70 protein-coding genes and 1 pseudogene are annotated in these 44,810 nt (G+C 61.9%); 22 read left to right on the top strand and 49 right to left on the bottom strand.

Annotation, left to right across the window (positions count from 1 at the left end):
* Positions 1–337: hypothetical protein (locus BG60_RS39385; protein WP_206540333.1), on the top strand; the 337-nt coding region annotated here is incomplete at its 5' end.
* Positions 330–614: a hypothetical protein gene (locus BG60_RS32250; protein ID WP_051996786.1), complete on the top strand. Its 285-nt coding sequence runs from the start codon at positions 330–332 to the stop codon at positions 612–614. The genes BG60_RS39385 and BG60_RS32250, both read left to right, overlap by 8 nt.
* Positions 615–627: 13 nt before the next feature.
* Here BG60_RS32250 and BG60_RS32255 read toward each other — a convergent pair whose 3' ends face one another.
* From BG60_RS32255 to BG60_RS32295, 9 genes are all read right to left on the bottom strand, one after another.
* Positions 628–957 (bottom strand): nucleotidyltransferase family protein, encoded by a 330-nt coding sequence (locus BG60_RS32255; RefSeq protein ID WP_034473971.1) that lies wholly within the window; start codon positions 955–957, stop codon positions 628–630.
* A 46-nt stretch (positions 958–1,003) separates the two neighbouring features.
* Entirely contained in the window at positions 1,004–1,288 is a 285-nt protein-coding gene (locus BG60_RS32260) for a phage fiber-tail adaptor protein (protein WP_051996788.1), read from the bottom strand.
* A gap of 17 nt (positions 1,289–1,305) precedes the next feature.
* Complete coding sequence (locus BG60_RS32265; RefSeq protein WP_034473972.1) at positions 1,306–2,856, bottom strand: hypothetical protein; 1,551 nt, start codon at positions 2,854–2,856, stop codon at positions 1,306–1,308.
* Between the two features lie 21 nt (positions 2,857–2,877).
* Positions 2,878–3,291 carry a hypothetical protein gene (locus tag BG60_RS32270; protein WP_034473973.1) on the bottom strand — a complete coding sequence of 138 codons (414 nt, stop codon included), beginning with the start codon at positions 3,289–3,291 and terminating at the stop codon, positions 2,878–2,880.
* A gap of 4 nt (positions 3,292–3,295) precedes the next feature.
* Positions 3,296–3,874 (bottom strand): lysis system i-spanin subunit Rz, encoded by a 579-nt coding sequence (locus tag BG60_RS32275; protein WP_051996790.1) that lies wholly within the window; start codon positions 3,872–3,874, stop codon positions 3,296–3,298.
* A gap of 1 nt (position 3,875) precedes the next feature.
* Complete coding sequence (locus tag BG60_RS32280) at positions 3,876–4,397, bottom strand: glycoside hydrolase family protein (protein WP_034473974.1); 522 nt, start codon at positions 4,395–4,397, stop codon at positions 3,876–3,878.
* Complete coding sequence (locus BG60_RS32285; protein WP_034473976.1) at positions 4,369–4,656, bottom strand: DUF7940 domain-containing protein; 288 nt, start codon at positions 4,654–4,656, stop codon at positions 4,369–4,371. The genes BG60_RS32280 and BG60_RS32285 overlap by 29 nt, the downstream gene beginning before the upstream one ends.
* A 62-nt stretch (positions 4,657–4,718) precedes the next feature.
* The gene (locus BG60_RS32290) at positions 4,719–5,276 is read right to left on the bottom strand and encodes a hypothetical protein (RefSeq protein WP_152563247.1); all 558 of its coding nucleotides are present in this window, start codon (positions 5,274–5,276) and stop codon (positions 4,719–4,721) included.
* Positions 5,260–5,598: a hypothetical protein gene (locus BG60_RS32295; RefSeq protein WP_160172925.1), complete on the bottom strand. Its 339-nt coding sequence runs from the start codon at positions 5,596–5,598 to the stop codon at positions 5,260–5,262. The genes BG60_RS32290 and BG60_RS32295 overlap by 17 nt, the downstream gene beginning before the upstream one ends.
* Positions 5,599–5,825: 227 nt before the next feature.
* Between BG60_RS32295 and BG60_RS32300 the strand changes: the two genes are divergently transcribed.
* Positions 5,826–6,947 carry an acyltransferase family protein gene (locus BG60_RS32300; RefSeq protein WP_034473982.1) on the top strand — a complete coding sequence of 374 codons (1,122 nt, stop codon included), beginning with the start codon at positions 5,826–5,828 and terminating at the stop codon, positions 6,945–6,947.
* A 127-nt stretch (positions 6,948–7,074) separates the two neighbouring features.
* Here the strand turns inward: BG60_RS32300 and BG60_RS39275 are convergent, their stop codons facing one another.
* The 39 genes and pseudogenes from BG60_RS39275 to BG60_RS32495 form a co-directional block, all read right to left on the bottom strand.
* A complete protein-coding gene (locus tag BG60_RS39275) occupies positions 7,075–7,962 on the bottom strand; it encodes a hypothetical protein (protein ID WP_051996792.1) in 888 nt (295 codons plus the stop codon).
* Positions 7,963–7,974: 12 nt separating this feature from the next.
* Positions 7,975–8,529 carry a YmfQ family protein gene (locus tag BG60_RS32310; RefSeq protein WP_338152092.1) on the bottom strand — a complete coding sequence of 185 codons (555 nt, stop codon included), beginning with the start codon at positions 8,527–8,529 and terminating at the stop codon, positions 7,975–7,977.
* Positions 8,530–8,578: 49 nt separating this feature from the next.
* Positions 8,579–9,742, bottom strand: a complete 1,164-nt coding sequence (locus BG60_RS32315) for a baseplate J/gp47 family protein (protein ID WP_034473984.1) — start codon at positions 9,740–9,742, stop codon at positions 8,579–8,581.
* A 1-nt stretch (position 9,743) separates the two neighbouring features.
* A complete protein-coding gene (locus BG60_RS32320) occupies positions 9,744–10,190 on the bottom strand; it encodes a phage GP46 family protein (protein ID WP_034473985.1) in 447 nt (148 codons plus the stop codon).
* Positions 10,191–10,193: 3 nt separating this feature from the next.
* Positions 10,194–10,757: a phage baseplate assembly protein V gene (locus BG60_RS32325; RefSeq protein ID WP_034473986.1), complete on the bottom strand. Its 564-nt coding sequence runs from the start codon at positions 10,755–10,757 to the stop codon at positions 10,194–10,196.
* Positions 10,758–10,766: 9 nt separating this feature from the next.
* On the bottom strand, positions 10,767–11,846 hold the full coding sequence (locus BG60_RS32330) for a phage baseplate assembly protein (protein WP_034473987.1): 1,080 nt from the start codon (positions 11,844–11,846) through the stop codon (positions 10,767–10,769).
* Positions 11,846–13,453, bottom strand: a complete 1,608-nt coding sequence (locus BG60_RS32335; RefSeq protein ID WP_034473988.1) for a phage tail tip lysozyme — start codon at positions 13,451–13,453, stop codon at positions 11,846–11,848. Before BG60_RS32335 ends, BG60_RS32330 begins: the two co-directional genes overlap by 1 nt.
* A gap of 3 nt (positions 13,454–13,456) precedes the next feature.
* Positions 13,457–14,884, bottom strand: coding sequence for a DNA circularization protein (locus tag BG60_RS32340; RefSeq protein WP_034473989.1), 1,428 nt, complete (start codon positions 14,882–14,884; stop codon positions 13,457–13,459).
* A gap of 163 nt (positions 14,885–15,047) precedes the next feature.
* Positions 15,048–15,608: a phage tail assembly protein gene (locus tag BG60_RS32345; RefSeq protein ID WP_034473990.1), complete on the bottom strand. Its 561-nt coding sequence runs from the start codon at positions 15,606–15,608 to the stop codon at positions 15,048–15,050.
* 3 nt (positions 15,609–15,611) lie between these two features.
* Complete coding sequence (locus BG60_RS32350; protein WP_034473991.1) at positions 15,612–15,986, bottom strand: phage tail tube protein; 375 nt, start codon at positions 15,984–15,986, stop codon at positions 15,612–15,614.
* 65 nt (positions 15,987–16,051) lie between these two features.
* Positions 16,052–17,545: a phage tail sheath subtilisin-like domain-containing protein gene (locus tag BG60_RS32355; RefSeq protein WP_034473992.1), complete on the bottom strand. Its 1,494-nt coding sequence runs from the start codon at positions 17,543–17,545 to the stop codon at positions 16,052–16,054.
* Complete coding sequence (locus BG60_RS39785) at positions 17,542–17,838, bottom strand: DUF2635 domain-containing protein (protein ID WP_034473993.1); 297 nt, start codon at positions 17,836–17,838, stop codon at positions 17,542–17,544. Before BG60_RS39785 ends, BG60_RS32355 begins: the two co-directional genes overlap by 4 nt.
* 9 nt (positions 17,839–17,847) lie before the next feature.
* Positions 17,848–18,501 carry a hypothetical protein gene (locus BG60_RS32365; RefSeq protein ID WP_152563249.1) on the bottom strand — a complete coding sequence of 218 codons (654 nt, stop codon included), beginning with the start codon at positions 18,499–18,501 and terminating at the stop codon, positions 17,848–17,850.
* Entirely contained in the window at positions 18,446–18,784 is a 339-nt protein-coding gene (locus BG60_RS32370) for a head-tail joining protein (RefSeq protein WP_034473995.1), read from the bottom strand. Before BG60_RS32370 ends, BG60_RS32365 begins: the two co-directional genes overlap by 56 nt.
* A gap of 3 nt (positions 18,785–18,787) precedes the next feature.
* A complete protein-coding gene (locus BG60_RS32375) occupies positions 18,788–19,033 on the bottom strand; it encodes a hypothetical protein (RefSeq protein ID WP_034473996.1) in 246 nt (81 codons plus the stop codon).
* Between the two features lie 8 nt (positions 19,034–19,041).
* Complete coding sequence (locus tag BG60_RS32380; protein ID WP_034473997.1) at positions 19,042–20,088, bottom strand: major capsid protein; 1,047 nt, start codon at positions 20,086–20,088, stop codon at positions 19,042–19,044.
* A 77-nt stretch (positions 20,089–20,165) separates the two neighbouring features.
* Positions 20,166–20,579, bottom strand: a complete 414-nt coding sequence (locus tag BG60_RS32385; protein WP_034473998.1) for a head decoration protein — start codon at positions 20,577–20,579, stop codon at positions 20,166–20,168.
* A gap of 27 nt (positions 20,580–20,606) precedes the next feature.
* Positions 20,607–21,203, bottom strand: coding sequence for a hypothetical protein (locus BG60_RS32390; RefSeq protein WP_152563250.1), 597 nt, complete (start codon positions 21,201–21,203; stop codon positions 20,607–20,609).
* A 23-nt stretch (positions 21,204–21,226) separates the two neighbouring features.
* Positions 21,227–22,123 (bottom strand): S49 family peptidase, encoded by an 897-nt coding sequence (locus BG60_RS32395; protein WP_034473999.1) that lies wholly within the window; start codon positions 22,121–22,123, stop codon positions 21,227–21,229.
* A 13-nt stretch (positions 22,124–22,136) separates the two neighbouring features.
* A complete protein-coding gene (locus BG60_RS32400) occupies positions 22,137–23,798 on the bottom strand; it encodes a phage portal protein (protein WP_034474003.1) in 1,662 nt (553 codons plus the stop codon).
* A 3-nt stretch (positions 23,799–23,801) separates the two neighbouring features.
* Positions 23,802–24,077, bottom strand: a complete 276-nt coding sequence (gene gpW, locus BG60_RS32405) for a gpW family protein (RefSeq protein WP_241484916.1) — start codon at positions 24,075–24,077, stop codon at positions 23,802–23,804.
* Between the two features lie 17 nt (positions 24,078–24,094).
* Positions 24,095–26,116 carry a phage terminase large subunit family protein gene (locus tag BG60_RS32410; RefSeq protein ID WP_034474006.1) on the bottom strand — a complete coding sequence of 674 codons (2,022 nt, stop codon included), beginning with the start codon at positions 26,114–26,116 and terminating at the stop codon, positions 24,095–24,097.
* Entirely contained in the window at positions 26,094–26,672 is a 579-nt protein-coding gene (locus tag BG60_RS32415; protein ID WP_034474007.1) for a hypothetical protein, read from the bottom strand. Before BG60_RS32415 ends, BG60_RS32410 begins: the two co-directional genes overlap by 23 nt.
* A gap of 182 nt (positions 26,673–26,854) precedes the next feature.
* Positions 26,855–27,064 (bottom strand): hypothetical protein, encoded by a 210-nt coding sequence (locus tag BG60_RS32420; protein ID WP_034474060.1) that lies wholly within the window; start codon positions 27,062–27,064, stop codon positions 26,855–26,857.
* 8 nt (positions 27,065–27,072) lie between these two features.
* Complete coding sequence (locus BG60_RS32425) at positions 27,073–27,324, bottom strand: hypothetical protein (protein WP_152563251.1); 252 nt, start codon at positions 27,322–27,324, stop codon at positions 27,073–27,075.
* 7 nt (positions 27,325–27,331) lie between these two features.
* Entirely contained in the window at positions 27,332–28,018 is a 687-nt protein-coding gene (locus tag BG60_RS32430) for a hypothetical protein (protein ID WP_034474009.1), read from the bottom strand.
* The gene (locus BG60_RS32435; RefSeq protein WP_034474010.1) at positions 28,018–28,668 is read right to left on the bottom strand and encodes a hypothetical protein; all 651 of its coding nucleotides are present in this window, start codon (positions 28,666–28,668) and stop codon (positions 28,018–28,020) included. Before BG60_RS32435 ends, BG60_RS32430 begins: the two co-directional genes overlap by 1 nt.
* Positions 28,669–28,866: 198 nt before the next feature.
* Positions 28,867–29,295: a hypothetical protein gene (locus tag BG60_RS32440; protein ID WP_034474011.1), complete on the bottom strand. Its 429-nt coding sequence runs from the start codon at positions 29,293–29,295 to the stop codon at positions 28,867–28,869.
* A gap of 190 nt (positions 29,296–29,485) precedes the next feature.
* Positions 29,486–29,734 (bottom strand): hypothetical protein, encoded by a 249-nt coding sequence (locus tag BG60_RS32450; protein ID WP_034474013.1) that lies wholly within the window; start codon positions 29,732–29,734, stop codon positions 29,486–29,488.
* Positions 29,731–29,856, bottom strand: a complete 126-nt coding sequence (locus tag BG60_RS40015; protein ID WP_277621803.1) for a hypothetical protein — start codon at positions 29,854–29,856, stop codon at positions 29,731–29,733. The genes BG60_RS32450 and BG60_RS40015 overlap by 4 nt, the downstream gene beginning before the upstream one ends.
* Positions 29,857–30,308: 452 nt before the next feature.
* Positions 30,309–30,719: pseudogene (locus BG60_RS32455) on the bottom strand (DUF1364 family protein); the annotation flags it as partial.
* On the bottom strand, positions 30,716–31,111 hold the full coding sequence (locus BG60_RS32460) for a DUF4406 domain-containing protein (protein WP_034474014.1): 396 nt from the start codon (positions 31,109–31,111) through the stop codon (positions 30,716–30,718). The pseudogene BG60_RS32455 and the gene BG60_RS32460, both read right to left, overlap by 4 nt.
* Positions 31,108–31,665 carry a hypothetical protein gene (locus tag BG60_RS32465; protein ID WP_034474015.1) on the bottom strand — a complete coding sequence of 186 codons (558 nt, stop codon included), beginning with the start codon at positions 31,663–31,665 and terminating at the stop codon, positions 31,108–31,110. The genes BG60_RS32460 and BG60_RS32465 overlap by 4 nt, the downstream gene beginning before the upstream one ends.
* Positions 31,665–32,201, bottom strand: a complete 537-nt coding sequence (locus BG60_RS32470; protein ID WP_034474017.1) for a DUF1064 domain-containing protein — start codon at positions 32,199–32,201, stop codon at positions 31,665–31,667. The genes BG60_RS32465 and BG60_RS32470 overlap by 1 nt, the downstream gene beginning before the upstream one ends.
* Positions 32,198–33,298: a hypothetical protein gene (locus BG60_RS39790; RefSeq protein WP_241484917.1), complete on the bottom strand. Its 1,101-nt coding sequence runs from the start codon at positions 33,296–33,298 to the stop codon at positions 32,198–32,200. The genes BG60_RS32470 and BG60_RS39790 overlap by 4 nt, the downstream gene beginning before the upstream one ends.
* A complete protein-coding gene (locus BG60_RS32480) occupies positions 33,295–34,083 on the bottom strand; it encodes a Rha family transcriptional regulator (protein WP_034474019.1) in 789 nt (262 codons plus the stop codon). The genes BG60_RS39790 and BG60_RS32480 overlap by 4 nt, the downstream gene beginning before the upstream one ends.
* 8 nt (positions 34,084–34,091) lie before the next feature.
* Positions 34,092–34,280 (bottom strand): hypothetical protein, encoded by a 189-nt coding sequence (locus tag BG60_RS32485; RefSeq protein ID WP_034474021.1) that lies wholly within the window; start codon positions 34,278–34,280, stop codon positions 34,092–34,094.
* Positions 34,277–34,498, bottom strand: a complete 222-nt coding sequence (locus tag BG60_RS32490) for a hypothetical protein (protein ID WP_034474023.1) — start codon at positions 34,496–34,498, stop codon at positions 34,277–34,279. Before BG60_RS32490 ends, BG60_RS32485 begins: the two co-directional genes overlap by 4 nt.
* Before the next feature lie 328 nt (positions 34,499–34,826).
* Positions 34,827–35,051: a hypothetical protein gene (locus tag BG60_RS32495; protein ID WP_241484918.1), complete on the bottom strand. Its 225-nt coding sequence runs from the start codon at positions 35,049–35,051 to the stop codon at positions 34,827–34,829.
* A gap of 27 nt (positions 35,052–35,078) precedes the next feature.
* Between BG60_RS32495 and BG60_RS39795 the strand changes: the two genes are divergently transcribed.
* The 9 genes from BG60_RS39795 (at position 35,079) to BG60_RS32525 (ending at position 39,700) form a co-directional block, all read left to right on the top strand.
* Positions 35,079–36,392 carry a LexA family transcriptional regulator gene (locus BG60_RS39795; RefSeq protein WP_051996799.1) on the top strand — a complete coding sequence of 438 codons (1,314 nt, stop codon included), beginning with the start codon at positions 35,079–35,081 and terminating at the stop codon, positions 36,390–36,392.
* Complete coding sequence (locus BG60_RS32505) at positions 36,389–36,691, top strand: hypothetical protein (RefSeq protein ID WP_152563253.1); 303 nt, start codon at positions 36,389–36,391, stop codon at positions 36,689–36,691. The genes BG60_RS39795 and BG60_RS32505 overlap by 4 nt, the downstream gene beginning before the upstream one ends.
* Positions 36,692–37,097: 406 nt before the next feature.
* Entirely contained in the window at positions 37,098–37,259 is a 162-nt protein-coding gene (locus tag BG60_RS39180) for a hypothetical protein (RefSeq protein WP_167561873.1), read from the top strand.
* Positions 37,256–37,378, top strand: coding sequence for a hypothetical protein (locus BG60_RS40020; RefSeq protein WP_277621804.1), 123 nt, complete (start codon positions 37,256–37,258; stop codon positions 37,376–37,378). The genes BG60_RS39180 and BG60_RS40020 overlap by 4 nt, the downstream gene beginning before the upstream one ends.
* A 22-nt stretch (positions 37,379–37,400) precedes the next feature.
* The gene (locus BG60_RS38865; protein WP_160172926.1) at positions 37,401–37,550 is read left to right on the top strand and encodes a hypothetical protein; all 150 of its coding nucleotides are present in this window, start codon (positions 37,401–37,403) and stop codon (positions 37,548–37,550) included.
* A gap of 63 nt (positions 37,551–37,613) precedes the next feature.
* Positions 37,614–38,033: a hypothetical protein gene (locus BG60_RS32510; RefSeq protein ID WP_034474029.1), complete on the top strand. Its 420-nt coding sequence runs from the start codon at positions 37,614–37,616 to the stop codon at positions 38,031–38,033.
* 70 nt (positions 38,034–38,103) lie between these two features.
* Positions 38,104–38,622, top strand: a complete 519-nt coding sequence (locus BG60_RS32515) for a hypothetical protein (protein WP_152563254.1) — start codon at positions 38,104–38,106, stop codon at positions 38,620–38,622.
* A 134-nt stretch (positions 38,623–38,756) separates the two neighbouring features.
* A complete protein-coding gene (locus BG60_RS32520; RefSeq protein ID WP_034474034.1) occupies positions 38,757–38,987 on the top strand; it encodes a hypothetical protein in 231 nt (76 codons plus the stop codon).
* Positions 38,984–39,700, top strand: a complete 717-nt coding sequence (locus BG60_RS32525; protein ID WP_034474036.1) for a hypothetical protein — start codon at positions 38,984–38,986, stop codon at positions 39,698–39,700. Before BG60_RS32520 ends, BG60_RS32525 begins: the two co-directional genes overlap by 4 nt.
* A gap of 248 nt (positions 39,701–39,948) precedes the next feature.
* Here BG60_RS32525 and BG60_RS37510 read toward each other — a convergent pair whose 3' ends face one another.
* Positions 39,949–40,221: a hypothetical protein gene (locus tag BG60_RS37510; RefSeq protein WP_075583610.1), complete on the bottom strand. Its 273-nt coding sequence runs from the start codon at positions 40,219–40,221 to the stop codon at positions 39,949–39,951.
* Positions 40,222–40,488: 267 nt separating this feature from the next.
* On the opposite strand from BG60_RS37510, the gene BG60_RS32530 reads away from it, so the two are divergent.
* The 10 genes from BG60_RS32530 to BG60_RS32565 are packed head-to-tail and all read left to right on the top strand — an operon-like array spanning position 40,489 to position 44,705.
* Positions 40,489–40,929: an HNH endonuclease signature motif containing protein gene (locus BG60_RS32530; RefSeq protein ID WP_051996802.1), complete on the top strand. Its 441-nt coding sequence runs from the start codon at positions 40,489–40,491 to the stop codon at positions 40,927–40,929.
* Positions 40,916–41,164, top strand: coding sequence for a hypothetical protein (locus BG60_RS32535; protein WP_034474037.1), 249 nt, complete (start codon positions 40,916–40,918; stop codon positions 41,162–41,164). The genes BG60_RS32530 and BG60_RS32535 overlap by 14 nt, the downstream gene beginning before the upstream one ends.
* A 37-nt stretch (positions 41,165–41,201) precedes the next feature.
* Positions 41,202–41,384, top strand: a complete 183-nt coding sequence (locus BG60_RS32540; protein WP_034474039.1) for a hypothetical protein — start codon at positions 41,202–41,204, stop codon at positions 41,382–41,384.
* 9 nt (positions 41,385–41,393) lie between these two features.
* Positions 41,394–42,170 carry a hypothetical protein gene (locus tag BG60_RS32545; RefSeq protein ID WP_034474042.1) on the top strand — a complete coding sequence of 259 codons (777 nt, stop codon included), beginning with the start codon at positions 41,394–41,396 and terminating at the stop codon, positions 42,168–42,170.
* Positions 42,167–42,538: a hypothetical protein gene (locus BG60_RS32550; protein ID WP_034474044.1), complete on the top strand. Its 372-nt coding sequence runs from the start codon at positions 42,167–42,169 to the stop codon at positions 42,536–42,538. Before BG60_RS32545 ends, BG60_RS32550 begins: the two co-directional genes overlap by 4 nt.
* Positions 42,531–43,016, top strand: a complete 486-nt coding sequence (locus tag BG60_RS32555) for a hypothetical protein (protein ID WP_034474047.1) — start codon at positions 42,531–42,533, stop codon at positions 43,014–43,016. The genes BG60_RS32550 and BG60_RS32555 overlap by 8 nt, the downstream gene beginning before the upstream one ends.
* A complete protein-coding gene (locus BG60_RS38870) occupies positions 43,013–43,183 on the top strand; it encodes a hypothetical protein (protein WP_160172927.1) in 171 nt (56 codons plus the stop codon). The genes BG60_RS32555 and BG60_RS38870 overlap by 4 nt, the downstream gene beginning before the upstream one ends.
* A complete protein-coding gene (locus BG60_RS38465; RefSeq protein ID WP_152563255.1) occupies positions 43,180–43,413 on the top strand; it encodes a hypothetical protein in 234 nt (77 codons plus the stop codon). The genes BG60_RS38870 and BG60_RS38465 overlap by 4 nt, the downstream gene beginning before the upstream one ends.
* A 54-nt stretch (positions 43,414–43,467) precedes the next feature.
* Positions 43,468–43,674, top strand: coding sequence for a DUF4224 domain-containing protein (locus BG60_RS32560; RefSeq protein ID WP_034474049.1), 207 nt, complete (start codon positions 43,468–43,470; stop codon positions 43,672–43,674).
* Positions 43,671–44,705 carry a site-specific integrase gene (locus BG60_RS32565; RefSeq protein ID WP_034474071.1) on the top strand — a complete coding sequence of 345 codons (1,035 nt, stop codon included), beginning with the start codon at positions 43,671–43,673 and terminating at the stop codon, positions 44,703–44,705. The genes BG60_RS32560 and BG60_RS32565 overlap by 4 nt, the downstream gene beginning before the upstream one ends.
* The last annotated feature ends 105 nt before the right edge of the window (positions 44,706–44,810 follow it).

Raw genomic sequence — 44,810 nt, forward strand, 5'->3', positions numbered from 1 at the left:
ACCAATCGCATCAACGCTTTACCGAAAAGGCACTGTGAAAAATCACAGTGCCTTTTTTGTTTTGATTCCCGAGAAAATTCCCATTTTGGGAATCTACCTGCCCCGCCTCCACATATGCCATGCGATATATACTGTGCATCCATACAGTATTCGCGGTGTGCGGAGAAGGAGTCGGAAAATGGCGGCGATGTGGTGCCCGGTCTGCGCGCGGCGGCTCGCGCGCGACGACTTTCAGCCGGCGGTCGGCGACATGCCGAATCGGTGGATGTGCGGTGATTGCGATTGCGTCGTCAACGAGTATGACGACGAGTACGAGCGGCCTGAGTGCGATGGGTAAGAACGGAGCCGTACTTCTCGGCGAGCTCGCGGCGCGCGCTACCCACATCGACATCGAGTGCTCGCGTTGCGATCGCAAAGGCCGGTATCGGCTTGCCAAGCTGGTCGCCCGCCTCGGCGAGGAATTCCCCATGACCGACCTCGGCGCCGAGCTGGCGGATTGCCCTCGGCGGACGGCCGCAACTCATCACGAGCGGTGCGACGTGTTCTTTCCCGGCCTGCCGAAGATCATGGCGGAAGAGCAAGTTTCTGCGCGGACGAGCGGTGAGAAAGATTGAGGCACGCGCGAGGCTAGGAAGCGGCGTTGCGTTGATAGACCATTACGCTGGATCGTTCGATTCCCAGTTTAATCACCGGCGTGTCGTCACCATCGAGTTGCCAAAGGTCGAGCCGGTACGGCAATCTCGCCTGCAATTCACGCAGCCACGTCGGTGATTCAAACATCCACGTGGTGAAAGCTGTCTCCCCATCAGCCGGATCGATTTCGAGCGCGACATCCAAATCGCTTTTGTCGGTGAAATCCCCTCGCGCCCGACTGCCGAAGACGTACGCTCTACGTACGAGAGGATTGCCCTCGGACCATTCGCTTAAAGCCTGCACGACCTTCTCATCCACTCCCATTCGCGTCACCTGCAGCCTATTTCCGTTCGAGAATTCTACTGCTTGCCTACCGAAGACCGACTGAGATCTGAATCCGACGGGTTTCTGTCCGTCCAGCCGACGTTGTAATCGTGCATGCGACGGTGTAGGTTGTGCCGACGACGCCTCCAGCCAACCACGCTGAGACGACATCGCCACTGATGTTCGACGAATTGACCGTGAGACCATCATCGGGCGTCACGCTCGTATCGATGATGGTCTCCCCTGCTCCAAGCCAGGCGGACCAATCCCAGTTGAAGTCGAGTACTGCCTGCGGATCCTTGATGAACGAGGGAACGTACGGAAACGCCATTTGATGCTCCGAAGAGGTTATGCCGGCTGCCCGGCGCGCACGGTGATGCTGCGGCTTTCCGGTTCAATGCGATGCGTGCGCGCATCAGCAGCGACCCGCACCGCCCTAGAATTGCCGTCGACAACGGCGCTGCGCGCCTCACGCGCGACCGTGATCGTCCGCAGATCGGAAGCGATCGGATAGCGGACCGGAACAGGCACTCCGACAATCGCGCCTTGGCCGGCCGCGCTTGCGACGCCGGGCGCCTGGGTTGCGCCTGCACTTCCAGAGATCGATTGAAGGACCACGCCCGTCGCGGCCGCCATGCCCGCGGCCTGCGTGCCGGACGCGGCACCAGTTGATGCGACAGCGCCTCTCACGTCGGCCCGTTGAGGCGTCTGGGTGGCAGCCCCACTTCCAACGATTCTCACGGCCCCGCCTGCTGCGCCAATGGTCGTGGCTGCCGTCGCTGCTGCAACGCCACTGATCACCGGTGTTCGAATCTGACCCGACGCCGCACCGGCATTGATCGCCTGCGTTGCTTCCGCGCTTCCCGCGATGCCGATCGATCCGCCGGCGCTCGCCGAGTTGCCATTCGTCGATGCAGCGGCCCCTGAGATCGGTGCCGCGCCAACCTGTCCGTTTGCCGACGCGATGCTTGGCGGCTGCGTGCTGGCCGCGTTTCCGCTCACCGATACAGTGCCGCTCGCCGCCGTTCCCCCCGAACTCGTCGAGGCCGCCGCGCCCGAGCTCGACACGCCGCCGGATGCCGCACCGGCGCCTGGCCCTTGCGTGGTGCTCGCCGTGCCGGTCGTCGAGACGTTGCCGCTCGCTGTGGCCGCGCCTATTGTCTGAGTCGCCGACGCGCTGCCGCTCCCACTCACACTGCCCGACGCGATGACGCTGTTCGCTGCCTGCGTCGCCGCCGCCGCGCCCGACGTGCTCACGCCGCCCGATGCTGCGCCGCTCGACGCGTTCGTGCCGGCGGCCGTCCCGGTGATCGCGGCGGGCGCGCTGCCCAGATACTTGACCGCGTGCAGCATGACGTTGAACGACGAGCCCTGCGTCGTCGTGATCGTCATTTTCAGCGTGAGCGTCTGCCCCGCCGAGTTCGCCGCCCATGTGATGGTAGTGGCGTAGAACTTCTGATTGCCGGACCCCGTCGTCCCCGGCGAAACGGTATAGGCGGTCGCGCTGCCATCCGACAGGGTCGCGGTGAGCGTGCAACCGCTCGAATACGCCGCCCAATAGACCGTGAGTGTGCGGCTCGTCGTGTCCGCTGGCAGGACGATCTGGATGCCCTGCCCAGTCGCCGTCGTGTTGTCGGCGTAGATGCCGCCAGCGAGCGCGGTCGCGGATGCGGTCGGCGTGCCGTCCGTCCACGTCATTTTCGGGCCGTCGGTGTAGCCCGTGAAGGTGACACCGGAACCGATCGTCATCGGCAGGCCGATCGTCGAGCCGCCGCCCGACTTTCGATTGACGGAGGTTGCTGACTGCGGAAAATGAATCCAGTCCGTCTGAACCGGCGACGAGAGATTGAATGTCTCGGTGCCGGCTAGAACGGTGTTCGAACCGGTGAGAGTGCCCATTGCGGCCGCCTGTGCGGCCGATTACTGGCCGTTCGTGTAAGTGCTCGATGAAACGCTGACCGTTTGGCCTTGTGCGATGGTCGTGCTCGTCAGGACGAGATCCGCGTTGCTCGTGCCGACCGTTCCATCGACGACACCCGCGCCCCCGGACGTGCGCAGGCGATACCAGGTCGCCGTCTTGCCAGCACCGGCCGCCGCCGTGCCCGTGCCGTTGCTGATCGCATTCGCTGTCACGACGCCGTTCGACGGCGCGGGCGCGAAAGTAGAGCTGCAGGAGAGCGTCGCAAGCAGGTTCTGCGTCGTGATTGCGACGTCAGGCGACGCAGGCTGCGCGCCGTCGTAAATGTCGTATGCGCCGCTCGTGCCCACCTGCGTCGTGATCGCTGCTTGCTGCGCGTTCTTCAGTGCGGCGCTGAACTTCAAATTCGATGCCATGTGGTCATTCCTTCGCGGTAGTCGTGAGGCTGCAAGCGCCCGCGATCACTCCTTGCTGCTGGAGGATGCAGACGTAGTGCTGGAGGTATTCGGCTTTGGCGCGGGCGTCACCGTCGGCATCGTCGACGATCCCGAAAAGAGCTGATCCAAACGCAGGTGATAGCTCGGCTGTGCCACCGGCACCATCGCCCACGCCGCTGGCGCTTGGGCTTGGATTTGCGGTGTTGCCACCGCCTGCGGGGGTGTAGGCGGAAACTGCGACGCGCAGCCGTCGAGCGCCATCAGCGATAGCAGCGCGATTCTTCGCATTGTCGGCATCATGGGAGGCCTTCTCCAGATTGAGTTTGGTGTCAAGATCCGCGATCTGCGTCGCCGCGTCGTTCTGTTTTGCGATCGCTGCGCGCGCCGCGCTCGCGGCCGCGTCGGACACCGCCTGAAGCTTCTGCGCGTTGATCTCGTTGTCGTGTGCGTGCGCGGTCTGCTCGCTCGCGAGCTTCGTGGCGTCGACCGTGTGAAGTGCGGCACCGCCGATTGCGATGCCGAGCGCGCCCGCGATGATTCCTGTGATGAGGTATGGAGACATGTCAGTTTCCTCGGCAGGCTTGAGCCTCAAGCTGTCGACGCGTCACGATGCCGCCGCAGCGATTCGACGAAATCGCGCAATCCTTGCCGGCGACGAACCGCCACTTTATGAATTCGGAGCACGCGCCCGGGAAGTCGCGCGCGATGTAGCGCTTGCGCAGCGTCGATCCCTTGTAATTCGGCACGCCGATGTTGTAGGCGAGATCCACGACCGCGACCTTCTGCCCGTCGGTCAGCGAGTCGAAGCCCGGCGTGATGTCGCGCACGGCCGACGCATAGCCCGCGAGGCTGTCGCCGAGCATGGACTTGCACTCCGGCAGCGTGTACGCGCGCATCTCGACGTTCGTCTCGCCGAAGCAGACGGTCTGGACGTTGTTCGCGAGACGATCGTTGTAGGGCTTAAGCGAAACACCCTCCTGCGACGCAGTCAGAGCGACGAGCGCGGCCGCCGCTGCTGCGCCTAGCGTCGCGGCGAGTGTCTTCTTGCCCGGCCGCTTACTCGGCTGCTGCGTTTGCGTTGCCATCCGCTGCTCCGCTCGTGGTCGTTTTCGGAGCCGTCGTCGTGTAGCGCGCGGCGATGATTGCGAGACAGCCGACCGTGATCGCGATAGCAAGCCGCCAGCTATCTGGCAGAAGCGACTTCACTTCGTCGGGCATTCCCGTCCATGCCGCCTCGATGAAAGGCGACGCGGCAGAAACGGCGCCGAGCGACGCCGCAATGATGGTCGACGAATACGTGTGCACCTTGGCCGCGTCATCGACGAGGCGAAGCTTGAGGTTCATAGGGCCTCTAAAAAGAAAAACCCGGCGAGCGGCCGGGTCCGGATGTGAAAGCGTGTATTGGCTTATCGCCGACTGCCCGCCCAAGGCTGTGCGGGCAACGACGGATGCGTCGCCGTCTCCAGCTTCTTGTCGACCGCCTTCGCGGTGTTCGCGGCTTCGTCGGCCTTCGTCGCAGCGACTGCGACTTTCTGCTCGACGGCTTCCGTCTTCTGGGCAGCGACAGTGGCCGCGGCGGCGGCCTGACGCGTCTGTTTGATGAGTGCCGCCTGCCGCGCGTCCGTCAACTTCGCGCGATCGCCCAGAAAGCGCAGCGTGTACTGCGCGACATCATGTGTATCGGTGATCAGCGATCGAAGGTCCGACATCGCTTGGATGTTTTGCTGGTTCTGCTGCTGCAGCTGCTGCACCTTGCTCTCGTATTCGGCGACGCATGCGTTTCGCGTTTCGGCGCGCACTTCAGGGAACCGCTTGATGTATCCGGTGCGCTCCCTCGCCCATTCCGCGCGATCAACCGACATTCCCCATTGCCCGATAAAAAAGCCGACCGCTGCGACACCCGCCAAGCCGCCAAGGAGACATGCGCCCATCACCCACCACCGCCAGTCACGAACGCGAGACATCTGACTCCCTCCGGTTCTCGATCGCCTTCTCGAGGCGCTCGATTCTGGTTTTCAGTTCAAGCACCTCGGCCTCCGCGCGCTGCGCGCGCCGGTCCGCCGCATCGGCTCGCTGTTCGGCGGATCGCATCAGTTCTTCAGCACGATCTGCGCGTTGTACTGCAAGAAGCTCGCGCGCCTCGGCGCGGCCGGCGCGCTCTTCAGCAAGCGTTGCGAGCCGCTCGAATCGCGCGATCGCCTCAACCTGCGCGGCCGAGTCGGCCTTGACGATATTTGCCTCGCCCTCGCTCTCGGCTTGCCGCCGCCGGTCGATCTGACGCCACATTCGGCCGCCGACCCAAAAAGTCCCCACGCTCCCGAGGGCAGTCACAATTGACTTGACGCCCTCGTTCCAGAACTCCGACATCTGGTGTTTCCTCTGTTGAGCCGCGGAGGCATGAAAAAGCCGCCCGAAGGCGGCATGCTTGACGATTTTTAGAGTCTGAGACGACAGGAGCCGCGGAGATGCTGCTGATATACTCCGCGCCTGATCCCGATTAATTCTTTGTAACAATGTCTGCCGAACGACTTAACTCGCTGACATCCCTACGTTTTTTCGCAGCGGCAGCAATTGCGACATTTCATGCTGGTTTCTTCGGGCAGACTCCGGCTCGCCCAGACGGATGGTTTCTGGCGAACCATGCTGTCTCGTTCTTCTTCGTGCTCTCAGGCTTTATCCTGCAGCACAGCTATCGCGATTCACTGAATGAAGTCGGCGCTGCGCGCTTCGTTGCTTTGCGCGCGACCCGGCTTTATCCCGTTCACCTCTTCATCATCGTAGCCCTGCTGCTAATAGTGCCGTTCAACGAGATCGAGGTGCGGGGCACACTCACGGAATGGCGTGTGCTCGCGACGGCGTTTCTTGTGCAGGCGTGGAGTCTGAACCGAGATGTGAATTTCGCAGTGAACCCGCCAGCATGGTCAATCAGCGTCGAGCTTTTCTTCTATTCGTGCTTCCCGTTGATCAGTCGTGCCGCGGTGCGCCGCCCACTTCTCACCGTACTCGCGCCGCTCGCTGCCGTTACCTGCTTCGTCCTACTGGTGCCACCTGTCGGAACGCCTCGACAATGGTTGAGTGTCTACATGATGAATCCGGTGGTGCGTATTCCCGAGTTCATCCTGGGTGTTGGCCTTTACGAACTCCGCGCCCGATGGATGACGGCGAAAGGCTCCGTCAATAGATGGAGCCTCGCGGAAGTCACATCATTGCTGTTCGTCGCAGCTCTGAACGCTGCGTGCTGGCCGTCATATAATTGGCTCGGCGCACACATCGGAACTCCATTCAGAGACTGGGTGATGTTCGATGTCGGGACGACTCCCGCTTTCTGCGTCGTGATCGTCGTGTTCTCTCTGCGGCGGGGCATCGTAAATCGACTCCTCGACATAAAGCCCCTCGTCTTTCTCGGCGAAATCAGTTTCGCGATTTACATGCTGCATGTGCCCATTCTGCAATTGGGCAGAATGTGGGGATGGACGGTCGAAGAATCACTCGTCGCGACCATCATCGCAGCAGCGATCGCTCACCTCTTCATTGAACGCCCGAGCATCAATCTCGCGAAGCGGATGCTCAGACGCAACCGGACGTCGCGCTACGCCGTTGTGACTTGCGGCGACGAGAACACGCCGTCGACATAGGTATCGCCAATCATCGCCGTGTCGCTTTGCACGCTGATTGCCCCTTGAGGGGGAGCCCAGTCGGTCGCGCCGTCCCATACGACAATGTTTTGCACGACTCCGTCAACGACAATCGCATAGTTTGCCATCACGCATACTCCCAGATGATCAGAACACCAGGCGATCCGTTGCCACCCGCATAGTTAGTGCCGCCCGCCAGAGATACCCCACCCGACCCACCGCCGCCGTAGCCCGCCGAGCCAGAGGGAGCCTGGCCGGCTCCGCCAGGGACGCCCGTAGCCCCACGCCCGAGAAAGCTGTCGCCACCGACTCCCGAGCGTGCGCCGTTCGATGCAACAGCGATACCTACGCCAGACCACCCGCCGGCCAAAAGGCTGATATTTGCCCCGGTTACCGCAATCGTTGATGTATAGCCTTGAATGATGTACGGGGCCGTTTGCGGAGAGCCGGCGCCACCGCCACCGCCGCCCGGCATCACGAGCTGCGTGCCAAAGCTGGTTGTGCCTCCGGTGCCGCCGACGTTCGCACCCGCTGCGCCGCCGCTACCGGCCGCGCCGATCGTCACGGCAGTGCCAGCGAACCCGCTCGTAAAGCGCGCCTTTCCGTACGTCCCGCCGCCGCCAGACCCGGCCATCGAAACCAAGCCCGTTCCAGCGGCGGCCGCTCCGCCGCCTCCACCGCCAGCGCCGACGCCTTCGACCACGATGCTGTTAGTGCCAGGGGTCGGCGTGTACGTTCCGCTCGCGGTGAAGACCTGCACATTCAACAGACGACCCGGCCCATACATCGATTTGATGGCGTCGCGCAGTTGCGTATATGTCGTCTTGCTCGGGGTGAGGCCCGCCGCCACGACCACGGCGCGCAGCTCTTCTTGAATCATGTTCAGCCATGATCCGCGCACATTCGTCGCGGGCGTGCCGGCAGTGGGGTTGCCTTCGGTGAAGAATCCTTCCGTCCCGGCAGCCTCCGGTGTCGGGAGCGAGGTTGCTGCCGTCGGGTCATCGATTCGAAACATGTGTTTGGCCTCTTAGGCGTACGCAAAAATTAGGATGGTGTGCGCCGGCATAACCGCACGAAACTCGCACTCGAGAACGTTGTTACCCCATGACGCAAGCGGGTCGCCCGCTGCCATTGCGCCCGCCACCGCGCGCACGACTGTGTTCAGCGGTGCGGTGATCTTCCAGGCGAAGTTCCAGTCGTATCCGCAGCAAGGCTGACCGGCGCGTAGCATTCCAGCGCGGGCTTGCGTGTATTGGGTGATCGTCACGGCGTAGCCAAGCGACGCCGCGAACGCTGTCAGCTGCGCAATCGATGAGCCGCCCACTGCAGTGAGACGTGCAACAACCTGCGCCCGGCGCGCGGGAATCGTTGGCGCGGCGCCAGCGCACGGGTCAGGTAGACCAAGCGTCGATTCCCATTCCGGCAGGAGCTCGTACGTCGTCGATGGGAACGCGTCGATCAGCAGGTAATTCGCGCGAGCGGTCTGACGCTCGTATGACGGCGCGAGACCCGACAGCACCTTCGTCTGCACGGCATCCGGGTCGCGCGGCCACACTCGACCGCGCGGCAACAGCGCCTGCATCGCAGCGAGAAAATCCGCTGCCTTGAAGTTCGGTGCAAGCATGGGCGCCTCAAACGTAGTTCACGGCGGCAAGCACCGGAAGCTGCCCGAAGCCGCTCGTGATATTGCCGGGGTAAGTCGTCGTCGTTGCTCCGACCACGCCTTGAACCAGGGTGATGACGAAGCCGCTCGTGCCCGAGACAGACGCGATCGCGGATTCGATGTCAGAGCGGTTGATCGTGCCCGCGCGCGGGTCGCCGTTCCGAAACAGGACATCGGAGATCGCCGCAGAAATCGCCGCGCGAGTCGCAGTTGACGTGCTCGTCAGCCCTGAAAGGGTGAATGTCAGGTTATTTGCGAGAGGCGCGCACGAATACACCAGCGCGGTCACCGGCTGCTCGTTCACTAGCGTATCTGCGACGACGAGTTGATCGCCGGTTGCGACTGTGCCTCGCGGCGTGCCGCCCGGTCCTTTGTCGTACTGCGAGCACCCGTTGGTGCCTTGAGGGAATCCGCCGTGTGAAGCCTCGGCGGCATCCCACATCGTGTAGATCACCACCGTGCCAGCGCCGAAACCATTCGGCGCACACCACGCGCGCGTCACACCGGCAACAGCAAGTGCCCATCCGACATAGTCGTTCAAGTCACCACCCTGCGGCGTGTTCTGATATGCAGCGAGCATTCGCGTGCGCAGATTATCGTTATCTTCGATGTCCGACCCAGAGGCGACCGTGCCAGTGATCGTTCCAGACGACTGCAAACCCGACACCGCAACGCCGAGCGCTACTGCCGTGCCCGGATCAGCGTTACCGTCTGCGCCCGCCGAGGTCGCTACGATGCTCACGGACAGCGAGCCACCTACGCCTACAGTAGCTGTCGAGGCTGTCGTGTACGCAGCCCCATCGCCGCGCGTGACCGGCGTCCCGGCATTCAGCACAGTTCCCGTAACGCCCGCGAACGAAGCAGTCAGCTGCGCCGGCGTCGCGGCCTTACGATAGACCTTCTTGAGCGCCGCCCAACCTTCGAGATACTCGTCTTCCGCAGTAAACGGAACCGCCTGCTTCGCAATCCAGTCGAGGTAGCCCATCTGCAGGTTCGACATCCCTGCCTGCACCTTTCCGACCACCTTCAGTACGGTACGACGCAGCGTCGCATCCGCACCTTGTAAGGCCGAGTTGATGTCGGCCGCCACCTCGCTGATCAAGGTGGAGAGCGTTTTTCTTTGGAATGGCATATCAAGTGAGCTGTTGCCACGCCCATGCGTAAGTCAGGGAGACGCTGGGCCCGGCCGGTTGATAGAGCGTGATCTGCGCGCCCAAAAACGTGTCGCGCGTCCATTCCGTCTGAACATCCATGCTCGCGACGACGCCATCATCAACGAGCCACTGCAGCGCTTCGACGATGTAGTCGCGCGCGTTGTTGAGCACCTCTTGAGTCTGCTTCGATCGATCGAGCAGCCACAAACGGGAGCCGATGGGGCTATCCTCGTCGAGGTCTCCCCACCAGCCGCGCGGATCGCCGGTGCCGTCAGGAATGACGTCGTCGGCATTCGCCGCGCGATCGGTGAAGAGGCTCAGCAATACTGCAGTTTGCAGATCGTTGCCTGTGAGCAGGTCAGGTCCGAGCTGCTGCCAGTCGCCACGGCTGTTCGCCGTATCCCAGACAATGCTGATGTCAGGCATCTATTACTCCGGCTGCGTCGGCGGCTGCGTGTTGATCGTGCTTCCGCCGGTCTGTACGTTCACGATCGGGTGCGTATGCAGGTTCGCGACTTGGCGCATTCCCGCAACCGTTCGCGTGTTCGTTTCGTAGTTGTCGATGATGTCGCCCTTGCATTTCAGCAACGGCGTGTCAGCGTCGATCTCGGGCGTGTTCGTGATCGTCACAGGCTTTCCGCCGCCATCGAGCACCATGCCTGCCTGCGACAGATAGACCTTCTGCCCAGTGTTGTCGTGCACCACGACCTCGCCACTCGCCAGCGCAGTAACGCGATATTTCGCGTTCGAAGTGGCGATCACAATGCCGTTCGTGCGCTCCCCATTGCCGAATACGATGAGGGCCTCGGAGCCAAGCGGAGGATTGGATGACAGCCCATATTCGACGTAGCGCGGTATGTCGCCAACCGTCTCCAGCGCGTTGATCTTCGCCTGCAGGTACTGGACCGTTCGTGTGTCATCGACGTACGAGATCACCGCGCGGCTCACAAACAGACGTATCCGCCGCGAGAGCGCGTTAAGTGCGTCGAGCATTCAAGGTCCTTAGGCCGGCGCGATGTCCGGATCGATGCGTTGAAGAACGAGCGGTTCGGGCAGGTAGGCCTGCCGCGGCGCAAGCAGAAGCTCGGTATGAGTTCCGTTCTCGTCAAGAATGAAGCTGATCTCGGTGATGAGTAAGAGCGTCTTCTCCGGGATCTTTAGCAGCGGCATCGTCACCGGAACCTGATAGTTCAGATACCAGGGCGAGCCGCTCGAATCGGTCCAACTGTCCACCAGCACGCGCACCTGTCGCGACATGCCATACGCACGCGCGATCTGCCAGTCGACACGCCGTTCGAGATACGTTCGGTCTGACGAAGGCTGCTCGGACACGATGAACCTCGGGCGATACCGCTTAACGCCCGAGTCGTACGCCGTATATTCGGGCAGCAGGTTGACGCCGATGTCGGTCGCATTGTTGTAGTTCGTCAGCACGCCCGAGACGCTTGAGAACCGTCCAAGCGAACTCTTCACCGACACCGCCGATTCGACGTTCTTCCCGATTTCAAGCCCGCTCGAACCGAGCGCGTCGCCGGCCAACGCGAGGCACAGGGAGCCGTCTTCGAGCTCGAACGCGAGCACGCCGCTATACCGGCAACAGCGCTCGATGATCTCCCACGGCGTCTCTGTGATCGAGATCAACTGAAAAGGTATCGTGGGCAACTCGTCGATAACCGCCTTCAGGCTTGCTGAAACCACCACATCGATCTCGAAGTTTTTCAGCAACGACTGGCATACAGCATCGATTCGGCTATTCGCCAGAATGCGATCGACCGGCGCACTACAATCGATCAGATCCTGACATTTGCCGCGACCCGTCGCGCGGACTAGATGCTCGTGCGGCGTGATGATGTACTCGACAGTATCGACATACCCCGTGAGCAGCAGATTGTCTGCGTCGATCGCGATCTGAATTGGCGCGCCTCCGATCAGCGAAGTCTCATCAACCTCTTCTGGAAAGCGCTCCGTCATCTCCAGCACGAACGAGCCGGTGCAACTCTCAATCGAGCGCGTAACGCGCACGCCTTTCCATCCGGTGATCGAGATCTTCGATTCCGGCAATGTCACAACGAGCGAATTCATCAGTACGTCGCCCCAAGCGCGAATTGACTGGTTGAGCCGGTCGAGCCTCGCTCCACCGTCGATTTCACGTTAGGCGTGCCCGAGACTTCAGCGCGCGAACCCTTCGGCAGGTTGCCGAGTTCGACCTTCACGCGTAGTTCACCGTCCGAGCGCGCCGGCGCTGCGTCCTGTTGCGAAGAGTCTGCACCTTGTCCACTCGAATAGAGGCCCGCGATGCGATTCGCAGTCGCAGCGCGTGCAGCGGCTTCTGCGGCTGCGGCGGCAGGCCGCTCGTACAGCCGCGAAACGACATCGGCCGCTTGACCAGGCGTGCGCGCCATTTCCAACTCTGCACCCGCCCTCTGCTCACCGCCGCGCCGCAGTTCGTAATCGACGAACCCGAGCTGTTGCTCGAGCGTCGAATTGCCGATCCAGTTGCCCGCCCATTGCTGAAACGCGGCTTGGCGGTCCGGATGCCACTGCGCGATGCCGTACGCCTTGCCGTTATCGCCGCTCGCCGCCGGGTCGATGCCGCTCTCGTGCTGCAGGTTCGAGACGATCCCAATTGCCTGCGCGCGCGACCAACCGCGCGATTCGAAGAACGAGACGGCAGCCGGGACGTTGGCGTTCGGCTCGGCACCGACCTGGGCGTTCGTGCGCGCGCCGTTCCCGCGCAGGTAGTTGCCGAACTTCTCAAGTCCATCGATCGCCCGGTCGCCAAGGTTCGCCGCGGGCGGCGCATCCGGTGACGACGCGGGGACGTAGCTGCTGCCATTCCAGCGCGTCGGCACATAGTCCTGCCCGTTCACGCGCGCAATGACGCGCTCGACGCCTTCCAGGAAGGTCGTCAGCGCCGGGGCAAGGCCGCCGAGTATCGTCTGCTTCGTCTTGTCGAACTGCGCGTCGAGCCTCGCCATCGCTTCCGCGTAATCGTTCGCGTGGCGAATATCGTCCTCGCTCGGGGCGAGCGCGACGCCGCGCGTATAGCGATCGCGCACACTGCCGGCGCCCTTGTTCAGCAGATCTTCCAAGCCGCCAGCGTCGAGCGCTTCAAACAGGCGATGGCGAGCGAGCGGGCCGTTCCGACTGTTCACGCTTTCGCCAGCCGCAGCGATCTGCTCGAGCAGGCGCTCGGAACTGAACTGGCCGCGCTCGTCGAGGCCATTGATGCCATAGGCCTGATAGATCATCCGCTTCTGCGGATCGCGACCCTGCGTCGACTCGTAGTACCCGCGCGTAACGCCTTCGACTGAAGACGTCGCCTGCTCGGCGCTCAGTCCTACGGACTTCGCCGCGTTCTGGATGCCGAACAGCTGCTTCGCGTCGATGCCGAGCGTCAGCGACTTGTTACTGACGCTGCGGACGGTGTTCGCCCATGCCGATTCGATCGAAAGGATCTTCGACGTGACGAGCGCGGCCGCGCCCACGACGCCCGCGAGCAACGCGCCGCTGAGAGCGCTCGCGCGCGTCGCGCCGGTCACAAAGCTTTGCACTGCCGTCATGCGCTGTGAAGAGCGCGTCGTGCGCATCATCGCCTGATCGATGGCACGAAGGTTCCGGTTCGCCGAAGCGAAGCCTGAGCCCGTCCTGTCGAGCGCCGAGATTACGATCGTCAGGTTGTTTGCCATGGATCAGGTTGCCAGTGCCTTGAAGCTCGTCGGGAAAAATGCGGGATGAACCGGATCTGCTTGAGAAACGAGCTCGTCCGCTCGCGACGCATCGCGATAGATGCGATTCGCCAGGGTCAGCGATGGCAGAGGCGTTGCGAACACGAATGTCCGCATCGCCGGCAGGCTCGCGCCGCGCTGATTCAAATCCGATACAACGGCTTGCCGGAGCGATCTCAGAGCCTCATAGGTCTCGTCGTCGCCTTGATCGCCGGAAACCGTCATCTCGGCGTCGATCAAGTCGAGCACCTGACCGCGCACGCGCGCCGCGTCATCGCTCGACGTAGGCTCGTAATTCGATGCCGCGACAGCGATCGAAGCGATGGTCGCGCGTCGGAACAGATCCGAGCAGGCTGACTGCATCGTCGCCATCGCAGTGCCGATCGTCGACGCCGTTGTTGCGCCGCTAGGGTCATAAGCAGCCAACGACGCGAGCAAGCGCATTGAATCAGCCGGATCCGGCGTCGCCGCCAGCATCGCGCTCGTCACACCCTGTACCGCAGCGGTGAAATCGTCGATCGTCGAAGCGTCCAGATTCCGTGCCGCCGCGTCGAGGGTCGCCGAGGCCGCGTCGAGATTCGCGCGCGCGAGGGTCGCCGCCTGTGTCAGGCTTTCGACGGTCGCGCCGCTCGTATCGACCGACGAACTCGGAAACTTGCTGAACGTCGGCACCGTCGCGCTGCCAGCGAATCGGCCGAAGTCACCCGGTAGATTCGTCAGAAGCTTGAACAGGTTCCGTGCGTCGCCCACAAAATTCTTCGCAGCCGTGTACCAGCCGACGGCCGTGCTCACCGCTGATCCAAGCACCGCTGCACCGTACGCGATCGCTGTGAGCGCCGTCCGGGCGAAATTGAGAGCAGCCGCGATGTTCAAGCCGCTCGCGGCGTTTCCGACAAGACTGCCGCCCGCCACCGAGGTCGCCGGGAAGACACGAGGGCCGCCTTCGATAAATTCGAACTCGAACTCGAAGTATCGGCCCTTCTCCCACCGCTCGATCCAGCGGCTATCCATCAGGCTGACGTCTCGCCGACCATACGTCGGATGCACGAGCGAGCCCGCGCCTTCCTTCTCGCATGCTGCAATCAGCATGTCGCGCTGCGCGATGACGTCGTCGCCAACGACGAACCCGAAGACGCGAAAGCGACGCGTCCCGCGCCCAAGATCCTCGACCCACGGCGTGTCGCGCAGAGGGTATTCGTGCAGCTCGTTCCGGCGACCGAAGCCGCCTTCGCCGCCGAGCGATACGAACGGCACGCCGCGGAATGAAGCGGGCCGCAACTGATCGAAGTACGATCCCGCCGAGCCGCCAAGTCGCGCCGCCAGCGAGCTCGCCAGATTGGAGATGCCCGAGGTGGTGCCGAGCACTGCGCCTGCGCCGCCTCCAATGTTCATGCCTTTGCTCCAATCTGTTGTTTCATGCGCTTGGCCTGGTCAAGCCAGCGCAAAGTCTCGGAAAACGTCATGCCGTCGGCGTCGTTCGGCCCCCACCGCATGAAATGGGTGAGGTCTGCGAGGACGTCATCCCAGCCTTCCGGCATGGCCGTGACGGCGGCAATCAGTCGTCCGAGTCCGCTGTCCGCCGAAGCTGAAAACCGTTGAAGTACGCGCACGCGGCCATGAAGTCACGCGCGGTCAGCGCGCGCACGGCGTTCTTCGGCACCTTCGACACGATGCTGATCAGAGCGATACTCGACGCAAACGTGCCGCCGGCTGCCGACGCCTTGCGCTTCTGCTGGTTCGTCGGCTCGCACAGTTCAAGCGACGCGACATTCAGCGGGCTGTCGTCGGCCGTGAGCTTCACCGGCGATTGCAAGACGAGCTCGAATTCGTCGGAGCTCGGCTTCATGCCGCTGATCGCTTCCTTCCCGAAGGAGCCGATGAAGTCGGCCGCCTCGTCGATTTGGCTCGTGTACATCTGGTCGATCACGTCGACCGGTACGCCGCTGAGCAGTGCGATCAGAGCGATCTGGAGCCCATACACGCCGGCCGCGCTTTCCGCCTTTTCGTATTCGCCAGCGGTCGGCTCGCGCAGCGTGATCGAGTCGACTGTCTTGGCCTGATCGCCCTTGCCGTAGCTCAGCGCCTTGCGCAGCTGGATGGTTTTTGTGTCGTTCATCGATTACTGCTCCGTGACCGAGCCCTGCAGGCCTTCCCACTTGACCGTGAACTTCGCTTCGGTCGTGTCGACTTCCTGCGCTTCGACCGTCCACATGTTGCGGCCGATGATCGTCTTCCCGTTTGCAAGCTCGAGGACGACCGTGTTGCTGCGCATAGCGTTGATCGCAGCGAGACTGACGCCGCCCGAATCACGGATCGATGCCGAGATCGACGGTGCTTTCGGCTTCTCGCTAAAGCCGTGAATGGTGTCCTGCCCACCGAGCGACTCGCGCGTCACGGTGCCGACGTCATACCGAAGCTCGCCTTCGAGTTGGTAGTTGACGCCGTCGATCGTGATGTACGCGGTGCCGGCGATGAAATTCGTGTTGTTCGCCATCGTTGGCTTCTCCACAAAAGAAAAAGCCGCCCGATCGTGGGCGGCTCACAGCGTTGGCGAACTGCTTACGTCTGGCTGGTGGACAAACGGAACTGCGCGAGCAGTGCGAAGATCCGCAACTGATTGATCAGCGTGCCCGGCCAGAGGACGTCGACGCGATTGGGGTTCTGCGCGTTCTGCTCGACGATGATCGACTGAGCGAACTTATCGCTGCCCTGCACGTAGCCTTCGTACTCCATCGCCTGGTATTCGGCGATCTGGTCAGCCTTGATGATGTTCGGCGTCACGATACCGGCGCCCGGTCCGAATCGCGTGCCGTTCGCCGCCAGCTTCACGCGCGCATATTTCGACGTCACCAGCGTGCGCAGACGACGCAGCACGTACGCGAGCAGGAACATCGTCTCGACTTCGAGATAGCTGTTGTCCGGCTGCCCGAACGCGTTCGTCTGATAGCTCGTGATCAGGTTCTCGATCGCGACCGTGCCGTCATCGCCAACCGTGAAGGTGGCGATGCCGTCATAGAGCAGCGTGTTGCGCTGGCTCAGGTTGAAACGCGATTGCAGCGGCGGCGCAAGCACGCCGGTCAGCGCGACGGTCTGCATCGGGACGCCGGGATCAGCGCGCACGCTCACCGCGGTCACCGCCGCGATTGCCGCCGCCCATTGCCATGCGGGCGTCGGCGAATCGTTGAAGCCCATGATCGACTCGTGCTGGTTATTGCGCGACGTGCCGAAAGTGGTGAGACCCGCCCAGGTGCTGCGATATGCGACAAACACGTGGCCGTACACCTGCTGCTGCCAGCTCCAACGGCCGGTCGAGTCGTTCAGGAACGCCTTCAGCGCGTCGAGCGACGTCGTATCGGTGAACGCGCACGCAATGAAGTCGAACGGCATATCCTGAAGATTGCCGAGCGCCGTCGTGAGCGTCGGGTTCGTCGTACCACCCGCCATCGCCGTAATCGTGGCGGCGAGGCCGGTCGGTAGCGCCTCGCCAGCCGTCGTGCCGATGTAATTGAAGCGGACGTCGATGTCGTTGCCGACGAGGCCCTTGTTGTCGGCCGTCAGCGTTACGGTGCTCGTCGATGCGGCTGCTGTGACGGGCATCGACGGGATCAAATTGATCGCCGCAGCGACGGCGGTCGCAATCTGCGCGGTCGTCTGGCCCGCCGTCACCGGCACGGTGACAAGCTGACCGGCGATATAGAGCGAGATCGTGCCATTTGCCGTCGGCGCCGACGTGAAAGCGATCGAACCGGTCGCTGCGACCGCGCCCGCCGCATCCTGCACCGGCAGATACCAGAGTTCGCCGAATTGATCGTTCTGGCGATATGCGGCCGTCATCAATGCGAGCACGCTGTTCGCGCCAGCCTGGACGTTCGCGTCGCCCGTGCCCGACGAGATGAGCGGTACATTCGGCGTCGCGATGCCAGCCGACGTCATCGGACCGATGAGCAGCGCGCGCTGGTTCGCAACAGCGGAGTTCGCGTGCGAGTTGTCGATCTCGGCGAAGAACAGCGGCGTGCGGATGTTCTGCGGGATCTGCTTGAACGGAATGGTCATTGCTTTCCGACCTCTTCATCAGTTGCCGCAGCATTGGCTGCCGGTTGATCGCTCGACGCAGCATCTGCGTCAGCGGCGGCTTTGGCCTGCGCTTCACGCGCAGCCTCGGCTTCGGCCTCCGCTCTCTCTTGCGCCGCATGAAATTCCTTCGCGCTTACCTCGACGACGTCACCGTCATTGAGCACGCGGGTCCAGAAGATGTCGCCGTCCGGCACTTCGATGCCTTCGTCGGGCAGCAACTGCTTCGTAACCGGATGCCGCACTTTGAGGCCCGGTGCAGGTTTGACGATCATTCGTCGCTCCTATTGAGGAAATTGAACGTTGACCTCGCCTTCCGCGCGGCCGTCGGGGCCCTGCGTGCGCGGAGCCGGCGTAACAGCGTCGGGGAATGGCGGGTTCGGATATGTGCCGTTCGGATCGGCGACGTTCGTGAGGTCCGCCGTCACGTCCATTGCAAGCAACTGCGTGTTGATGTCGGGATAGAACGTCTCGACGAACTCAACGCCCAGCAGGACCGAGAGGCCGCCTACGTGCGTCGAGCCATCAGCGGTCACTTCCGTTTCGGTGTCGCAGAATGAGAAGTCCTGCACAATGCGGCGCAACGGAATGCTCTTGAATACCGCTTCTTCGATCTCGGCGCCGAGCGTCTCCAGAGCGAGAAGCGCGGCCGGGCCCGATGCAGCCGACACCTCTGCCTTGATCTCGAAGGCGGCTATCGTGGTGAACGCGGTCGGGCCATTTCTGCCGTTCGACTGCTTGCGTTCTTTTGCCGGTCGTAACTTGATCGCTGGCAGCTTGGGCGCCGCCACGTTCCAGTCGCCTGGCGAATACACGGTCACGCCCGGGATCGTCTGCAAGATCGAGAGCAGAACACCGCGCAATTGCGCGCGGCCGGTTTGATCAGGCATCGGTTTGCCCCGGAACGTTGAGCATGAGCCGGCCGCCGCCGTGGCCATCGAGATGGACCTCGCGCACCTGCAACTGCTCGCCCGTCTTGTTGATCATCAGCGTGTCGTACTGCTGCGGCTCGACGGGGAACTGCGAGACCTGAATTCCGACCGTCGGCTGCTGCGTGACGACCGTCGACCCGGTCACCGGATCGACGCCGAAGAACGCCTTGTCATAGGCACCGGTGATCTGGAACGAGCCACCGTGGGCAGGCATATAGGTGATCGCCGTCCCGAACTGCGCCATCAAAGGACCGAGGATCTTGCCGTCGACGATGTCGTCCCAGTCCATCGGTCACTCCGACTCGTTGATCGACACCTGGCCGCCAGTGATCTGCGCGCCTTCGAGCTTCACTTCCTCGACCTTCTCGGGAACGAGGTAGCCGAGATCGCGCAAGCGCTTGACTTCGGACTCGGGCAGCTTCACCTTCTGACCAGTGGTGCGGATGACGTCGACAACTTCGTCGCCGCTTTTCACGCGGTCATGGATCGTGCGATTGCGCGCGACGACGGCTTCAACCATCTTTTCGTTGGTAGCCATCAGTCACCTCACGCGACGGTCGCAGCGAGCGCGGCGTTCACGCGGCTCGGGATGATGATCGGAGCCGATTGCATCATCAGGAAGCGCTGCGCCGGGTCGTCCTTCAACCACGTCTTCGGCGCGAACGGCAGCGAAGCGTAGTTGAACGCCGGATCGATGATCTGACCGAAGGCGCGGGTGCCATCGAGATCCGGGCCCGTCATGATGAGCGAGCCATCCGGAAGCATCGGTTGCTCGACGTTGTTGTCGTCGACGTACCAGTCGTTGTAGAGCCAGAGGTTGTACTGCCCCCACACTCCCTTCGACACGGCACCGCGCTGGATCTGTGCGCCTACGTTCACGACGTTGCCGTTTTGGCCCAACGCCGGATAGTAGATCGCCCCCTTCAGCGTCGGGTCGAGCTTGAAACCGTTCCACGCCTTCGGGGTGAAGACGATGTCGGTTGCGACTGCGCCCGACGACTTCAGGATCTGCTGCTGCCACGTTTCGATATTGCCGGTCGGATTCGCCGTACCAGCGGCGATGTTTGCAGCCGTCCACTGCGCGCCGCCCGTCAGAGCGATCGTCAACGAACCGTCGCGGCCGAAGTCGATCACGGTCGTCGGGAAGCCTTCGCCAGAAACCGTGAGCGTGCCGGTTACCAACACCTGCGCCGCCATCCACTCCATGCGACGCGTGAGCATATCGATCTGATCGTTGAGCTCGAACTCGAGGTTCATCTGCTCACGAACTTCGGGCGACAACTCGCCGCCGATGCGCTCGCCGATCATCCGGCGAACAGGCTTGCGCAGGTCCGGTGCGCGCTTGTCCTTGATGTACGGCGGCTTGAAGGTGTTCGTCTGGTAGCGGCGGCTCTCGACGAGTTTGCCTTCAACCAGCGGCGAGCAGAACGGCGACATCCGACGCTTGCCGACGTCCACGTCGATCGAGACGAACTCGCTGTCTGCCGGGATCATGTTCGGGAAGAAGCGGTCCAGCAACCAGCTCTGCGCCATCTTCAGGTTCTGCACGACCCCGACCAGGGTGTTGGTGTCGTAAATCAAGTTTCCGGGCATTGCTCTCTCCGAGTGTGTGGCCCAAATGAAAAAGCCCCGCTCGGTGGCGGGGCCTTCACATCAGTTCAGTTGAGGGTTTAGCTCGGGTCAGCAGCCGAGACCGAGGACTTGAGGTGGATGCCGAGCGGGCGCAGCGCGTCTTGAGCAGCCGTCGACGTGATGCCCGTGCCGAGCGTCACCGCGTTGACATTGAACTCGCCTTCGAGATACACGCCTGCGACTACGTCGCCCGCGCTGCCGTCGGCGTAGTCGGCCAAGATCGCCGTCGGCGTCTGGCTACCATCGGACGAAGCCGACAGCGCGACGGTGTACTTGCCGCTCGCCGTAATCTTGCCGAGCACCGTGCCGCGCACGAACGGGCCGCCCGTGATCGTGACGTTGCGGGTGACGAGTTGCTTCGGCCCCGCGATTAGCTGATCGGGGACGAAGGTCTGTGCGGATGCCGACGGGACTTGGGGGTTCTCCCCGACCGTGGTAGGAGTCAATGCCATCTGAGTTTCTCCGGGTTTGGGGAGGGGTTACTGTTCACCGCGGCGCAGCTTACCTGCCGCAACAATTCGTTCTGCAAGCGTCGGTTCGGCGGGAGCGCCTCCCGACGCGCCGGGATTCGCCGGCCGCGCGTGAGCCATCCGCTCATCGAGCGACTTGCGTTGCTGCGCCGCCGGAGCGGCGGCCTCCGGGGCAGCAGCACGGGCGCCGGAGCCGAGGATCGAGATCGCGTCTGCCGACGACAGCTTCGTGTTGAACGCGAACTTTGCGGCTTGCTCGACATTGCCGGTCGCAATGCCGTACGCCAAGATTCGCGCGCAGCGTGCGCGCTCAGTCGCGCGAGCGGCCTTCTTGGAGTCGTCGGTTTCGTCGTCGCCGTCCTCCGCCTCGGTGTCGTCACCGTCGACGTCGTCCGCCTTCGCTTTCTTGGCCCCTTCTTCCTTGCGCTTTTCTTCTTCGGCCTTTTCCTTGTCGTCGAGCTCTTCCATGCGCTTCGCATAGTCCTCGTCGGACTCGTCCTCACGCTGCTTGCGCTCGTCGTCTTCTTGTTCGGCGCGCGCGGCGCCGGCACGGCTCAGCAGGTGGGCAAACGGCGCCACGCCCGCAAGGGTCTTTTTCAAACTCATTGCATACCTCGTGAGAGTGTTGTTTAGGCCAGCTCGGCTAGCAAGGCCAGGAGCGCCGAATCTGGCGCCATCACTGCGTCTGCAAGCCCTCGGCTGACGCCGTTTTCGCCCATGAAGCAGGCGGCCTGCATCTCGCGCACTGCGTCAGGCGCGAGATTCCGGTTACGGGCGACCGTGCTTACGAACAGTTCGCCCATGGTGTTGATGTCGGCCTGCGCGGCTTCGAATGCTTCCTTCGAGAGCGGAATCTCCGGATGGAAGTCCGCTTTGCGATCGCCGTACGTTATGAACGTGACCTGATAGCCAGACGCCGTGAGGGCCTTCGACCAGTCGACGTGCATCGTGATCACGCCGATCGAACCGACACCGCCCGTGCGCGGGACGATGATCTTGTCGGTCGCGCTCGCGAGCGCATACGCCGCCGAGTACGCCGACTCGGAGAGAATCGACCACATCGGTTTGTCGCCGCGCAACGCATACACCGTATCGACCAGGTCGAAGCATCCGGCGACTTCGCCGCCCGGGGAATCGATGTCGAACACGATCGCGCGCACGCCTGGATCGGCATGAGCGGACAGAATGCTCTGCCGAAGCCCGTCGTATCCTGTCATGCCGGAGTACGGCCGCAGCGACCGGAGCTTCTGGACGAGCGTTCCGCGCACAGTAATCATCGCGATGCCGGTGTCGGCAATCATGTCGTAGCCGGGATCGACCACGCGCCCGGCGCGGGTGTCGGACTCGTATTCGTCGTCCCACGCGCCGAACGCCATCGGGCTGATGGTCGATCCATCGAGACGCCCGATGTGCGAGATACCGAGCCGGTCGGCAAGAGAAGCCATAACGACTTCGGCCTTCTCTCGCTTGATCGCCAGCGGAGTGTTGAACATCCGCTGGCTCAGAAACGCCAATTGGCCGTGCATAGCCTCTCCAATGTCATTGCGCCTTCGGCTCCTGTGTTACCTCGTCCGCCGTCGCGTCTTCTTTCAGTGTCGAGGGAAGAGGAATGCCGCGATCCTTGATGTACTGGATCTCGACCGCCCGCTGGTCGATGTTGTCGCGCCAATCGTTGCCCGACAGCTGCGCCGATTCGTCTTCAAGCGTCGACAGTCCGGACTCGATGCCGAGCGCCGCACCCTGCCGTTCCTTCATCGGATCAACGTAGCCGCGGCCCGGACCGATCCACCATGCACGCGTATATGCCGCGCGCGCCATTGCGAACTCGGGCGCGCCAGACGGAAGCGGAAGCTCGCCGATGTCCATCATTTCCTCGACCATCGCGCACAGAATGGGCTGCCCGAATCCGCGCCCGAAGTCGCTGCGGCGGCGGTCGAACGTCTTCCACGCCTCCAGCGCCGCCGCTCGATAGGACGAGTAGTTCACATCTGCCCAGTTCTGGGTGATCTGTTGTGCCGACATGCCGGTGCCCGCCGCGACGTTGCGCAGCATGGCGTTCTCGAACTCGGCGAAGTTACCCGCCGGCCGGGTAGCCGACACCGTGTTAATCGTTTCGCCAGGGAACAGGATCGGCAACCGCGCGCCGCCGAGACGGAGATCGGTCTTGTCGTGGAACTCTGCGCGAGCGTCCTGATAGCCGTTGTATCCGTCGACCGCGTCTTCACCATCGCCAAGAGCCTCGGTGACGAGCTGCTTGTCGAACGGGCTCGTGACGTAGGCGCCGAAGATCGCATTGATGATTGCTGCGTCGAGCTCGGTGCCGTCGTACTTGATCAGCATCTTCAGCCGCTGCAGCACGGGCGTCAGGATGCCCGCGCCGCCGCGATGCTGCGACGCGCGGTCGAAGTCATAGTCGTGAACGACGATCGGACGCCCCCAATCTGTTTCGGCAGCGATCCGCTCCCACGTCACCTGCTTTCCGCCGCTGAACCAGTCGCCTTGGTGCGCCCTTCGAATGTGATACGCCACCGGCGCACCATATTCATCAACCTCGACGCCGCCGCGCATCGTCTGGCGGTCAAAATTTTGTTGCGGGTTCGACAAGCGGTCAGGGTCGATCAGCTGCAGCACGGTCGCGTAGCGCGCGCCGCGCGGCAGGCGCTCCGGCATCCACTGAAGGATCGCCAGAGCATCGCCGTCGACGATCTTGTGGCGGAAGGCCACGCGCATCATCTGCGGGATCGTCAGCTTGCGCTGCGCGTCGCAGAAATGCGCCGGATCTTCCGACCATGTGCGCCATCCGGCCTCCAGTGCGCGACCGAATTCGTCCGCCCACATGTGGTCGAACGCCTTGTTGCCGGTCATCGCAGCGAGCGCGCGGTGGTCCGGCTTCGAGATCGGTCGGAAGTCTGCGCCGATCACATTGTCGAGCGTGCGCGTGACCGCCGCACTCGCCCAACCATCGTTGCGCACCAGATCGCGCACGCGCGAGACGATGCGATCGCGATACGGGTTGAGTTCGCCATCCGGCGACCAAAGCACCGGGTTCCAGTCCCGCATGTGCTGACTGGACATGTCCGCCGCATCGAATGCGCTGGTGCTGCCGTACCCGCTATAGCTGCCGTTCAGCGCGAGCGCACGGCTCTTGCGCTCCGGCAGCGGCTTCCCGTCCGGACCAAGTAGCTGTACGTTCGATTCCATGCGTTATCGCCGTGTGAAGGTAATTCGGTTCGCTCTGCGGGGCGACGAGACGATGCCGAGCTGCGCCTGCATCAACTGAATTGCCGCAGCCAATTCCGCGAGATTTGCGCGCGTGTACGTGACCGAGCGCGTACCGTCGCCCTGTGTGTACGAGTAAGACTCGCCCTGCGCGCCCGTCGACAACTGGATGTAGATCTGCTGCGCGTTGGCGAGTGACTGCCGCAGCGCTGTCTGATCCATGCCGGCGAGCAGGCTGCGGCTCGGGTCGAAGCATCGCAAAGTGGTTCTCCTATGCTTCAGCCGGCGAGCCGCCGGATCCGAGAGCGTTTCTCAGGCTGTGCCTGTTTGATGATCGGGCCGTCTGGGCGTACGGGCCGCGCCGCGCTCACCACATCGAGCTCGACCTCCTGCCGCGTCTCCGGAGCAGGCGGCAGAAGATCGGACGGATCCGCCTGCACCGCTTCGACGCGCCGGTTCAACTTCAGGCCCATGTGCATCAGGCCGCACAGCGCGGCATAGCCGTACACCCGAATGTCGAGCGCTTCGTTCGCGCGGCCAGGCGGCAACTCCCACACCCGAAACTTCTGCCCGTTGGCAAACTTCGTCACCGAGCGCTCGGAGATGAGCTGCGCGAAGTAGTTGATGTCGCGGTCCGTCGGGAAGTGCATGTACCCGGCCGGGTATGTGAGCACGCCGTCGTTATCTTCGGGGTCGCGCCGCAACCGCTCGCGTATCACATCCTTTGCCGCGTTCACGCCGATGATGACCGGCCGAAACGTCGATTTCGTTCGCGACGACGGCCGCTTCGTCGGCCAGACAGGTGACCTCGCGCCGCCGCGCGCCGACTCGCCCTTGATCGCCCAGATGCGGCGCCCGAGTCGCGCCTTCGCGAACTCGTACACCTTCTGCGTATGGTGACCGCCTGAGTCGATACACGCGGCGGAGACTGCGAAGCCTCGACCGTCCGCGCGCCGCCATACCCGCTTCAGATACTCGTCGACGCGTTTCCATAGCTCCGCGCCCTCTGGGTCGCCCTCGATGACCGCGTGGTCGATCGACCAGCTTTCCTCGTTGTGCCCCCAGCCGATCGTTTCGAGTTCGACGCGGTCGTCCTGTACGTCGCCCCCGACCGTGATCAGGCCGACGCCGTCGGGCACTTCCGCATCCCAGACTTCCGTCCGAGCGGCCAGCCGCCACTCGCTCAACGCGCGGTCGCCGCGATCTTCATACGGCTCGCCGAGCACGAGGTTGATGAACGTCTGCCGCGCGAGCGGGTCGTCCTTCACTCGGAGCCATTCGGCAACGAGGTTCGACCAGCACGCGTTGGGAAAGAGGCTGTATCCGGCCCAAATGTGAAAGCCGGCATGCCCCTTGAACGGCTTCGTCGCGCGCCATTCGCCGTTCGTCACCATGTCGGCCTTGTCGGCCTCGTGGATGATGCAGCCGTTGTGTCGGCAGACGTAATAGACGCTTTCCGGGATGCCGTTGCCGTGCTCGTCCTTGTCCCACTTCATGCCGTACGGCGTTTCGGGACTGCCCCATTCGAGCACTTGCCGCTCGCCACAATGCGGGCAGGCCACGAAGAAATAGCGCTGATCGCTCTCGTTGAAGCTCTTCTCGATCCGGCTATAGCCCTTTACCGTCGGCGTCGAGCCGAGCACGATCTTGCGATTCCAGAACGTCTCCGACCGCTTCGTGCCGAGTGCGATCTGATCGCCTTCGTTGCCTGCGCCGTCGACCGGATAGGCGTCAACCTCGTCGAACATCACGACGCGCGAGGTGATCCGCCGGAAGCCCGCTGGGCTGTTCGCCCCAACGAGCGTCAGGCTCGATCCGTTTCGGAACGTCTTCGCGAGGATCGTCTGATCGCTGTTCTTCGCCTTCTGATCGCCCGCGATCGCCGCCAGTACAGGCGTGTCGCGCAGCATCGGCGCGATTTCCGTCTTCGAATAGCTCTCCGCATCCTCGACACGGGGCTGCACGACGAGAATCGGCGAAGGATCCTGGTGGATGAAGAAGCCGACGGCGTGATCCATCAGCTTGGTGTAGCCGACGCGCGCCGACTTCATAACGCTGATCTTCTCGACGCTCGGGTCGGTTACTGCATCCAGCATGCCCCTCTGATAGCCGAACGCCCGGAAGCGGCCGGTTTGCGCACTCGTCTCACGCGACAGCACCGCATAGCGTTCGGCCCATTCGCTCAGCGTCAACTTGGGCGGGGGCGTCAGGTTTTGACGAAGCGCCGCCGCGAGACCCGCGCGCAACGCCGCATAGCCGCGCGCGTACCGCCGGGTGCTATTTAGGGTTGCCTGCTCCATCGCGAGTGAGTTCTTCGAGTGCTTCTGTGATGACCTCCTGCAACATGTCCTGCAGTTCAGCAGGCGTCTTGCACCGATGGAGACGCGGAGCCTGTTCCGCGGGAATCGACAGCAGGCGGGTTCGAACCTTGGCGTATTCGGTGCCGACGGCCTTCGCCACTTCGGCGACGTCGATCACCAGCCCGGAATCGCGGTCGTATTCGAGCTGAGCCTTCAGCCCGAGATAGTTCTCTTTGAAGCAGCGCGCTTCGTCGAAATCGAGCAGCTGCACGTTGCCCGACAAGATGCGGTCAGCGGCATCCGCCGCGCTCTCGCGTTCGCCGAGCGTTACCTCGCTGGCCGCCTGGGTAACGGTTTTGCGCTTGTTACCTGCGGGCGCTTGGGTAACAGGCGGGGTAACAGCCGGCGTGCCGTCGCGCCGGTACTTTTTCAGCAGTGCGTTTGACGCGTCGACATCGACTTCATCGCCCGCAAACACAAGCCAGCCGCGCTCCTTCCATTTTGTGACCGTCTTTCGACTGACGCCGTGGAGAGTTGCAAACTCGCTCTGATTCATCGCCGCTGGTGTTACCCAAATTTCAAATTTTTGTAGCTAGAGAAAGATCGCGCGCGCGCAGTGCCCGCGAAGCAGAAGGGCGGAGAGGGACCCGGTTGTAAACAATACCGACTACCCCTCCCAAACTCGCCCACCCACCCTCCAGACGCGCATCTTTTACAACCATCCCGCCGCCACTGACATCAATAGTTGCCGTCAGCGAGGATGCGGACACTGGGCTGGTCAACGTCGATCGCAGTGGCCTCATGCACCTCTGCGTCACCCGGAAGGCCGCGAGCGCGCAATGCAACATTGAGCAGGTGCTCGGCAGCAGCCGCGCAATCTGCGACAACGACCGCTGCGACGCCTACAGGCCAAACACCGGTGAAATCGGTGCACGTGTAAATCTTCATGGCACGGCTCACTTGTGGTTTGCGTTGCCCTCTATCTCCACATCGAAGTCGATGATGCTCAGCTTCAACACTGGCACACCGTATCCGTCCTGTTCGATAGCCATCGCCGTGACGCCGGCAATCACGGTTCCGTCCGGCAGTTCAATGCGTGCCGGCTTGAGGCCGATGCTGTCAGCGGCGCTCCTGACGACGCGCAACGCTATGCGAGCCCCCGTACGTGAGCTTCCCTTTGGGCCAGGCGGTGGCGGCAGTCGATCCATTCGTATTTCATCTCGCCGTCGCGAGCGCCTTTGCAAACGCCGCAGCAAACTCGGCGCGATATGTTGATGCGACCACCTCGCGGCCGCGCTTTCCGAAGTCGAGATGCTGCTTCACTGGCTGCGCATCACCGAAGCGGATGAGCAGTCTGAGGTGACTGGTCTTGTTCGCGCCGCGCATCGCGACGCCGCGCTTGCCGCTGCGCTTGATCGCCTTCACGTCGGTCGGACGCTGCCACACGCCCCCAATCGCCTCGCCGCTCGCGGTCTTGATCGTGCCGACGAAAATGTCCGGCCGCCCCTCCAGACGCTTCAGCGCGGTGCGACTGAAGTTGCCGTACTGGTTCAGCAATGCCATGTCCTTCGGATTCAGCCACGTCTTGCCCGAGCCGATGAGCTTATGCGTGCCACCAAACTCGTACGGCGCGAGATACGCGGCGGCGATGTCCTTCACGAAGACCATCGCCTCTTGCGTGTTCTTCTTCGCGGCCTTCACCCCGATCGAGTTGACCGTGAAAGGCGTGGGGCGATCGAACACTTGCGGGAGGGCCGTTTTCTCGGCGGCCTGAACGCGTTTAGCGACTGCCGTCAGCGCCTGTGCGGACGCGAACGGCAGTTGCTTGCGTTCGAAATCGTTGATCCTCCGCGTCAGCGCGTCGAGATCCGACTGAACGCTGATGCGGATTGGGCTCTGCATTACTCGCCGTCCTTGATGGTCGGGTGATTCTTGAGATCGGCCAGACGCTGAATCAGGCGCTGGTATTCGTGCACCGCGCTATTGCCGATCATCCGCACCAGCGCTTCGATCTCGCCGATGATCGTCAGCGGGTGGTCATCCGAGCCAGAGCCAGCCTGGGAAGCAGAAAGCGCCGCATCGGACTCCCCCGCTTCAGCACCGCCAGCCTCCGCATCAGCGGCGCCACCAGCGTCCAAAGGGACGGCATCCGACGACACGCTTGCAGGCGCTTGCGCATCGAGATTCGGCGCGGCGGGCGTCGGGTAGAGATCCGACGATCCCGCGCCGCCCGGATCAGCGATCGCGTCATTCACTACGGCGGATTCGTCGCTGGATGCTGCGGGCGAGGTCGAGGACGCGTCCACGGGCTTTCCCGCGTCAGCCTCCGTATCCGAGCCGGTCGCAGACACAGCCGGGTCCTGAGCAGCCTGGGCATCGCCATCCGTCTGGGCTGGCGACGAGGTTTGCTCCCCCACGTTGGCGCTCGGGTCAACGCCCGCTCCGTTCGCGATCAGATCAGGAATCTCGTCGCGCGTGATCTCGCGGATCGGCGCGACAGCCGCTTCGTCATTGTCGAAGATGACTTTGGTGTCGGGATTGAACTTCAGCATAGCAACCTCCGAAAAGAAAACGCCCCGGCATAAGCCGAGGCGTCAAATCAGGGCAGTTGCCCCGCCGAGGAGACACGCAGGAACGTGTTCGAGAAAGCAAAAAGCCCGCTCGGTGGCGGGCTTTCTCTACCGACGACTTCGCCTCCCAATCGGGAAGCGAAAGCTCACGCGCGAGGCGGATTCGGTAATCTGGCGCGATTATAGGACGGTTGCCGCTGGTTTACAACCGGTCTTTTGCAAGTTCTTCATGAACGATTGCGCATGGATCTTCGAGATGTGTTGCCGCAGCGAATTCTCTGCTTCCGCCAGCACGATTTCGAACTGCCGACCGCGCAACACGGCCTTGTGCTGCTTGCGCATGCGGGTCTGCACCTGGTCCGGCGACATCCTCCACACGTAGGTGTATTTCAACACCCACTTGTGCACGTGGTTAGGCATCGTCGACCATGCGGCCTCGACGAGCCAGCCGTCTTTCTCGACAGGTGTCACACCGTGCGGCGCTTCCTTCGCGTCGCGCAACGCGACATAGAGCTGCGCCCACTGCGCGCAGACTCCGGATTGAAATTTGGGCATGCGCACCGTCATGCCCCAGTTATCGAACCGCGCCTCGTTCGTCTCGAACTTCATTCAACCTCCGCCTCGTATTTGTTGCATCGGCGCATCTCGATCCAATCGAGTGACGCTTTCTGATTTCCTCTACTGCATACGTACTTTCGCGCGCCGCCCCAACGGGACAGCACGAGTTGGACACATCCCAAGAACGTGCCGTCCTGCTTGCGCTCCAGGACGATGGCCGGGTCCAAGAACTCGAACCGCCTCACATCGCCACCATGAAACTGATGCCCCAATTCATCAGCCACGCGACGAAGCTGTCTCGCAGCTCGGCGTTTCGAGGGAACGGGAACTCGACTTCAAGCGAATCGCCATCGCTCTCGATCTGACCGGCGAACGGGCAACCATCGAAGGCGATGACCTTCGCACCAGTCACTCCGTCGATGTGCTGCCTGCTCGTGTCGATCAGGCTCTGCGGAACGTCGGCGTATTGGATGTAGGCATGCGCGCTCACTGATGCACCTCCGTGCGCGAATACGCGGCGACAGCGAGAACCGACAGAGCGGTCCACATGAACACGAAAACGATGCCGGCGGCGGTCGTGCTCGGCGATGCGAGAGAGACGGCGGCGATCATCTCGTCACCTTTTGCGGTTGGATCGGAGCAGTCCAGCTCTTGCGCTTGATGCCGAGCGCCACCCAGAGCGCATCGAAGTTGTCCGGAATCGTCGTGTTCATGCTCAATCTCCCACTTCCATCTCGTTTAATCCGCTCTCGAGGAACGGGGCCAAAGTCTTTTTGTTGTCGTCGATGAAGGCTCGTGTCCGATAGACACCCGCCCTCACCCACGCGTCGTCGAGGATCGGAATGCCGCTCCGGCGATCCTCGGGAATCCATGCATCAACCCAGACAAACGGCCGGACCGTGTTCTGCACAGTCGGGCGCGCCAGCCTGTACACCGTCGTCTCCAGCGCCGCCGTGAGTTGAAACGGCTCCAACGCATACCGCTTCCCGTTGCGGCCGCGCGGCGTGCGCCAGCGCGTGTCCGTCGGTATTCGAATCAAGCACCGCACCTTCTTCCTCCTTCAGACCCATCTTTCGAGCCCGCACCGGCTCCCAGCGCGCGAGCGCGTCGTCAAATGCCGCGCATTTCTTTTCCCACGGCGCGCCGCTGCGGTCGAGCCATTCGTGGCAGGCCGCGCAGCCCGGCACCGTGAACCAGTGGTTCGCCTTCAGCGCGCCGCCCTTGCCGTGCTTCGATTGATTCGAATGACAGTCCACGACGGTCGGATCAGCCCAATCGGTCCACGGGCATTTGACGTTCAGGTAGCAAGGCTCGCCGCGACACGCCGTCAGATACTTCGAGCCCTCGGCGACGGTCGGCCTCTTCACGCGCGTCTTCATCGCCGAGCGGCGCAGCGACGTCGCGCGGTCGGCCGTGTTCTTGAAAGGCGAGCGCTTCATCGGCGTCTTGCTCACGAGCGGCTTGCTTCGCTTCACTGCGCCTCCGCAATCTGTTCGCTCGCACCGCTTTCGATCTCTTCGATGATCTCGACAATCGCTTCCTGTGCGATCACAGGGATTTCGCCGGCCAGGCCAACGATGTGAAGCGCCTGCATGACGCGCAGACCGAGCCCGCGAGCGATGGTGTGCTCGAGCGTCGCGCCCGGCGACTTCTCCCAGCCCGGCAGCAGCGCGATGCCGTCGCAATCGACTAGAACCTTGATGTCCGCGCGCATACACGAGAGCCACGTCGGATTCGGGCCGACGTCGACCTCTGCGGGATTGACGATCTCGAAGCCCAGTGCGCGGAGACGCGCCGCCTCCGCGTAAAACGCCGGAAAGTTCAGTTCGGGCAGATTGGACATGGGTCCGGCGATGTAGAGCTTCATGCTGCGGCCCTCCCCGCGCAGATCATCGCGTTCATTGCTGATACGACGACGCGGTCAGCGCAGGGCCACCATGCGGCATTCGAGCGGTATCTCGCATCAAGCACGTCGTCGCTCTCTTCTTCGTCGGCCAGCTTCGCGGAAATAGCATCGCCGTAACGCGCGTTCTCGCCCGGACCGATCGCATAAACGAGTTGCGGATAGCCCTCGGTGATCCGCGAAACATGCGCCCATTGCTTGCCGTCCGGATCCGTCGCGTATCGCAGCAGATCCGAAACCGTCTTCCGCGGAATCGCGAGCGCATCGGCGATTTCCCGACCAGTGCGCTCAACGCCGTCGGACAACAGGTTGCGGACTCGTTGCGAAGACGGCAGCGGCTTCAATTGCATGTGGCGCTGCTTGAACAGCGCGCCTTCGTATGTCCTGCCGGGAAGAAGGTGCATGTGCTTCTTGAGAACCGCACCGCGCTCCTTCAATCCGCGCAGAATGCGCAGTTCATCCTGCGTCCACGGCGCGCCCTTCACAGCGCCGTCCTCGCGTTTCATCTTTTCTGGCATCACTTCACCTCGACAATGGTCAGCCCGCGCGCCGCCATCAGATGGCGCTTGATGCGGTATCCCTCGGTTACGCGGCCTTTCACGTCCTCAATGACCGTCTCGCCGCCCTTCTCGTACACAAAATCCGCCACGTACCGCAGCGCCGGGCGCTTCCGGCCGGCGATCACCACTGGCTCGGCCAAGACGAACGGCACCTGCAACTCCAACTCGCTGATCTCGCCGCGCACCTGCATCTGCACCAGCTCGTGCCAGCGCTTCATCTCGCGCTTGCTGTCGAACTTCACGCCGCCGCTCTCGCACTTCTCGTTGCGATACTTCGCCGGCTTCTTCTTCGCGGCCGGAACCTTCGGGGCAACCGCGAACGGGTCGTATCCGGAGGCGATGTCGTCGAACTCGCTTGTTGGCTGGTTGCCGGTGCGGCGCATGAGTTCGCGGCGCGCGAAGTCGGGCCCTACCGCGCGGTCCTCGCGCACGCGCGCGGTGCCGACTTGCGTCGTTCCTTCCGGGTAATGGAGGGCTGCGGTTCGCTTGCTCACGCCGCCTCCGTGTTGCCGTTCTTGTCGCGCGGGATGTCGTTGAAGTAGGCGTAGAGCTGCTCGTACCGCTCTTCGCTCTCGCGGCCGACCGTGCGCAGCATGTCTTCCATCCATTCGCCCGGGCCTGCGGCCTTGAACACGCGGACCTTGAAGTGGATGAACGTCTCGCCGTCCTTTAGCTTCACGCCGAGTTGCGTTGCGCGGGCCTCGATGCCGCTCGATGTCTTCCACCAGTCCGCAGCGATCGCTTGCGAGCCATTAGCGGCCTGAGCGATTCCCTCAGTCTTCACCGTGAACAGGCCCGTCCAGCCGCGCAACACAGCTTCCTCAACCGTGACTTCGGGCGTCTGCCCGGCACTGGCGAGCTTCAGCAGCTTTTTGATCGACACGCGGGCAGCGCCGCGCGTCCACGGCGCGTCTTTATGCTTCGCCTCGCGGTGCTCACACCACATTTCCCAGACGTCGGCTGGAATGCCTTCAGGAAGTGCAAGTTGGCGAAGCTCGTCATGCAACGCAACTCGCGACGAACGTCGCGCCAATTGCTGATCTACGTTCTTCTCTTGCTCTACTAAAGCAATCTTGGTGTCGAAATTTGGAGGGGCTTCAGGTGAAATTTCACCCCCTTCAACGTGGGATTTGGAGGGGCTTGAAGTGGGATTTGTAGCCCCTTGAATATTGGAGGGGCTTGAATTTTCGTCCCCCTTGGGGCGGCGCGCTTTAGAGTGGCTTGATTTTTCACCCCTCTTCGCCATGTATTCTTCAAGCGTAGGCGGGCTCAGCGAGATCGTTTTGCCGTTGCGGGGATCGACGCTTTGGACGATCGTTGCGCCGGCAGGAGCGAGCATCTGATAAATGATGATGCTCTGCGTGCGGCCGAGACGCTTGTCTGTTTCCAGCAGGTAGCCTAATTCGATCAGCTTGCTTCGAGCACGGCGGATCGTCTGGATATTCAACTCGGTGTCCAGTTCGAGCTCGTCGTTCGTGACCCACGTCGAATAGTCTTCGGCTGCCCAGTTCGCATAGGTCTTCAGAATCGTCTTGGCGGACGAATCGCCCACGCGCTGACGCTTGGCCCATTGATGTGCGTATCCGCTCACGCCGCAACTCCTACGACGCGCGACGAGACAAGCGCATGCAGGTCCGCAAAGCGCTCGACATACCAGTGCGGCTGCGTCTCGCGCGGGCTGTTCGGGTTGGTGATGTTCTTTCCGTAGAGCAGACCGGCCTCCGTGATCGACCAGAAGCGCTTCGTGCCATTCACTGCGCGCGACGAGGTGCTGCGCCGCGTCCGCTCTGCTTGTATTCCCGCGTCGGCCAGCAGGCGGTTATACGTGCGCGCGGAGATCGAGATGCCGTGCGCAATCAAAAGATCGGTCAGCGGTTTCGTTTCCATCGAGCTGCCAGACGTCGAATCTGACGCCGCATCGACGACGTACGCCGGGAGAAACGTCGGCTCGATGCCGTTGTTCTTCGCGATGTGCGCAAGCATCGCGACTTGGCTCGACGGAGATGGCTTCAGTAGGCGCGTGAAGCATTCGGCAATCGCGAGCTCGCCAGCAAGTTTCGATTGCGACAGAGCCGGCTGACCAACGCGCGCCTCCAATTCGGTCCAGCGATCGATAATTCGTGCGCGCATCTGGATGCTGTAGCCAGAAACGAGGATCAACGTCTCGCGTTTCGGAAGCTCGAAGATTTCGACTTCGCGAACTGACCCATTGGGGCCCGCAATTTTTGCTACTGCTGAAAAGTCAGCAGCAGCTTTCCCGAGCTCGGCCAGCATCTTGCGGATGTCAGCGAGTACATTGCGGTGCTCCTTGCCGGTCAGCTCCGCGATTTCGCGGCTAGACATCGTGGGGCCACTGATCTTTGCAATGTCGTTCATGGATGACCTCACAGGTCGTTGTCGTGGCCGCATGGCAGCGAACCGTCCGCGCGTTGCTTGGCACCGCAGCCGATGCAGATCTTCGGCGCGACGTCCGGCGTGATGGATTGTTCGGTCGTCATCGGACCGAGGAAGAAGCGGCCAACGTGAAGAAGATCCGCGCCGCCGAGCAACGGCTGAATGTCGCGCGCGCTCATGCCCTCACCTTCGAAGCCTTGGCTGCCCGGGAACAGTCGGCGTTGAAAGTTGCGAATTCGCGCGAAAGACCGACGCGGACCGCGGCCAGTTCGCCCGGGTAGCGCTCGCCGCGCGCCGCAACCGCACACAGGGCGTCGCGGATCTGCTTCTGCTGCGTAGCCGGCAGTTCCGGCGGTAGCTCCGGCGCGAAGAGAACCGGATTCGAGTTGTTTTGCATGGGATCTCCAGCCGGGATGCCGGTCAGTAGTACTAAATCGGAACAGAAGAAGCCTGGCGCCCAAGCTGCTTGTGTATCGACTCATCCATGCAGATGTCGGCCTCGTAACCGACTTGCTCCGTCAGTTGTCTGACGTTTTATTCCCCGCGCCGCCCAATGTGGGCCACTTCAAACGCGGCTACTTCTGGGTGCAGCGGTCCGTATGCAGAGCGCAGGACGTGATACCCGAGGTATTTCTGAGTTGAAACGCCCAGACTCGCCGCCAAAGCAGCCAACTCCCCAGCTTCAGGAATCGGAAGTTCAACGAGAAGGCCGGTTTTCCCTTCGTTCATGCGCTTACTGCACTCCCAGCTTGGGACGGCGCGACACTGACGCCCAACAGGTTCGCTGGCAAAGTGCCAACCGTGCCAAACAGAAACAGCTTGGCGATGCGGGCAAGGGCAGCGGAATCGCTGTCGATGCCGTAGAGAGCCTTGAATGCTTGCATTCCCTCGTAGACGGGGTCTTCGAGGCGGGTCTTTACTTCGTTGCGAAATTCAGCGCGACGAGACATTGCTTCCTCCATAAAAGAAAACGGTTGATGAACACAAAAGACAACGAACGCGCGAGAGACCTACTTTGCGAGTCGCTGACGGGGCCTACCGAGAAAGATGTCGGGGAATTCGAGCTTGACGGCAGCCGGGATCCCTCTCTCCTTCCAGTTGTGGACCCGTTGAACTCCACCGCGCTGGTCGAAGCCCAGCCGACGGGCGAGCTTGGAAGCCCCACCGAGTTCCTCGATGAGCAGTCGGTCAGCAGTGATGTCGTTTTTCCGGTCCATGCGTTATTAAACACCACGTTTAATCAAAAAGCAAACACTATGTTGAACAACAAAGTGTTTAATTTTGAGAACATCCGGGGTATGCATGAAACCACCGCCCGCCTCTACGAGGCAGCCCGGCTGTTGCGCGGGCTCACTACGCCTACAGAAATCGCACGCCTTCTCAATGTCGCGCCCCAGAACGTAAACAACTGGGAGCGTCGCGGCATGTCGAAAGCGGCGATGCTCGACGCCCAAGAAAAGCTTGGGTGCAGTGCCGTTTGGCTAATGACCGGCGAAGGCACGATGCTCGGCGCGGCACAGGTTCCTTCGTCGAATGATTCGTCGAAAAGAGACCGATCACGCCCCGAGATCGAAAAATCTGATCGAACGGAGTCTGATATTGTTATTTCTTCAGACGACTTGGCGTCAGCGAGGTCGCCACGTAGACTGAGAGCAGCGCTTTTCGATAAGGGCTTAACTACCGCAGAAATTGCATCTGTTGCGGGGGTTAGCGAATCCGTCGCCGGCCAGTGGCTGGACGGAGAAGGCCCCGACATCACACTGGCGCAAGGTGCCGCGCTGCAAACAGCCTACGGCGTGAACGTTGTTTGGCTTACGAAAGGGAAAGGCGAGCCTGGCGTCGCTGTTCGATATGTCGACGAGTATGAGCCTATCCCGATTACGAACTGGAGAGCTGTCCCCGTGGTAGGTCATGCGCAACTTGGGGATAACGGGTACTGGGCCGACCTCGAATATCCCGTCGGAGCCGGTGACGGCTACGTCGACTTCCCTTCCAGGGATCCGAACGCATACGCCTTGAAGTGCGTCGGCGACTCAATGCGTCCCAGAATCAAAGACGGCGAATTCGTCGTCATCGAGCCGAACCAGGCCATCGAGGCCGGCGACGAGGTGCTCGTGAAATCGAAAGCCGGCCAAGTCATGGTCAAAGAATTTTTGTACCGCCGAGCCGGCCGGGTACATCTCCGGTCCGCTAACGACGCGCACAAACCAATCAGCTTTTCGAGCGACGAAATAGAGAAAATGCATTTCGTCCGTGCAATCTGCCGCCCTTCTTCTTGGAGGCCGGATTGAAGCTCACTCTGTTTGTGGCAACGGTCGGTCTGGCGCTGGCGAGTGGCACTGCTGCGGCTGCTAGCGCGGCGGTCGCACGGCTGCCGGGCGGGATGACGCTCGAGATCGTCGACCAGGCGGTCAGCTGCAAGGGGGCGCCCGTCGCAATCCTTCTGGACAAGGAAGGCCGCAAGAAAGACATGACTTGCGCCGTCGAGGTCACTTCCGAAGGCGTGCGCACGACATTCGCCGGATACGGCAAGCCTGTTTTCTGGCACAAATCTCAGTTTTCCACGGTCGACGCTGCCTCGCTCGACTGATTCCCACCCTCTCACGACTCCAAGCCCGCCTCTGCGGGCTTTTTGTTTTCCGGCTCATCCTCGTCCCCCCGCACGCCCGGACAAACTTTATTAAACAAAATGTTTGACACACGTTTAAACATGATGTTTAATACACCCATGCGCTGAACGAAGCGCTCCGGGGATAAACCGGGAGCCCTGATCTCAGGGCGCTGGGAAGCGATCAGTGCCTTGTACTCAGGGCTTCCTGTCCGGCAAGTGGACAGGAGATAGCAAATGAGTTGGCTAGCAAGCGATCTACTCGAGCTAAAGCGCCTTGCACAAGGCGGCGCCGGCGCGCTCATCGAGCATCTCCTGCGTGAATACGCACTCAACAGCATCGCCCCGGGCGTCGCTGACGTTCGGGCCGGCGGATAAGGACAGGAAGATGGAACGCGTTTTGGAAGACAACGCCCTGCTCCGCGACATCACGCGGCTGCAGGACGTCGAGAGGATTTACAAGGCGATCGGCGTTGCCGGTCTGTACGGTGTCGCGATTGGCGCAGTGTGGTTCCTGTGCGTCGCCTTCCGCGCCGGGGTGTTGGCGTGAAGCTCTGGCAAATCTGGGGCATCACGTTTCTAGTCGCGGCGGCCTATCTGGCGATCTGCGCCGAGATCGATTACCGCGCCGCTCGTCTTGAACGCTGCACGGTCGTCCACTGCGCCTAAAACGATCCCGTAAAGGCTCACCATGAACATTTATCAGGCAGTAGTCCTTATCTGGGTCGTGACGATGATTGCGGCAATGGCTTTCGTTCGCGGCGCCGATGCCAGGGCAAAGCGCCGTTTGGACGAGATTCAGCGCAGCAAGAAGAGCATTCGCTGGCCGGCGCACCACTGATTTCAGGAACCGATTTTTACAACCCGAGCGCGACGGATTCGCGCAAATCACGAGGAGCATCAAATGAAGAAGGCATTTCTGGCAGTCGCAGTTCTCGCAGCTTTCGTCGGCCACGCGCAAGCAGCCGATTCCTTCAACGTTGGCGCGGGCTTCAGCTCGTCGGTCACGCTGTCTGGCGGCTCGATGGCTTCGTCCGGATCGAACGGCCAAGGCTTCAGCACGCAGACCTCCAACAGCGCTGGATTCGGCTATGCGGCAGGTGGCACGGCGATGGGCGTCGGCGCAACCGGCTCGTACGCATACAACGGCCTCGGCGCCATCGGCGCAGGCGGCTCTTTCTCAGGTGCGGTCGGCGGTAGCAACACGACGTCGACGTCGAGCGGCTACACATCTGGGGATGGCTATGGCGCGACGAAGGGCGGCGCTGGCGTGGACTACTCGGCTGGCGGCTACAGCGGTCTGAACGGCTCGTACACGTACTAAGCCCAGAAACGAAGAGGCCCCGGGTGCTAGGAACACCCGAGGCCTGACTCCACACGAGGAAGGAGCCACCATGAAAACAAGTTTCACGGCCATCGCAATCGTAGCACTTCTCGGAGCAGCCAATGCCATGGCGCAGAGCACTTCGACGGCTGAACAGACGAGTACTTCTCAGTCGGTCGCACAAGGTTCGATCGAGTTCTCGCAGACGCCAGAGCACACGTCGTCCACGGTTCGCAACGTCAGTGCGCCGGTCCTTGGCGCGTATGCATCCAGTTTTTCGCAATTCAATTGCGGTCAGACGACGCAGGGCGGCTTTGCGGTCGCGGGCTTCAGCGGCGTGATCGGCACCAGCAAAGACCAGAAGAGCTGCGTGCTCGAGGTGGCGGCCGCCGAGATGACGCGTCAGTCCACGGTTGACCCGGATAACGCCACGGCGCTGCGCAGCGCAGCGATCGGAATTCGTTGCCAGATCAGCGAAGAGATTTACCAGGCGATGCGCGACGCCGGATTCGAGTGCAAGCGCACGCCGAAGGACCTCATTTCGCGCGCCGACTCGCAGCCCGAGTCGACGCGCATTGCAGGCAACTGATTTCGCAACCACCCGCGCGCCGGCGCGTAATCCGGCCGTCTGACTTGATGACGTCGCCCTGACCGTGATGGGTAGGCCGAAAGGCGACAGGAGCAGCGTCATCAACTCAGATTCGAACAAGAACGAGGAACCCCATGCCTTACGTGAACGTGGATGTCGACGTCCAATTGGACGACTTCGATACCGATGATCTGATCAAGGAACTCACGCTGCGCGGCAAGCCAGTCGCTCATCTCGAAAACGGCGACGAAGCGGACGAGTCCCTCTACAAGATCTTCTACGCCTTCTATTTCGGCAAGGAGCAGGACGCCGTCGCTCTGATGCGCAAGTACGTGCAGGACGTCACCGGGAGGACGCTGCCGTGAAAGAGCGCCCTATCCTCTTCAGCGGCCCGATGGTGCGTGCGCTGCTCGAAGGACGCAAGACGCAGACGCGGCGCGTCGTGAAGCTGCCGCACAGCAATCCGCTTGGACAGTGGGAGCCTACAACGATCGGCGGACTGACCGGCGGCCGCACGAAGGACGGCCAGACGATTCCCGAGCAAGGCGCGATCTGGCACACGCGGACGGGCGACTGCCTCATGTGCCCCTACGGAGCGCCCGGTGATCGTCTGTGGGTGCGCGAGACGTTCAGCACCGACTTCCGGAATCACTATCCGTTCGATGACGTCTGGTATGCAGCCGACGATGACCGAAGGAACGAGATAGAGGTCCGGGACGGCGTGAAGGGCATCTATAGCCCTGAGCACCGTGAGCATGTGCCCTTCCGCTGGCGTCCTTCGATTCACATGCCGCGCGCGGCGTCGCGCATCACGCTCGAAATCACCAGCGTTCGTGCCGAACGGTTGCACGACATCAGCGAGGCCGATGCAGCGAACGAAGGCCTGCACATGCTCCCCGCTTCCGGGCGCTATGTCGTACAGAAGGGCGAGCAGTACTTCGGCGGTGCCGACCGCGACGCGCGCGTCGTCTTCGCTGATCTGTGGGACCGAATCAATGGCGCCGGCGCATGGGATGTCAATCCTTGGGTTTGGGCTGTGACGTTCACGGTCATCAAGGCAACCGGAGAGAAAGCGTGAGCCGTCTTCTATTTCAGCACTCGTCGCCCTTGCTTCCGAGCGTAGGCCGAGCCGCCAGCGTATGCGTCATTTTCGCTTTCATATCGAAGCGGACTTTCGAAATGGATCCGATCAACCTTCGGCCTCGTTCGATCGATCTCAACGCAAGCGTATGTGAACCCGCCGCCCACCAGCGGTTCAACCAACACGTGGAACTCCAAAGTTCCGATTCTCAACAGTCGCGACATGCTCAACTCCGGAAAGATGATTCAGGCTGGTGCTGCATCGGCACTTCCATCGTTGACGCAACCATCGATAAACCGCTTCGCTTGCCGTTCGGCATATTTAAATCCTGCTTCGGGCGTAAGGAAATTAAGTTGCTCGGGCAGGCTTATGACAGGCGTAGCGCGAGGGTCAGAGGAAAGGATCGACCAGGAGACAGCGTATCGAACCTGTTGGCCATCCAGTGACGGTGATTTGCTTGTGACGACGCGAACGTCGATGGTGTACCCGCGATATGGCACACACGATAGGTTTTCCATGCTTGCTCCTACACACCAGGAGCGGCATGCCAGACCACTATACGCGCTATATGAGATTCCCGTCGTTAAATCGCTTGGACGCCCTAATGACCCGCCTACTCCCCACCTTCCGCGCGCTGCTGGACGCACTCGAAAGCATAGGGCTCGCTCGGAAGCCGACGACACAGCAGACGCACGCGCTCTGTCAGAGATTCGTGGAGATGGTCGCGGGAATCACCGGAATGCGCGTCACGGTCTGGATTGGCGAAACACCTATTGCGAGAGAACATGAACCACGACAAGGCAGGCCGCTTTCGCAGCGGCAACAAGGTGAACGCTGGCCGCGCGCCGTGGAATAAGGATCGCCACGGCGTGAAGTCCGGCTCGTTCAAGGCGGGGCACAAACGGAATTCGAAGCCGGTCGGCACCGTGCGATTCGAGCCGCGTGGCGGATATTTTCTACGCAAGGTGAGCGACACCGGAGATCAGTACCGCGACTGGATCGGTGTCCATGTGCTCGCCTGGCAGGCCGCCCACGGTGCGATCCCGGCCGGTCATGTGGTCGTGTTTCGCGATGGCGATCGAAGCAATGCCGCTCTCGAAAACCTCGAATGCATCACCCGCGGAGAACTGATCCGCCGAAATAGCTGGAAAAACCTCCCCGAAAATCTGCAGGAAGTCGTGCAGCTGAAGGCTGCCCTGACAAGGAAGATCAATGGACACGATTGAAGAACTGCGCTCGCACCTGTTCGACACGCTGCGCGCGCTGAGCGACAAGGAAAAGCCGCTCGAACTCGACCGCGCCAAGGCCGTCGCGGAAGTGGCTCAGGTAATCATCAATTCGGCGAAGGTCGAAGTCGAGCACATGAAGGTGAGCGGCGGCAAGGGGACGGGTTTCATGGCCGAAAAGAAGCCGGAGATCCCGAATGGCATCACGAATATCACGAAACACACGATCCGCTGACGCCGCCTGACCGCCGACACCATTTTTGAGAACCGACATGATGACCGTAGCCGAGTTGATCGAAGAGTTGCAGAAGTACCCACCGCATCATCGCGTGTTCGTGAACCACGATACGACGCCGCCATTCTCACCACAGCCATCGAGCGATTGGGCCGAAGTCCACGAGGTTCGCGCCGATCAGGCATGCACCGTAATCATCGACGCTGAACCGACCCGCTGAGAAATCGCCATGACGAACGACGAACTCGAACAATACATCTACTCGCGCACCCGGCAATTCGTCGGCGCTCATGTGCTCGAAGTGATCAACGAACTTCTCTCCGCGAGCATCGCCGACACACCCCGATACGCAGAGTGGAAGCATCTGCGAACGCACGGCCAATGGAGGGATGGCGTTCCGTCTTGGGCGCGCGGGCACAACAAAACGATGGACGACATGACTGCGGCTGTTGCTGTGATCGAAGAACTGGCCGCTGCACTTTCCAGCGGAGCGAGCATCGCCGACACAGCGTCTCTTTCTGATGCTCAGATCGACTGGATCGTACAAAGCGGCCGCGCATTCAGCTACGACGAGATTCGCGCAAAGATTGGAAAGGTGCGAGAAGCGAGCATCGCCGACACAGCGGGGGAGAAGGAGGACGAGACATTGAGCCTCGCAAATGCAGACTGGCGGAACCTGTACGACATGGTGTACGGACACGAATGCTCGTTCAAGAGCTTCATGATGACGGTCGATGATCTCGCCGCCCCTCCCGCGCCTTCGGTAGCCAATGCGCTCGAAGATCGTTCGAAAGAAGAAGCGGCACAGATTGGATATTCGAAAATGACACGTGAAATTTACGACCCTGAGCTTATTGAGATTGCTCAAAGATGCGCACGCAAAACGCATGAAGGGCACCGATACTTGCCGACAACCAACAAGGATCAAGACAACTTTAGGCCTCACGATTGGGTTATTGACGCAATGCGCGAAGCTATCAAGGCTTCGAAGAAGGTGCCGAAATGACTAATCCCGTTCTTAAAATGACCAAGGACCAGATTTACGACGCGATGGCGCAATGCTGCGATGTTTGGGGCTATGAGATTTGGCCCGAGGCAATCGATCGTCTCTCCGATGCAGTTCTCGCAGCAGGAGCGCCTTCGGTAGCCGATGCGGCGGGGGCGAGTGAGCCAACGCGATGGCAGAAGGCGCAGGCCCTTTTTGGCGGCGGATTTGCGGCGGATCTGCCCGAGAACATCGACTGGACGCGCGTGATGGCGCTGGCCGAGAAGCACGGTGATGGATGGAGTGAGGCGAAAGGCTGGTCGTTCCACTGCGACGATGATCTTTTCAACTTCGCAGGCGAACTGGCAAAGGAGTCCGGCAATGACTGACGAACTTCTCGTGAGCCTGTTCTACGCGGCGCAAGGCGACATCACGCAATTTCGCATCAAAGCCCGCGCCCTTCTCGCAGCAGGCGCGAGTGAGGGGCAGGCGAGCCGAGAACGGTTCGAGGCGCATCAGGGCGGCAACATCGAGAAGCGCGCGAATGGCGATTACGCGCGTTGGCGCGATCAAAACGATTGGCAGCTCTGGCAAGCGGCAGAGCGATCAGCCGCCGACGAACTCGCCGCGCTGCGCGAGCGGATCGCGGGGATGGAGAAGGATGCGGACGCTGGCAAAGATCGGCGCTTCGAGATTCGTCAAGGCGGCATGACCGTCGCAGCGACTGAAGGTCCGGGCGTCGATGCGTACAGAGACGCCGTTCATTACTTCTGGCAGTACCAGCAGGACGCCACTGAAGATGAGCCGGTAGAGATGGTCGAGTTGACCACCGTGATGCGCATCGACACCGCGGAGAAGCAGGGATGAAAACGCTCTACGAGATCTACACGAAGCACAACCGGCGTTCCGATGCAGCGGTAAAGCAGGCGATCGAGCGAAGCATGAAGCTGATCGCCAAATGCGACCGAGTACTCAGAGAATCGCAGGCGGCTCGCGCGTCGAGCGTGGCGAGCAAAGAGGAGCAGACATCGTGAGCGCTCTTTCGCAAACCGCGCTCGCCACCTGTACTGATGGACTGACACCTGATGAGATCGAATTCTGGGACCGAGCGTACCTCGCAGTCCTGCCGTTCGCGATGCAATGCCAAGGATGGAAGATCGGCGAAAAGCCAATCACGTCGGGAGACGACCGCGCTTATCTGGCCGGGAGATGGGCCGACGCGGCAGTTCGCGAACGACGCAGCCGAATGGACGAATTGAAGTGATCAGCAACATCGAAGAATTTTTGAAAATCAGCCGCGCGTATCTGGAGAACCCGAATGTCGATCGTGACGAATGACCAGCTCGTCGAACTGACGGGCGGCCTGCGCCAAGGTGCGGCGCAAAAGCGCTGGATCAAGAAGGCGCTCGGCATCGATGCACCGCGCAAGGCCGACGGCCATCCGATGCTGACGTGGGAGCAAGTGAACCGTGGTCCCGGCGAACAGATGCGCCGCACCGCACCAAAATGGAAGAACGCAGCATGAGAAAGCCGGTGCGCGATGGCCTCCTGCCCCGCATGGAGGCGCGACCCACAAAGAAGGGGTTCACGTACAGGTATCACCCGGTCGGCGGCAAGCCGATCAACCTCGGCGCCGACCGAATCGAGGCGATCCGCAAGGTGCTCGAAATCACCGGCGGCGGAGACGACATCGGGACGATCTCGCGATTGTGGGATCAGTTCCGCGAGACGCCTGGCTGGAAGCGGTACTCGCAGTACACGCGGACCGATTACGAGCAGTGCGCGACGAAGCTGCTCGACATTTTCGGCGACGTGCGCGCGGCGGACATCGATGCGACGGACGTCGCGCGGTACCTGCGCAAGGAGCGCGCGGACGCGCCGGTGCGTGCGAATCGGGAAATGGCGCTGCTCTCGAACCTAATCGGCCTGGCGATCGAGCGCGGCGAGGCGAAGCACAACCCTTGCCGCGAGGTGAAGCGCAACGAAGAGCAGCCGCGCACCGAAGCGCCGGAGCCGGAAGAGTTCGCCGCGTTCGCGACGTGGCTCGCTGAGCAGCGCGGCCAGCGCGCCATGATCGGCATGGCGGCCGAATACGCCGCCGTCGCAGGCAATAGAAAGGTCGAATTTCTGGATCTCTCGTGGCTGCAGGTCGACGAGGCGGCCGGGCACATCCGAATCAAGCGCGCGAAGCAGCGCGGCAAGAAGCGCGGCGAGGTGATCGAGCAGATCGAAATCACGCCGCAGGTCAGCGCCCTGCTCGCCCGGCTAAAGGTCGCGCGCGCCGCGCAAAAGAATGAGGAATGCCTTTACGTCTTCCCGAACCGGTCGGGCACTGCATACACGCAGGCCGGCTTCAAGACGATGTGGCAGAAGCTGATGGTCGAGGCGATCAAGAAGAAAGTGATCCGGCACCGTTTCACATTCCACGATCTCCGCGCCTATTACGTGACGCAGCACAAGGCCGAACGCGGCGCACTTCCAGACCTGCACGCCAACCCCGCGACCACCGCGCGAGTGTACGACCGCAGTAAGGTTGTGAAGCGAAAAGCGCTCTGAGCCGTGGGAACGAAGTCTGAAAAAGCCCATATAATCAACGGGCCTGTTTCAGATTGCGTTCCCATCGACGACAGGGAGAGGCTTATCGGATAAGGTTAGATGATT

Source organism: Caballeronia zhejiangensis (assembly GCF_000698575.1).
Classification (GTDB): domain Bacteria; phylum Pseudomonadota; class Gammaproteobacteria; order Burkholderiales; family Burkholderiaceae; genus Caballeronia; species Caballeronia zhejiangensis.

Bases quoted from the DNA above. Each gene is read 5' to 3' on its own strand.
- BG60_RS32250 (WP_051996786.1), top strand. From the start codon at position 330: ATGGGTAAGAACGGAGCCGTACTTCTCGGCGAGCTCGCGGCGCGCGCT.
- BG60_RS32255 (WP_034473971.1), bottom strand. From the start codon at position 957: ATGGGAGTGGATGAGAAGGTCGTGCAGGCTTTAAGCGAATGGTCCGAG.
- BG60_RS32260 (WP_051996788.1), bottom strand. From the start codon at position 1,288: ATGGCGTTTCCGTACGTTCCCTCGTTCATCAAGGATCCGCAGGCAGTA.
- BG60_RS32265 (WP_034473972.1), bottom strand. From the start codon at position 2,856: ATGGGCACTCTCACCGGTTCGAACACCGTTCTAGCCGGCACCGAGACA.
- BG60_RS32270 (WP_034473973.1), bottom strand. From the start codon at position 3,291: ATGGCATCGAATTTGAAGTTCAGCGCCGCACTGAAGAACGCGCAGCAA.
- BG60_RS32275 (WP_051996790.1), bottom strand. From the start codon at position 3,874: ATGTCTCCATACCTCATCACAGGAATCATCGCGGGCGCGCTCGGCATC.
- BG60_RS32280 (WP_034473974.1), bottom strand. From the start codon at position 4,397: ATGGCAACGCAAACGCAGCAGCCGAGTAAGCGGCCGGGCAAGAAGACA.
- BG60_RS32285 (WP_034473976.1), bottom strand. From the start codon at position 4,656: ATGAACCTCAAGCTTCGCCTCGTCGATGACGCGGCCAAGGTGCACACG.
- BG60_RS32290 (WP_152563247.1), bottom strand. From the start codon at position 5,276: ATGTCTCGCGTTCGTGACTGGCGGTGGTGGGTGATGGGCGCATGTCTC.
- BG60_RS32295 (WP_160172925.1), bottom strand. From the start codon at position 5,598: ATGTGGCGTCAGATCGACCGGCGGCGGCAAGCCGAGAGCGAGGGCGAG.
- BG60_RS32300 (WP_034473982.1), top strand. From the start codon at position 5,826: ATGTCTGCCGAACGACTTAACTCGCTGACATCCCTACGTTTTTTCGCA.
- BG60_RS39275 (WP_051996792.1), bottom strand. From the start codon at position 7,962: ATGTTTCGAATCGATGACCCGACGGCAGCAACCTCGCTCCCGACACCG.
- BG60_RS32310 (WP_338152092.1), bottom strand. From the start codon at position 8,529: ATGCAGGCGCTGTTGCCGCGCGGTCGAGTGTGGCCGCGCGACCCGGAT.
- BG60_RS32315 (WP_034473984.1), bottom strand. From the start codon at position 9,742: ATGCCATTCCAAAGAAAAACGCTCTCCACCTTGATCAGCGAGGTGGCG.
- BG60_RS32320 (WP_034473985.1), bottom strand. From the start codon at position 10,190: ATGCCTGACATCAGCATTGTCTGGGATACGGCGAACAGCCGTGGCGAC.
- BG60_RS32325 (WP_034473986.1), bottom strand. From the start codon at position 10,757: ATGCTCGACGCACTTAACGCGCTCTCGCGGCGGATACGTCTGTTTGTG.
- BG60_RS32330 (WP_034473987.1), bottom strand. From the start codon at position 11,846: ATGAATTCGCTCGTTGTGACATTGCCGGAATCGAAGATCTCGATCACC.
- BG60_RS32335 (WP_034473988.1), bottom strand. From the start codon at position 13,453: ATGGCAAACAACCTGACGATCGTAATCTCGGCGCTCGACAGGACGGGC.
- BG60_RS32340 (WP_034473989.1), bottom strand. From the start codon at position 14,884: ATGAACATTGGAGGCGGCGCAGGCGCAGTGCTCGGCACCACCTCGGGC.
- BG60_RS32345 (WP_034473990.1), bottom strand. From the start codon at position 15,608: ATGAACGACACAAAAACCATCCAGCTGCGCAAGGCGCTGAGCTACGGC.
- BG60_RS32350 (WP_034473991.1), bottom strand. From the start codon at position 15,986: ATGGCGAACAACACGAATTTCATCGCCGGCACCGCGTACATCACGATC.
- BG60_RS32355 (WP_034473992.1), bottom strand. From the start codon at position 17,545: ATGACCATTCCGTTCAAGCAGATCCCGCAGAACATCCGCACGCCGCTG.
- BG60_RS39785 (WP_034473993.1), bottom strand. From the start codon at position 17,838: ATGATCGTCAAACCTGCACCGGGCCTCAAAGTGCGGCATCCGGTTACG.
- BG60_RS32365 (WP_152563249.1), bottom strand. From the start codon at position 18,501: ATGGCCACGGCGGCGGCCGGCTCATGCTCAACGTTCCGGGGCAAACCG.
- BG60_RS32370 (WP_034473995.1), bottom strand. From the start codon at position 18,784: ATGGACTGGGACGACATCGTCGACGGCAAGATCCTCGGTCCTTTGATG.
- BG60_RS32375 (WP_034473996.1), bottom strand. From the start codon at position 19,033: ATGGCTACCAACGAAAAGATGGTTGAAGCCGTCGTCGCGCGCAATCGC.
- BG60_RS32380 (WP_034473997.1), bottom strand. From the start codon at position 20,088: ATGCCCGGAAACTTGATTTACGACACCAACACCCTGGTCGGGGTCGTG.
- BG60_RS32385 (WP_034473998.1), bottom strand. From the start codon at position 20,579: ATGGCATTGACTCCTACCACGGTCGGGGAGAACCCCCAAGTCCCGTCG.
- BG60_RS32390 (WP_152563250.1), bottom strand. From the start codon at position 21,203: ATGAGTTTGAAAAAGACCCTTGCGGGCGTGGCGCCGTTTGCCCACCTG.
- BG60_RS32395 (WP_034473999.1), bottom strand. From the start codon at position 22,123: ATGCACGGCCAATTGGCGTTTCTGAGCCAGCGGATGTTCAACACTCCG.
- BG60_RS32400 (WP_034474003.1), bottom strand. From the start codon at position 23,798: ATGGAATCGAACGTACAGCTACTTGGTCCGGACGGGAAGCCGCTGCCG.
- BG60_RS32410 (WP_034474006.1), bottom strand. From the start codon at position 26,116: ATGGAGCAGGCAACCCTAAATAGCACCCGGCGGTACGCGCGCGGCTAT.
- BG60_RS32415 (WP_034474007.1), bottom strand. From the start codon at position 26,672: ATGAATCAGAGCGAGTTTGCAACTCTCCACGGCGTCAGTCGAAAGACG.
- BG60_RS32420 (WP_034474060.1), bottom strand. From the start codon at position 27,064: ATGAAGATTTACACGTGCACCGATTTCACCGGTGTTTGGCCTGTAGGC.
- BG60_RS32425 (WP_152563251.1), bottom strand. From the start codon at position 27,324: ATGGATCGACTGCCGCCACCGCCTGGCCCAAAGGGAAGCTCACGTACG.
- BG60_RS32430 (WP_034474009.1), bottom strand. From the start codon at position 28,018: ATGCAGAGCCCAATCCGCATCAGCGTTCAGTCGGATCTCGACGCGCTG.
- BG60_RS32435 (WP_034474010.1), bottom strand. From the start codon at position 28,668: ATGCTGAAGTTCAATCCCGACACCAAAGTCATCTTCGACAATGACGAA.
- BG60_RS32440 (WP_034474011.1), bottom strand. From the start codon at position 29,295: ATGAAGTTCGAGACGAACGAGGCGCGGTTCGATAACTGGGGCATGACG.
- BG60_RS40015 (WP_277621803.1), bottom strand. From the start codon at position 29,856: ATGATCGCCGCCGTCTCTCTCGCATCGCCGAGCACGACCGCCGCCGGC.
- BG60_RS32460 (WP_034474014.1), bottom strand. From the start codon at position 31,111: ATGAAGCTCTACATCGCCGGACCCATGTCCAATCTGCCCGAACTGAAC.
- BG60_RS32465 (WP_034474015.1), bottom strand. From the start codon at position 31,665: ATGCCAGAAAAGATGAAACGCGAGGACGGCGCTGTGAAGGGCGCGCCG.
- BG60_RS32480 (WP_034474019.1), bottom strand. From the start codon at position 34,083: ATGAACGACATTGCAAAGATCAGTGGCCCCACGATGTCTAGCCGCGAA.
- BG60_RS32485 (WP_034474021.1), bottom strand. From the start codon at position 34,280: ATGAGCGCGCGCGACATTCAGCCGTTGCTCGGCGGCGCGGATCTTCTT.
- BG60_RS32490 (WP_034474023.1), bottom strand. From the start codon at position 34,498: ATGCAAAACAACTCGAATCCGGTTCTCTTCGCGCCGGAGCTACCGCCG.
- BG60_RS32495 (WP_241484918.1), bottom strand. From the start codon at position 35,051: ATGTCTCGTCGCGCTGAATTTCGCAACGAAGTAAAGACCCGCCTCGAA.
- BG60_RS39795 (WP_051996799.1), top strand. From the start codon at position 35,079: ATGAACACAAAAGACAACGAACGCGCGAGAGACCTACTTTGCGAGTCG.
- BG60_RS39180 (WP_167561873.1), top strand. From the start codon at position 37,098: ATGGAACGCGTTTTGGAAGACAACGCCCTGCTCCGCGACATCACGCGG.
- BG60_RS38865 (WP_160172926.1), top strand. From the start codon at position 37,401: ATGAACATTTATCAGGCAGTAGTCCTTATCTGGGTCGTGACGATGATT.
- BG60_RS32510 (WP_034474029.1), top strand. From the start codon at position 37,614: ATGAAGAAGGCATTTCTGGCAGTCGCAGTTCTCGCAGCTTTCGTCGGC.
- BG60_RS32515 (WP_152563254.1), top strand. From the start codon at position 38,104: ATGAAAACAAGTTTCACGGCCATCGCAATCGTAGCACTTCTCGGAGCA.
- BG60_RS32520 (WP_034474034.1), top strand. From the start codon at position 38,757: ATGCCTTACGTGAACGTGGATGTCGACGTCCAATTGGACGACTTCGAT.
- BG60_RS37510 (WP_075583610.1), bottom strand. From the start codon at position 40,221: ATGGAAAACCTATCGTGTGTGCCATATCGCGGGTACACCATCGACGTT.
- BG60_RS32530 (WP_051996802.1), top strand. From the start codon at position 40,489: ATGAACCACGACAAGGCAGGCCGCTTTCGCAGCGGCAACAAGGTGAAC.
- BG60_RS32535 (WP_034474037.1), top strand. From the start codon at position 40,916: ATGGACACGATTGAAGAACTGCGCTCGCACCTGTTCGACACGCTGCGC.
- BG60_RS32540 (WP_034474039.1), top strand. From the start codon at position 41,202: ATGATGACCGTAGCCGAGTTGATCGAAGAGTTGCAGAAGTACCCACCG.
- BG60_RS32545 (WP_034474042.1), top strand. From the start codon at position 41,394: ATGACGAACGACGAACTCGAACAATACATCTACTCGCGCACCCGGCAA.
- BG60_RS32550 (WP_034474044.1), top strand. From the start codon at position 42,167: ATGACTAATCCCGTTCTTAAAATGACCAAGGACCAGATTTACGACGCG.
- BG60_RS32555 (WP_034474047.1), top strand. From the start codon at position 42,531: ATGACTGACGAACTTCTCGTGAGCCTGTTCTACGCGGCGCAAGGCGAC.
- BG60_RS38870 (WP_160172927.1), top strand. From the start codon at position 43,013: ATGAAAACGCTCTACGAGATCTACACGAAGCACAACCGGCGTTCCGAT.
- BG60_RS32560 (WP_034474049.1), top strand. From the start codon at position 43,468: ATGTCGATCGTGACGAATGACCAGCTCGTCGAACTGACGGGCGGCCTG.
- BG60_RS32565 (WP_034474071.1), top strand. From the start codon at position 43,671: ATGAGAAAGCCGGTGCGCGATGGCCTCCTGCCCCGCATGGAGGCGCGA.